Here is a 57671-nt window from a genome sequence, read left to right on the forward strand (position 1 = left end):
CTTCACTAATGGCTTTAGCTAACTTATGATTCTTCAACATATTTGACACTTGCAAATCTTCCATACCAATGATGTCGTGGTTTTTGACAATATAAGTAGAGATTTTTTGCAAATAGTCTGTTCTTGCATTCGTGATGTTCTCATGGATGCGAGCTACTTTACGTTTTTGCTTTTGATAGTTTTTTGCTTCATCCAGTTTACATTTTCGTTTTAATGCCAATTCCTGTCGTCTGGAAAGAACACGTTGTGCTTTCGCTAATTTTTCTTCCAGTTTGCGAAACCATTTAGGATTGCTAAATACTTCTCCCGTTGAAAGAATCGCAAAATCTTTCAGACCCACATCCACACCAACAGACGACCCAGTTTTAGGAAGTCCTTGAACGTTTGTTTCAGCAAGAATGGATACAAAATACTTACCACTTGGATTTCTTCTCATTGTAGCATGAAGAATTCGTCCTTCTACTTCACGACTTTTCGCAAACCTAACAAATCCAAGTTTAGGTAACTTGATTTTGTTGTCTACAATGGCAATATTTCCATTCACATGCTTTGTTGTGTAGGATTGCACTTTATTCTTTTTAGACTTGAAACGTGGTGCTTTGTTTTGTTTCTTGAAGAATCGAGTATACGAATCAGCAAGGTTTTTCAGTGATGATTGAAGGGCAATGCTATCAACTTCTTTTAGCCATACTAATTCCTTTTTCAACTGTGTGAGTTTATCTGAACAAGAATTATATGTTAATCCTTTGCCTGTCTCTTTGTATACGTTATTCCACTTCTCTAAAAAGTGATTGAATACAAACCGAGAACATCCGATTGTTTTTGCAATTAGAATTTCTTGTTCTTTATTCGGGTAGATACGGAATTTGTATGCCTTTTTGACCAACATTGATTTCTACCTCCTTCTCGGTATACACTAATTATATATTTAATATATAGAATGTGTCGAGTATATACTGAAAGGGTAGTGAAAAACATGAAACGTATTTCAAAATTAATTAAGTTCCCTGCTGATTTAGTAGCAGAAATCGAAAAGTATCAAAAGGAAAACTATATCTCAAGTTTTGCGGGTGCAGTTTATGAACTTATCCGCAAAGGTTTACGTGTGTCAGATCGTTAACGTGGCACAAATCCCCTATCCGAAGGCGATTCATCTCCCACCTACTCATTGGGCTACGCCCTTCATATTCCTTGAGGTGGGAGTATTCTCGCTTATTGTGGATAAAATCCATAAATATATCTAATTTAAGACAGCGGTCCATTAAAAATTATTCCGTCCCCATTTATTTTAATAATTTTAAGGCGATTCGTATTTTTAACGAATATTGTTTTATATTGCTTTCTTCCATCTTTATCAAGAATGTGAAGAACACGTTTCCCCTCGTTATCTGTTACCGTTTGAAAGTTATAATCTTCGCCGCCAATTTGTTCAACGATCTTATTATATTCAGGTAATGAAGCCCACTTCTCATGGCTTTCATTTACTTTCGGATTGTTTTCGGATTGTCCTTTCGGCTCTTCATTCTTTACTTGCCCCGTCATTTTTTCATCCTTTTTTTGTTCTATATCTTTCTTCTCTTGTTGTGAGGACTCCTCCTTTTTCACTGCTACATCATGATTGTCTTTAGTTGTTTCAGTGCGGTTGCAAGCTGTTAACATTGTTGACATAGCAATTAATGCAATAATAATCTTATACACTATTTTTCAGCTCCTTTTTTATTTCATTGTAACAACAAATGCTTCTTACTATCTAGAAACTCATTCACGAAACATTTCTCTCAACTAAACATGTAATTATATAATATATCCTAACAATAACACGAAAATAAAGAAAAGCAGTAGATTAATGGTGACTAACAATCTAAAAGAGGAAGTTATTATGTTTAGTAATTTAGCAAATAAGAGGCTATTTTTATAGGAGTTTCTCGGATTTATTGACATATACTTCAAAAGAAGATAACTTCTCTGTCTGAATATCCTACAATAATGAATGACTAACATACAAAGAGGTTCCACAAACCAAAGTATTAAGTCCAAACTCAAAGAGAGGTTTACATTCAAAAAATAAGTTGATAGAAAGATTAAGGCACAAAATATTATAGATACATACGACATTTAATAATCACGAAAGTATATAGGAGAATTTTTTATGAGATGACGGATTGTATTATTAAGTGCGACACCTAGAAAAAACAAAAAAGCTCACCTTGTTTCGTGTAAAATAGAAGTTACCACACCACAAATTACACGGAGGACGAGTATGAGCTATTCCCATTTTACCACGTTTGAGCGTGGACAACTAGAAGCACTTCATAAATTAGGTCATTCAACTAGAGAAATTGGTGCCATTCTGAAGCGTCATCACTCTTCTATTGCACGAGAATTGAAAAGAAATACTCATGAAGACGGCGAATATTACAGTTGGTAATAAGATGACTTAATGCAACAGCTCGTAGCATTGTCTCTTCATCAATATCCAATTTTTCTGCTACAGCCACTACAGGTAAGGTTGCCGCTATCCCTTGGTTTCCACTTCCTGAGTTCGCCATAACAGGTAGCGTACTTCCCGCCATCCTTGCATCCTATCCCGCTGCCGATAAGGCCATTGCGCATGTTGCTAAATCATTAGGGAGTATTCCTTTTTCTATATTCATTTTTAAAGTTTTACCTACTTCTAGGCCATAACTATTATTTAATCCTTCTAATCCAATTCTGTAGTTAAAATCAATACTTTTTTTGATTAGATCCAATTTATTAGTGTCAATAGCAGTAACAAAGTCATAAATCGAATCCACGTCAAGTGTTGATTCTATATTTTCCAAATACATTTCACTATCATTTTCTGAAGAAGAAATAATTATTTGATTATCAATCTCAACGCAGGAAATATTAGTATGTTCATTGGCAATAACTACTCTTACTTGATTATGCTCCGTCTTTAAAATCACCTCAAAATTCCTATTAAGGCGATGAATTTCACAAGCATTAATATTTAATAAATAATTTCATTAGACCCCATATCCAACAAAATTTAATTGTATATGAATATACTTAGACCAAGTGACATCCAATAATTATATTAAATTAATTATACAGTTTCTTTAGAAAAACAATTACAACTTTTTACATTAATTTTAACCTTTCTCAAATCATGTGTCAGACCATTATAATATAAAATTTCATCTTTCAGAACTGGTAATCCAACTATAAGTTTAATAACTTCTAATACTTGTATAGATCCAATAATCCCAGGAATCGCTCCTATTACACCTATTTCACCTTTATGAACGAAATCACTATTAGGGAAAATACAATTATAGCAATGGTTAACATCTGGGGTAATTGTTGTAACAAGACCCTCAAAATTAGAAATGCTACCATGCACAAATGGTATGTCATTTTCAGAGCAAACAGCGTTAATAATTTTACGAGTTTCTAAATTATCAACTGCATCAACAACAACATCATAATTTTTAAAAAGTTGTTGTGCTTTTTCTTTATCTAATTTCATTTGAAAAACTTCCGTTTCAACTGCGGGATTTAATTCATTTACAAATCGCTCAGCAGAGTTCACTTTTGGATAATTCAACAACGATGTTTTATGTATAATTTGACGTTGTAAATTACTCTCTTCTATTACATCATGATCTACTATTCCTAATTTACCTACTCCAGCTGCAGATAAATATGAAATTATAGGTGAACCTAAGCCTCCAGCTCCAATAACTAATACCCTAGCATTCCCTAGTTTCTTCTGTCCTTCTTCCCCAAATCTTTCCATAATAAGTTGCCTTCTATAACGGATATCATAATTAATCATTATATTCTCCTCTTCTCTTACTCTACAATTATTTCAATATTTTTTTCTAAGTTAACTAAGCGTTCAACTAAAGCATTAATGGATGAATTCTTTGGCCATTTTCCTAAAATCCACAAAAAATATTCTTCTGCAGACGCAAATGTAGTAATATAATCATTTTTATTTTTGAAAAAAACTCTTTCAAAAATATTCTTGTCTTCGTATAAAAAGTCTATTCCTTTTATATCGCAAATTGTTCCATCAATATAATCCGGGTAGTCAAAGCTAAAATAGTACAAAGTTTCGTCAACTTCATGTAACATCATACTTTCTTTAATATCAACTCTTCTATTAGTAGCAATAGCATAGAAAAGACCTAAATATTCCACCCCATATTTTTCTTCAAATATGAATGAAAAAATCCCCCCCGCGCCTATTCGAGCTGCAGTTTCTATGACATATATTTCATCATCTTTTGTAACTATAACTTCAGTATGTGTAGCTCCATTATTCATTCCAAGAACTCTATTAGCTTGATACACGACCTGCAAAATTTTCGTTTCAATGTCTATCTCATCTTCACCAATTGTGTGATAGAGTTTATCAGGAAACCTACTCCCTTGCGGAATCCATTTTTTTAATATTTTACTGAATTGAGGTATTCCGTCTTGCCAAATTACATCAGCCGAATACTCATCGCCACATAAAAATTCTTCTACTAATATTTTAGGTTGAATTTTTTCTGAGGAAATTGCCGTTGAAAGGGTATTTAACATCTTAATATTTAGAATTTCACTATTCAATTCATTAAGGTTGTGAACAAGGCGAACACCACTACTGGAAAATCCTAAATTAGGTTTCACTATGACAGGATAATTTAAGGATTGAACCTCCTCTATTGAGGATTCAGAATACTCAATAGAGGAAGCATTTAAAATATTAGCTTTTGTCCATATTTTTTTCATTAAAAATTTATCTCTCATATTTTTTACAAGATCTGAAGTTAACACAGAAAAAATACCTGTACACTCTGATAAATAAGAAGCTTGTAATAGATACTCTTCCGAGATACAAATAATTACATCGATATTAAGTTGCTCACAATACTTAACAACAACATCAAAGTCATCACGAATATCTAGATTTAAAATGTTTTCATCTTTGGACTTAGATGTTTTTTTTATAACATAATATAGCTTATCATCATGACGCCCTGCTTCTTTTTCAAACTTTTCAAACATAAAAAGCGGTGGCTCTATCACTAAAACATTCATAATTAAAGCCTCCTTTCTTTATTTTTCAACTTCCCTGTTCTGATTCTCTCTACTGATCATTTCTAAAATCCGGTTATAGCCTAAGCCCATACACATTGTTTGAGCCAACTTCCCAGGTTCATTTGTAATATTATAAACATCTGAAAAATGATACATATGTTTGTTTACTGAGGACACTGATACTTCTAAATCCTTTACATGTACAACTAGCTCTAATTTATTATCAGAATACACTTGTGAAAAGAGTTTGCTGTCAGTATTATCATCAAAGAATATATCATTCGCAATTTTTATTTCAAATTTCAAATTTATTTTTTTCATTAACAGTATCCAAAAATCTACAAGTTGTTTATGGCACTCAGCTATAAATTCTTCTGTTCCAAAGAAAACGAACTCTCGCATAACAAACTCAAGAAGTCTTGTTGTATTATTTAAATTTCCAGATTCATCTCGGAAACAACTGCCTTTAATTGTATAAACTGTATTGTTTACTCCTTGCTTATCCCTTAGCTGTGGATATACATGTAAGCAAAGTGCTGGATTCAAAACATACTTCTGGTTAACATCTAAATACTTTCCTATCTTACTTCTTTCAACCCCATCATGAGGAAATTTTGTGTAGTCCTTTGTTGTGTGGGAGGTATAGCATAAATGATGAAAGCTATTCTTCAGGTATCCTGTACGTTCTAATTCTTCTAGTTCAATCATATGTGGAGCATATATCTCTGACAATTCAAAAATAGTAGAGAAATATTCATATATTTTTTCATCAAGTTCTTTTAATAGTTCTATCCAAATTTTATTATAAATATTTAATCCTTTTTGTACCTTTATACTGATATTAATAAATTTTTTTACTTTTTCTATAAACTCTTCTTCGAATATTCTGTCGAATGATATTTGATTTTCACTTAAATAACCTTCTGTGTTTTCTACATTCCAAATAACACTGTCCTGATTTTGAAGGGGTAATTCATTTAGCTCTTCATAACGTTCGAATATTTTTTTCAGGATCTCTAATTCATTTAAACTTATTTCTAATTCGTCTAAAATGTGAAATATTTTAGTACCTAACATAAATCTTCCCTCTAGCTGTGGGAGAAAATAATGCAATTGATATTTTAATTGATCCAATACAAGAGGCTGAAGCTCCTTTTTAAAGGTATATTGAAATCCACTCACTTATTATTGCTCCCCTCTATATACGCTTCAATTTTTTGAATGGTTTCGAAATTTTTCAAATCAAGTGTTGTAAAATCAATAGTAATATTAAATTCTTTTGTTACTTCTAAAACCAATTTCATAACACGGATTGAGTCAATCCCTAACTTAAAAACTTTCTCTTCTTTTAATGCATCATAATTTTCACATAGATTTTGAAAATCTTGTTTTGCTAGTAATCTTTCCATAACTGCAAGAATTTGTTGTTTCATAATACTATACCCCTTTATTGTTTGTAGTTAATAAATCTAAAATTACATTATAAATTCCTGCCTGTAAGTCTTGAATTTGTTGTGCAATATTTTTAAACGTTGCAACATAATGCTCATAATAATTTTCATCACTTAATTCTACAATTAACCCCAGCATTACCTTAAGTTGATTTATTGATTTTCTTAATGTAACCGAAATATTATTATCTTTTACCATCTGTTTTTCAATAAAATACTCATATAGCACAATAAGTGGCAAGATCTTATTTTCAATTTGCTTACCTAGCCTATTTTGTATATTTTTTTCATGATTAATATTTTTTAAAATATTATCTTTTTCATTTTGCAAATAATTAATCATAGACTCAAAAGCGTATATATTATATTTAACCAATTGCCCTCTCATATATAATTGTTCATCTACAATTGAGAAATCCATCCATTCTTTTAAGATTTTTTTACACAATTCAGAATCTGAAATGTTTAATTGTCTATGAAGATCTTCATCATATCGAATTACCTCATATTCTAATTCCAACTCTTTCGGTAATCTTTCTACAAAATCTTCTCTACTCATTTCTACATTTATTTTCTGCATATTTTCATTTATTTTTGTATACAGAACTTTTGTTGATGTTACTTTCTCAATTAAAGTATTTGTATAATAACGTGTTCCATCAATATGATCCATTTCAACTACCATATTTATTTTATTTCCTAAACTAGTTTCATTTATTAGTTCAGAATAAATGTCATTAAATTTAGCAGTATGTGCAACTAATATATTTCTTTTTATTAAATTTTGTTTAAATGCATTATTTGTAGTTAAAATTGGCTCTGAACCATTTTCTTTGAACTCCCAATCAATCCATCTATCCATATAAAATAATTCAAAATCCCCTACATTATAAACTTTAGCCAAAACATAAAAATAGTTTTTTTCATAACACACAAAATCCATAATTTTTGATACTAATTTTTCTTCTGTTAATATCATAATCTCAACCTCCTGCAAATTGTAACAGTACTGTTAATTCCATATCACTATCAAATTGCATTTTTTCAATATGTTCTTCCTCAATTACCTCATTATTTAGTACTAAAAAATACTTATTCTTTAATTTCCCATCTTCTTGATATAATTCTGTATACAATGGATATTTTTTTAACTCATTTTTCAAATCTTTATAAGTATTAACATCCACAAAGAATGTACCATTATCCTCTAATTTAACCTCATTACCTAACCTCACTAATAAATGATCTGTTAAAAATAATTTCATAAACTAAAACTCTCCTTCTCCAATATATGTTTTTTAAATTACTACGTCAGATTTCACAACCCTAAAACCTAAATCTCTAGATGAATATACTTCTTTTTCTCCATATCGATATGTAGGTGATAAAACTTCTAAAAACGAATAAAAACTTCCACCACGACAAACACGATAAGGAATGTATCTTTGGATTAAATAAGGATTTTTATCTAATTCTATTGAATCAAGACACCATTCCCATACCAATCCTTGCATATCATATATTCCAAATTTATTAGGCAACTTTTTCCCTACGCTTTCTAAATAGTTATTACTATTCATACTGTACCAAGCATAATCTAGCATGATGTCATTCTCAAAAGGAATATCCTCTAATCCTACATTAGCAACATATTCCCACTCTACTTCTAAAGGTAATCGGCATCCTATCCAATACGAAAACATCATTGCTTCATACCAGTTGACATCTACTACCGGTGAGTCCGAAGGATAATCATTTTGATACCCCTTATCATATAATTGGTATAATTCTTTTGTTATGCATGTTTTAGACATTTGAAAATTATAAATATCTATATTTTCAAAACATTCAGAATCATATATATACGAATGTGGTTTCGCATAATCACTCTGATTGTAACTACATGTTTCAATTGAGATCATATCTGGTTCCAAATATTTCAAAAATCTCTTTTGATTTTGTATCTCTAATTCTTTCATTTTAATACGAATTTCCCGATTATTAGAACTACATAAAAGAACATAGTCATTGTATAATTGATAACTATTTTTAACAGGTTTTTTCAATTCATCTATAAATCGTTCTAGAATTTTATCTTCCTGTAATTTCACTTCTATTCCCCCCTCAATACCATAAATTCTTTCTCTTTAATTTCACCATTATTAGTGCCGAATATTCTGATAATAGGCTTTTCAATATTCTTAATAGCTATTATTAAATGCCAAAGTTCATCAGTGGGATGTAATTTTAGATCTATTAAATCAAAAATTGCTGGATGCCGCATATGTGAATGAAAAACACCCACTTTTATTAAGTTATTCGCTCTAATGTATTTTTCTAATTCAATCAACTCTTGAAAATCTGCTAAAAATCCTGCTGTTTGATGCGTTTTATAATAGTTATCTATATTTTCAAAATCATATTCGCCTCTTTTATCCTTTTTCATAAAGAAATAGCTGTGAATATGTTCAGGTGAATCTGATTTGGCTAAAAAAAATCCAAAACATTTCTTTTGTCTGTTCTCTAAAACATCATCAATAAAATTTTGATACGTTTCTTCATTAAATGTAACCATATAAGTCAACTCCTATTTTCTGTTCTAGGAATAATTAGAGAAAGTATAATTAAACCAACCATAGTTACTATACAAGTAATTAAAACATCATATTCTATTAAATATCCATACACTAGATTTGCTATTGGAGCAGTAGACGTTGCTATCAAAAATATAATAGCAAAAACTTTCCCCAAAATTGTACGGTCTATATTTAGTTGAACTAATGTAAAGAATTCAATATTAAACATAATTGTTAAAAATGATATAAAAAAGGTTGCAAATAAAAAGGTATATAGATTGGAAAATAGTACAAAAGGTAAAATAACCATCCCCTGTAAAAAGATCATCTTTTTAACATCTATAAACGAAAGAATTCTTTGAACACTATCATTTTTAGAGTGAACCAAAAATGCCGCAAAAATCGCTCCTATTGCAGCTGCTATTCCAATTAACATATAGATACTTACAGATGAAAAATAGATTTTTCCAATTGATTTTTCCAACAATTCAAATCCAAACAAATAAAAATTTAATATTCCAGCTGCAATTATCATTTTGAAAATTATACGATCACTATATAAAATGTTAAATGCTTCCCTAAATTTTATAGTAACAACCTTTTTTGTTTCTATTGAAACTGGCTTTAAACGTATTAACCAAAAAGTGTTTAATAGAAATGTAATTAAATTTAAAAGTATTGCATATATGGGATCGATACCAATTTTGATCATTATATACGCTAATATTGGACTTACTAGAGTTAATACATTTTTACATGCAGTTTGAATACTATTAAATGATTTAAGGTGATCTGTAACTACAAAGTATGGTAATGCAGCCTTAGAAGCTATTGAATACACTGAGCTTGTTAATACTAACACAGTATTTAAAATAATAACGGTTATTAGTAGATCGAAGTTCATCATAATACATACCATTGATAATAACGCTGCGGTTGCACTGATTAATTCCATAGCACACATTGTTCTTTTTGGCGAATATTTATCAGCTGCAATCCCTCCTAAAAATTGAGCAAAAAACAGCGCAACTGATGTAATTGCTGTTGCTATTCCCAAAAATGCTGCACTATTAGTTTCATCTAAAATAACCCATTTAATGTATTGATCATATGTATAGCTTCCCAAAAGAGTTGTTACATACCCAGTAATAAGTAATTTCTTATTAGTCATATTTCTTCTCCATATTCTAAAATTAAAAACTACTTTTTTGATCCAGAATGCTACTAATTCTAGTACTAAAATTGAGAGGGTATTAACATTACCAGTTAAAAAATTAATTAACTTAAAAATAATAAAAACAGCAACTTAAACTACTGTTTAATCTGCACACTTCTTTCACAAGTTATATCATTTTTTAGATATATTTCGTCACCTCCATTAATTAGTTTTTGTTTTAATATCTTCATAAATATGAACCTCTTTTTTAATCACCAGATTATTCCGGACAAATTAATTATACACCTAAAATTTTTTTAAAAATATGCATTTTTGCATATTTTTAAATTTTCTGATAAAAAACACTGTAAGAACATAGGTTTACTATTATTTAAATCATAATACAATCTAATACATAGGTTAGTTATGAATTTTACTAGTATAAAGATTACAAAATAAACATTTTAAATATAATATAGATGCGAATTCAATCTAAAATGTAGAGTTAGCATTTATATTATCAGTATCAATACTAAGATGGAGTGGTTTATTTTTCTGCTTATCATAGCAAAGCAGATGTTATTCAGAAAAAAATATGGGGTGGTAATGGACTTACCTCAAAAGAATTAAAATATCCACCTTTAAAGGGATAAATAAAAAGTCGATTCCTTATAGGGTTATCACCAATCAAATATCTGAACGTGAGTTTTATGTCTTTTGCTTGACGGAACCTCCTTTAGACAATGTGTATCTCAAAGGATAAACGGTACGACTTTATCGCCATTATATGGTAGAAATAAATAACCATTCTATTATTGTATAAAAGAGCCGACACTGAATATTTTTAGAGTCGGCTCTTTTCTTTAGATACTACAGAAACTTTATTTATTTTTAAAGAACATCTTAACTTTATTTCAAATCACAATATGTAAAATAACAATGCAGCCATGTAAATTAGATTGTTTATTCGGCCCGAATTATTTAATTTTTCGTTGCCTTATTATCCCAATAATAATTATTGGTAAGAATAACTTACCAATACCACTTTTCCAACCTAAAGCGATTGAAATTGTCTCAAATTGGATTAAAGCAAAAACAACTAAACAAACATTTTTTAATTGATTTATCATTTTTCGGCTATTTAAATAAAACTGCTTAGCATTCGATTCATTCAGTCTTTGTGGATAGTTATGTACTTCTGGAAACTTTTCTAAGGTTTGCATTAAAAGCAGGGTGAATGCCCCGATTCCCGGTAGAATCAAAAGTTCCCACTTTGTCCCCCAGCGATCTACAACCCCAGCTGCATTATAATGTCCCGGTACTTCCTCAGGTAATCTGCCTCAAATAATAATCAAAAAAATAATTGATCCTAAAAAAATGAATAGCCAATGGTATCCCCAATCCATTCACTTGTTGTTCTTTGGATTTTTATTTTAGGTCGTCCCCATGAATTGACGATATGTCCTCTCCCCTTCTATGATATTTATAGTAATACACATCGTGTATTACATTTTGATTTTCTACCTAAACCATGTCAAATTTACAATATTTTCACAATTCGTCATTTTAGAATATGTCCTGATTGTTAAATCTACTTTTATCTAATATTCTGGTCAAACATCCTACAAATAATCCAGGCTATTCAAAATCATGATAATTCCAACTATACACATAATCCACGAAAGAGCCGATCCTGTATTATTAGCGATTTTCACTCGAAGCTTCTCGAGAGATGTTTGCATCCGCCTTCCAAACAGGAGATAGAAGAGAAACAGTACGAGGGAAGGCAACACCATAATAAAATTGTATCCAGCTAAAATAGATGACCATTCCACCCATGATAGATTAGAAGTAGTCATTATGCCAATTGCTGCAAAATAAGGAAATGCAGTCCCCACTTCAATGAATGAAGTAGTGAACCCTAGAACTACCATTGAAAGAATACTTTTTGATTTTGGTGCAGGTAGGTCTGAGCTTTTCTTTGTCGGAACATAAAAACTCGCTATGAACAATATGCCCCCAATAATAAAGAACGTCCAGCTTACGATTCGATTTTGAAATACGCCAGAAATTATCTCAAGCAAGAAATCTAATCCTAACATGAGTGAAACTCCAACAACAAAATAAAATCCTGCTACCGTCAATAAATAAACCAATAAACGTTTAGTAAGTTTCTCTTTATCTGTTAAAAGCAAATATACTGTTACCCCTAATGTGGCAGGACTTAGCGTATCTAATAAGGCCAATCCCCCTATTAGGAGAAGTAGTTCTGTACTCATCCTTCTTTCCCCCTTTATTCTTTTCGGCGATAAAAATGGCATATGCCTGATCCATAAACTCAAGCACATCTTGGTCAATTGGATATAATCTCAGTTTCTCTGATTGTTTTGGCGACATCCTTATTTCCCAAAGTTTATCTAAAAATTCATCCTCACCTTTAAATTCCTCTAAGCGCTTTTCATCCATTCTTCTAATGATATTTGGGAACGTCCTTCATATAACGCTTTAGCTGACCTATCAAAGCAATCCATTCTAGTGAATCAGCGCTATCACTTGTCATATTGGGAACCTTTTCCCATAGTTTTATCTTTGATTGCGAAGTCCTGTTTCATCGCAATGAACAATTGAAGAAGCTAAAATTTTTGAACGAATTTCCTCTTCATTTTCTTGTAAACTTTCACTAAAAGAACGAATGAGGCGCTTGATTGTGCCTTGACTGATCGAATGCCGATACACATTTCAAAAGATTCAGACGTCTACTAAAGAGACAGATACTGATATTGTGTCAAATCGTTCACCATCAATTGAACATGCTGACCATATTGAGTCGCGTTTGTCACACCTTTTGGAAATGGAACTTCTTCAATATGAAAACAGCGCGGGCAAATTTTTCGTTCCGCTTCATGTTGAAGTACCTCAAAAGAAAACAGACGGGATATCGAACACCTGTCGCACTTTTTTCAAGCGAACAGGTTCATTTTCTAATGGTGATTGGCAACACGAGCACACTGTCACAGGATGAATAAAAACACAATCTGAGTGTTCCACTTGGCGAAGTGTATGCACTTTATGACCAGGTTGGTTATCTGTTTTTTCACGTAGACTTTTTGTAGCTGTTTTTTGTAACCCGTCCATTAGTAGTGATTTATAACTATTTTTTGAGTTTTTATGCGCGTGTATAATGTTTCAACTAAATTCACAACAGAATTTGGCCCTTGTTTATAAACAAGAAGAATATCTTTTCAGTTCATACACTTCACCTCCTGTTTTTCTTATTGCCAGTGTTAACAGGAATTTGTGGAGATAACTTGAAAATCAAATTATCAAACCATTAAAACCTTAGGGTAGCTGAGTAGTTACAATTTTTTAATTAATATTTATGATAAATAATCGAACTTTAATTATATCATTTTTCAGTATATAATATCCTCTATTGCACATTTGTTTCATAAAGAAAATACTGTACATACGTATGTTGATTCAAAAAGAGTTTACAGTTAATACACAAGCTAAACCTTACTTAGCGCGTATAAGTATTTTGTGAAGGGAAATATGTATGATAGAATAGATATCAAAATGGGGAGTTATGCATAAAAAATGTAACATCGTAAGATTTTTTAATGTTATTAGGAGTTGTAAATTCAAATGAATAAATTCACTAAATTAGTCGCAGCAGAAGATTTTTCAGAGAATGATACTGTTTTTCGTTATACACTTCTCGGTAAAATATTACAGGGTGGATTTTTTAGAAAAGCATGTATTATAATAGGAAATTCAATCCTTTTCGGACTCATTCACTATTATAATTTTGGGAGTGTAATGGATACAATCCCCTTCATGTTTGCAGGTCTATTTCTAAATATAATCTATCTATGGACAAGAAATATTTGGCACGTGTTATTAATCCACACTGTTAACAACACGGTCCTTACAATAGGAGCGTTGTTAATCATCGTTATCGTACGATTGCTTGGGTTAAAAGCATAACAGTGAAATAATGAACATGCATAAAAGCCTTAAAAGAGGATTTCTCTTTTAAGGCTTCTTTAAAGTGAAAGACATATTAACCATTAGAGTGAGGAAAAAAGAAAGTGTACAACAACTTAAAAGTGTACTCATACATATAAAGTTTCTATTTATTTAAAGATGGGTTGCTCCACACTCTAGCCTGATTGGTGAATAGAATGACTCGCATTTTTTAAAAGGCTTTATTGTAAATTAACCCACTTTATTATCTCTGTACAACACAAATTTAGCTTTGGAATAAAGTTTGATTAAATTAACTTAATAAGCCTTAATAAAAGAGCAATTAGAAAAAGCGTGTTTTAAAAAAAAGATTGATCAAAACACGCCTTTTCTATATTCAATTGAAGCGTCCCTTTATAAAAAAGTTTGATTATTTTTATTCAACCATAGTTCCCCGATAGTTAATTTTACATATAGTTCACTATCTAAAGTAAATTAAGTGGCTTTGGATACTTTACCTGCTTACAACAAATTTCTACTATCCCATCGCTGTCAACAGAACCATAATTCCATTAGTTAGACCATGAATAATAACTGACGGCCAAATTGAATGAGTTCGTTCATACGCCCATGCAAAGACTATACCGCTCAAGAAGTTTACAGGCATCGCATTATAAGTTGGAATGTGGATAATTGTAAAGATTAATGAGCTTAGAAAAATAGCCCTCATCATACCAAAACGTGTACGTAGCCATCGATATAAAAAACCACGATAAAATATTTCCTCATATATTGGTGAAATGACCGCCGCAGAAATAAAAGCAATAAAAACAGTAAAGAAATTTACGTTTTGCTGTATCGCTTCAGTTTTGCTGTTCTCATAAGAATTCCCAATAAAGCTAGTAAGCACCATCACTATTACATCACCAACTATTAATATAATAGTTAGTAGGACAATAAGTTTCCAATCTTTTATAGAGAATGACCTGATTCCTACTTCACTCCAAGAAAGTTTCTTTGGCCGAATGATCATAAAATACACACCTGATACTAAAACAATCGCTATTGTTAATCCTATTAGAGTTCCTGAATATAGCTCATTATCAAACCACTGAGAATAAATAGGATTTACTAAGAATTTTATGCATCCTATGACAAATACAAATTCAAGTAGCATCATTAAGAGAAATTCTTTTAATCCCCAAGGGTCTTGATCCTTCCAATTCATGTCCTTTTGCTTCATTCATCATTCCTCTTTCCTTGCATGATATAACCTAACTATAATAGGTGACGTAACGTCACTTGCAACATTCAGTTTCAGGAGGATATGCATCCGAACAATAAACAATATAATTTCACTCCCATAATAAAAAATACCCCTTTAGACATGATTCTAAAGGGGTAAAAGCATCGCGACTTTATTACAAATTATCAATCTTTATTCAAAAGTTACAAAACATGTAGGTTTGAAATAAAGTTTAATCAAAAATATCTCGTGAACCGTAGTTGTTCACCATATACAAAGCCTTTATTTTGAAAACAGTTCAATCAAAATAAAGGCTTTTCGTTATATTTAGTAACTTATTTTTATAAAAAAGTTTGATCAAAATCACATATATTTGTTGGTGTATCGGTGTTTCAAGGGTGTTTACTTACGAAAAGCATCGCGCCTTTATTCAAAACATCGTATCATTTTTATAAACATGTGGACTTTATTTCAAATTCACACCTCATTACCTGTAACAAAAGTATTTTCCTATAAGAACATTGTAATTAAAAATAAGCACAAAAAAGATCCCTTTATACAAAGGAATCTAGTGGTTCATCTTTTTTATAAACAATTCGACTTTATTTCAATTTTACTTCTGTCTTTCTACTTCTAATTTGTTACCTTTACTATCTACCATTCTTAAAGAACCGGCTCTCAAGAACTCAACAGTATAATCTACTACCGCATGCATTTGTCTAGCATCTATCTTCTTACCGTCTTTAACAAATTCAGTAGGGATCATAGTTACTTGCTTCTTGTCTGCATTATATAACCACGTACCTGTCATATGGTTATCTTCATAAGAAGAGTTACCAGTATCATCATAAGCCGTGAATGAATTATCTTCTCTAAGGTCTAAACCTTTATGAAACTCAGAACCTCTGTAACTACCCCACGTGCCAAATAACTCTTTACCGTCTGCGAACAATTGCACATTATCATCATCGGACTTAGAAGTTGAAGGGGTATCAGTTTTTGCTCCTGTACCGAAACCAAGATCGTTAGCTTTTTTTACTGTAGCATCTTCAACTGGTTTGAAACCAGTTTTCCAATAACCATTACCTTCTCTGATTAAATCCATTGATTCTTTTGCTTTTGATTTATCTATGTCTTTAGCATCCGTTTTTGCCATTTTAGCCTGAATTGCATATGCCTTACTATAACAGTCTACCGCCTTTAATATTTCTTTATGTGAGTCTTGATACTCTTTAGGCGCTTCTATTGTATTAAACTTAGTAATAGTCTTTTGTAACTCAGCTTCTTCTTTTACTAACCCTTTTACTAATTCCTTTTCGTCCTTCGTTTTATCTAATGCTATTTCAGTTATAGAAGAAATTTTATTCATTAATTCGAAGATAAACCCGTCATACGAACTGGATACTGCTCTTTTGATAACTTTTCCTTAGTTTCTGATTTAGACTCTACTTTTTCTCTTTACTTTGCGTCTGTTTTATCGGTACCACAACCTGCTAATAGCATGAACGGTATCGCAAACATTACTAGTTTCTTTGCTTTCACTATGCCCCATCCCCTTAGAGAAAATTGTATTTAATTAACATATTGTACCATAACATAATTTGTATAAATAAGATAGAAAGTTTACCCATCATTAATTAAAATGTAGACTCTACAGAAAAAAGCACTTGAACATTAAAATAGCTGTTCGAGTGCCTTATTTCTTCCCTATTTTTCATGTAATTTTAAAAAGAGCCTCCAATTAAAGTTATGTCAATTACAATAAGTGAAAAGAAAAATATATATTCAATCATACTTCCTGTTCTTGTATATATCGGAAATCTTATTTTCATTTTCAAAGGATAAAGCAATTGAATCCCACTTGGTGTAAGGGCATCTAACACTAGATGACTTAATACCCCAAGATAATAAAGGTATTTTTCTTCCTAAAGTGGATCCTTGATGACAAATATCTGGTATTAATGCTCCAATTATTGATGTGGCCGTTAATAAATATGGATCGTCCCGTCCCCTATTCCCACATAATTATGTGCAATTAAAGCAAATGCTGCTCCTGCTGCTACATGTGTCGGTCCTCTCAAATATATCCTCCTTTCTATTATTCAAGCTTTATCTTAACAGTTGGCGAAAATATAATACCCTTTCACCCAGCGCTGTTTTAACCATCTCAATTTATATTCCATGCTTGGTGTATAAGTTGCTGCAGAATCCATTAAGTTATATCTATCTAAAGTCTCCAAACATCTATTAGGGTTCGTTAAAGTATTTAGAAATTCCAAGTCCTCGCTTTCGAGAGACTTTCATGCAATTCCTTTAAAATTAATTGGCAGCAGTTCTAATATCATATCTCTATCCAAACCTGATGTTTCTAAGAAATTTTGAAGATGCGAGAGAGATAAATAACCCCAGTTTGTACTTTGGTATTCTTCTTCTAAAAATGTATATAGATCTAAGTCATTACAATTTAATTCATAATTCTTTATTGCTTCTATTCCCCATTTCATCTCATTCCCTCACAATCATTATGCCCAAAATTGCCTAATAAGTATGTTCACAAATTTCTACCAGTTACTCTTAAATATCGTAATGGGCTTCTCTTTTCCGTCTTTTCACATAATAAATATATAGGTAACACGAACAAATCATATTGATTATCATTGTAGACAAACTATAAAACACATTGATTCCTAAAACATCACAACATAATAGAGCAACCATGCTTAAAACATAAAAAATAATAATCTATCAAAAATAGACAAATGTCATTTCTCCCTTTTTTAAGATTAGTATTATGCAAATGTTGCTTTTTATAATTTCTCCTTACTCTTCCCCAAAACAGAATTCCTAAATTAAACATTATTGCTATAATTATCATGAGAATCGCATACAAAACTAGATTCACTTTTCTACAGATCCCCCCCATTATAAATATAAAAATAACTCTTTATCTAACAGGTTACTATCGGTAACTTGTCCTTCACTTTAAATATATACAAATGATTCTACGAAACTAAGTGACAGTAAAAAAACAGCAACCTATTCTCAATTCTTAAAAAGAACCAGGCGTAAATGTCAAAACTAGGTCATTTTTAATTATCCTGCTCTTCATTCTGCTATGGTTAATAATCTTTATAAGAAAATCCCCTGATTTTATTCATAGATGTTACAGTCTAAAAAACTCGAAAACAATACTTTTTTTCCGAAGAAGTCAATAGAAAATAGTTGAGAAATATTTTTCTAGATACCTAAATATTAACAATTTTGATACAATAATGAGAAATCGCACAATATATAATAGGAGGGTTTTATATGGGAGCAGCAACAGTAACATTAAGTGAAATTACAGAGCTTTTAAGTAACTGGCATGACTCTATACGCGAACTTGATCATGAACAATCAACTCATTTATTTGGAGAAATAAAAAATAAGATTGATAAAATTGAGGAAAACCAAAACGTGCTTTTATACTACTCTTTATTAGAGTTTAGACATAATATGTTAAACAAGGATTATGAAGGCTCTAAGAAATCTCTTGAAAAAATTGAAGATTTTAATAAACCAAGTGAAGAACTTTTGAATTACTACTATAACTTCTTTAAAGCAATTCATAACACAGAAATTGGAGAATATAAAAAAGCTGGTGAGTATTTCGATAAAGCTAAACAATTAATCGCAAATATCCCTAATGAGATTGAAAAAGCTGAATTCTATTATAAAGCAGCAGCTTTTTACTATCAGGTAAGACAACCTTTAAAAGCAGTGAAGTATGCAAACCGTGCTTTAAAATTCTTCGAACCTAAAACAGGATATGAACTTAATATAGCAGCTTGTAAGAATATCCTTGGGTTAACATGTACATCACTTAAACAATATGAATATGCGGAAGAATATTTTATTAATGCTTTAGATATCGTTACAAAAAAACACAATACCATGTTAGGTCTTAAAATTAGACATAATTTAGGTTTTCTATATGCTGAACAGGATCTTTCAGAAGCAGCTATACGAAACTTAACAACAGCTATTGATACTCCAGAAAAGAGTTATAAAGCTATTTTCCTTATTGCAAGAGAAAATTACAAACTTGGAAATACAGAAGAGTCATTAAAATTTATTGAAACTGGGTTAGAAGCATGCAATCGTATCAATAACATGGAATATAAACATCACTTCTTAATATTACGCGCACTAAACTCAAAAGAACATACAGAAAAGTCTGAAAATATAATCACAGAAGGAATTGAGTACTTTGAACAAGAAGGTTTATTAGGGTTCGTTCATGACTATTCTAAACAATTGGCTTTAAAATTCTACTCATCTAATCAGCAAGATAAAGCAAACCAATATTTCTTTAAGTCACACGAAGCCGAAGAAAAACTACGTAAAAAGGAGGCACTAAAATAATGAAGAAAGTAATTCAAGTTTTAGGTATCACTCTAGGATTAGTAGCCGTTTTTGGTTTTACTTCAAACAACACAATACAAAATGCTGAACACGGAGAAACATTTGCACCCAAAGTACAGGATAGCTCTATCCATTACGTAATGAGAGAACACGGAGAAACATTTTAATACTTATAAAGGGCCATACCTAATACATGGCTCTTTTTTTATTATATTTTATTATATTTAATTAGACTTATATGCCTTTAAGCTCATATATTCAGCTGAATCCATCAGACTTTTACTAGCAGTTGTTCTCCCGCCTAACTTCTTTACTTCATCCAATTTTATGCCGGGATTTTCACTGTCCACAAATCGCAGGATTAACTATTATATAGAAAGGGTGTAATTTATTCTATGTTGACTACACTTCCGATCATAATGACTACCAATGGGCAGAAATTAAAATGTTCGTTTAATAGTATTAAAGAACGTTGTGAGTTTCAGTATATCTCCTTCGATATGCAATTTCACGACCTTGTAAATAACTCCAGGGTCGGAACTGCTTCATGTCGTATACAAAAAGATCCAACAGAAAACAAAATTGAGATTACTATTACAAGTTTAGATGCAAAACATATTGGAACTGGGGTTGGAACAGCTATGATATACTCCATATACAGATGGGCATATTTTAGCTATCCTGGTTATGAACTTCTCTTCAATGGAATGATTAGTACGGCCTTTGATGAAGAATATTTAATAGGTTTTTATACAAAAGTTGGATTTAACGTAAAAAATGGTTTCTTTAATCTAAAAGTAGAAAGAAATGAATTTCATAAGTTCTGTACAAATACTGAAAGTAAAATATCTGAGATGTGTTTCACATATCTAAGTAAACAAAATGAAAGCTATAACAATAAAATAGATACTTATCTAAATATCCTGTCACATATCGAAAAAAAGTTTAATTCAATGTCATTAATTTCATTTATTAAACAACGCTATTTTAGACGTAAACAGTCCTATAATGAACATACTCTCATGTAGGTATAAACTAAAGTTTGATGGAATTATTACAAATAACCTTCACACTAAATCAAGAATAGGAAACAAGTTTTAAAAAGCACAATCGAAACTTGTTCTCTATTCTTATGTTATCTTATTTCTGTTTCTACGCCATGATCGTATAGCTGGATAGTATCCTCAGTAAAATTCTGAACGACTGTTGCAAGTTCTTGTAATTTCTCCTGCGTTACCCCATTAATATACCAAACAAAATTACTATTGGATTCTGAATCAGTTGGTATGGAACCAATGGCTATTTTATATTCTGTAGTTTCTGTTACCGTTTCTTCATATGATTTCTTTACCTCATACTGATACTTTTCAAGACGAATAAACATATCTCGCCAGAATAAATCAGCAATTTCCATTTGATGATACCAGGCTTTACGGAAATAATCAGGAATACTTCTTGTATGTTCTAACAATTACCCTTCTGTCTTTGTTGGATGATGGATCATCGCATGAATCGCGTCCGTAATATAATGTGCTGTTGGATGATTACGGCCCAAGATACGACGTGTTTCCTGCCGTACTTGTAGAAGAACATCGTAATAAAAATACATCATGTCACGAGTCGTAGTATCAAGTTCCCCCTTTTGAAATGGAACCATAGTACCGTTGTGAAATGTTAGTGATGCATCACCTAGATTCCATGTATATGTTTGCAAGTCCTAATCCCCTTTCGTGCCTTTTTATATTTAGTATAATATCCTCATTTCAAAAAAGCATTTATTCAGTAATGAGAAACAATCCTAATATCTCTTTTACACTTTCTAACCTTCAATTTATAAGGCATTAGAGAGACACTCTAAAGCAAAGAAATATTAATATTTAGATATAACTCGATCAAATTATACATATATTGGATAACTTATGTTAAAATACCATTGAATATTGTAGCTTTGGAATAAAGTACGATCAAAAATGCCATATGAGCCCTCATTTTATGGTCAAAAATAAAAGTCCATTTTGAAAAAAGTTTGATCACAATGGATTTTTATTCAGCAGATATAAGTTTGATTTTTATAAAAAAGTTTGATCATTTTCGAGGTAATTAATACTTTTATTATTAAATAAACTATTAGAAATCAAGAACAAACCAATAATTCCTGTAAGAAAAATATATAATGCAATAAAATTAGGAGCTAAGACCGCACTAATGATTAAAGCTGATTTTGATAACATATTACCAATTTTATTAGAAAATCCAGCAACTGCTGAATAGGCCCCTCTTTTATCTATAGGAATAATTCTAATCCTTTCTGAGTTGTAAGCAGGGGCATATAATAATTCTCCAATTGTTGCAATTACCATTAAAACTATTAATATATAAATATTAGATGATATGACCATTACTGAATACCCTGATATATATAATAACACACCGATCGTTATTGATTGATTTGGACTCATCTTTTGTGAAATTCTTGAAAATACAAAAGTCATACTAATAACGATAAAAGTATTTATTATCATTAAAATAGAATATAATTTTACACCATCAATTGAAAAACCGTAGAATCCTACTGTTGTAAAATCCTCCTTTAGTCTAACCACTATAAGAAGACATTGATAGCTCGGCCATCATAACAAATGCCAATCCTAAAACTAAATTTACATATGATTTATCCTTATAAACTTCTTTATAGCTATTCAGTGTATTTATTAAAAACGATTCATTACTTTTATGAATTTTATTAATATTAATGTCTTGTAAAAACAATTTTATAATAATACTATTTATTAATAGTATCGCCGTAGCTGTTATAAATAATTCTGATTTATAATTATTATATACAGCACCGCCAATTGTTATCCCCAAAGCCATGGATAAATTATTAATCCAGTATTGTATTACAGAATATTCCTTTCTTGTTTCTTCGGTGATAGATTCTATAGTAATAGCGTCTTGAGCCGGCTTCATAATACCATAGATTAGTTGACTACATATAAACAAAATTGAGAATAAAGTAACTAATCTTTGTTCAGTATAGATACAAATAGTCATTGATAAAAATACCAATACATTTACATAAGAATTAGTTAAAATGATTCCTTTTTTGAAAATACATCACTTATATGCCCCCCGATTAAAGAAGCTAAAAAATTAACTACTACTGCAATAATTAAGTAGATACCCGCAGCTATAACTCCCATATAAGCAGACAAATATAAAGACATAAACGGAATAATACTAAACATAATAGAATTTTGTAAGAAGCTTGTTAAAAGTCGAATTTTTAAGTTATGATTCAAATTCCGAAAAATCAAAATAATCACCCTCTATTTTTGAATAGAATTTTTTTGTATTTAATGGATATTAGTAAAGCATAAAAGCGCACTTTTTGTATTGTGCGCTTTTGTACTTTTCACTGCAAATGTTCAAGACATTCAAATTTGATGTTATTTTCAATATAAGCAATTGTGTTAGTCAAATCTTTTTCACTTTCCCAAGTAAAATATACTTGACAGATACTATCGAAAGGATCAAATAGCCGATATTGATTTTTTGAACCTATCCCTTTGAAAGTAATATTAACTATATTGATAGGTAAGTTATCGATCCCTCGTACGTTTTTAATTGTGTATTCTTTGAGGTTAGGAACAGGGATTAAAGATAATGCAAAATCATTTTGAAAATAAATATTTGGTATAGTCTCATTTAAATCTAGAAAATAAGAATGTTTGTGAAAATCAAATTCGTAAGCATAATTATATAAATTCACAATATTTCCACCTGGAGGTCTACCAGCTATTTCCAAGAAAATGAATTTATTTTCATAATAAATTACTTCCAAATGAAAAACTGTATTTTGAATATCAAATTGTTCAAAACATTTTATAGTGAATTCTTTGGCTTTATTTATTAACTCGCTATCTGAAACTACTATAGTGGATAGAACATTATTATTATTTATATAATCATATGCTGTACCTACCTTTTTGCAAACCATAAAATTTACTAATATACCATTTTTTATAATGCCATCAAAGTGCATAATAGTACCACTTATATATTGTTCAACACTAATCTTATCACTTTGATCAAAAAGTTCGTTTATGTGATTTATTGCATCTTGATAGTCTGATACAATTTTTATACCACAGCCTCCAGCTTGGTTAGAAGGTTTAATAACTATTTTTTTTGTATTTCTTTATGAATTGTTCAACTATAGTCTGATAATCCTCTTTTGTGATTTCTGAAAAATCTGCAAGAGGTACAGTATCTTTTAAACGTTCTTTCATTTTTATTTTATCTCTGAGAAAGATAGCGTTAGGACTGACCAATCCTTTATTTATATTTAGGATACCCCTTAATTTTGAAGCAACAACCACTGTTGCTTCATTTGTTGATATAATAGCCTCTATATTTCCAAAATGTTCAATTATTTCTTTGGTAACTAAAATACTATCGAATTTATTCTCAAAACAAGAAACGTCAAAAGTATCATTTGTACTTATCGCGTGATATTTAATAGAATTTTTCAGTTCATTTGAAAGCTGCGAGATATCAAAATAGGACGTGATTAAATGATAATTATAATTATCATAATCCAGATAATCCTTTACTTTATAGATATTCCCCAAAACTAATATATTTTTTGTTCATTTTAGTATTTTATCCTGTTTTGCTATTTTAACACTATTAACTAAATAAAATGGACTGTTCTTATTGTTTATAACTTCATCAAAAGTCATCCAAATTAACTCGGAAATCTCATCTCTATCTTTAACAACAGCATCCCCTGATACCCACTCACAGGAGAAAACAATATTGATTACATTTATTCCAGATTGTGTGACAAAAGAAGTATTATTAACATATTTAAAATTACTAACTTCCAACCCCGTCTCTTCCATTATTTCTCGCTTTAAATTATTTTCTAAAATATCATTGGAGTTTCCTTCTTTTTCTACTGTACCACCAATTAAAGAAAGTTTACCTCCAGCATGCTCTTCATTTAAACTTCTTCTACCTATCAATAATTTACTGTCTTTAATAATTAGTCCTTCTACATTAACTGCAAACATACAGAACCCTCTTTCTCTAGATATCGTATCCATAAGCTAATTTAAATAATTGGCGGAATTGATTATAAGAAAATATATTATGGATTTTATCATCCTTCAAATAATATATTTCTGGTAATTTAAATGCCCAAAGTTCACTATAAACGGAGGTATACGCACCACAGTTTGATTAAAATTATCTAAATCACAATTTAATGTCATTTCTAAATCACCCAATAATTATACAACTGCTCAGCCTAGTAGTAGATAGTTTACCAGAAAGGCAAGCGAAAGAAGTTTCATTCCCTTTCGCTTGCCTTATATAGGCTATCAAATCTTCATTAAATATTTATCTCTAAAATGCAGTGCACTGTTTAATTTTTGACCTTCAATATTTAGGTAGTCTCTTAAATACCCTGCCCTAATTATTTCGCCCTCTTCTAAAGCAATAAGAGCCTTGATTGGGTCATTTTTATGTATTTCTACTACCTCATAATCAACTAATCCATTAGTTGAAAAAATTATTAAATCCTTTTCTTAGCAAGTTAGTATCTGCAAAAGTGGCAACTGTTTCTTGATGATTTAAAAGATAGATTTTTTCTTTTGATTCTTTTAACCATTCCGCATAATTTTTGTTACTTTTCGATACCCTGTTTAATATAACTATTGACATTGTTTCCTCCTTAACCACATTAAATAAATTACCTTAAAACCCATTTAATTGAAAAACAACACTTTTCCATTAACATAATGTTCAGAAAATGTAAATATTTTAAATTTAATGTAAATTAATTCTTTTTTATATTACAACAATGTTAAGGAGTGTAACTATCTTTAATTTAATGTAAATCTATTTGATATGGAGAATCATTACTATAATAAAATATTTTGAGGGAAGTATAAGTCTGGAATTAACTTTAATTAAATAATTTATTCTACTGTTCTTAAAATTTATATCTAATAAGTGTAGTAGCTACAGCTTAAAAGTAATAAAATATAGTTAAACTCTAATGGGGACTAGTATCAATTCATTATTTAATAGACAGGAGGCACAGTTTAAAGTTGAAATTTATAGAGATCGGAATAGGTAATAAATGGTTTTTGCGAACAGAAACAGAACTTAGTGATGGTAGCGAAATCGAAGAAAAAGGGATCTCCTATCCAATAAAATTTCAATCAGTATATATTAGAATCTGGATAAGAAAAACAGTACTTATCATTGATTCTAAAGAAGGCATAAAAAAAACAAAGAAAAGCCGTAGTGATTTTAAGATTATTTTTGGGATCGTAAGTCTCTGAACATACTGAGTATAGATAATAAAATATTACAAAATACAAAAATGCTTCCATGTACGGAAGCATTTTTATCCTTATTATTTATTGTGAAAATAAACTATAGCCTAATCTTGAATTATTTTATTTATAATATCTTTGTATCTTTCTAAACCTACCTCTATATAACTTCAAAACGGTACGACTTTATTTCAAATCTACAACTGTTTCATTACAACATAGTCATACATTATAAAATGTGTTATGTCTTATCATACCTGACAATACTTACAACATAGTTATACATTACATAAAACAGGTAAATATAAAGAAAACTAAATTAAGTTACAACATAGTCATACATTCAAAATAAATTGTTACTCACCAAATAAAAATTTACAATATACGGATAATACCCCTGTATAACCAAGTATGGTTTCTAAACCAGGGACATCATATCAAAAAGAAAATTGTACGTTTAAACGCAATTCGAACAAAAGTTAACCGGTACCTTGTAAGTTAGGGGACCGGTTAATAATGTTACAAATCTTTTACTACATTTTATAGTAAACATAATTTATTTACATTGGCATACCTGGTAGAAACTTCGCTATTAATACAATGATTGCCGCTAAGAATACCGATTTAATAATGAATAGAATAATAATTGGAATTGATGCTTTCACTTTGCTTAATCCAGCTGTAATGTATAATCCGAGCCAAATTAAGACTAAATTCCATACAGAGAATATTTCAATTGTATTACCAATTCCATATGCAAATGTACCTTCCGTAAATAATAACCCTAAACTCGTATATTGGGTCATTCCACTACCAAAGACTAAACTTAAAATTGTATTAATAAGTCCACCAATAATAAGGATAATATTTGTATAGACTACAATATTTAATAAAGTTTTATAAGTCGTATCATTACCAAGGAATATCATGAAAATTTTATAAATAGCTGCTATGAAGAGTGTTCCAATCATCGCACTAGCAAAGCTTGATCCAATTCCAGAAATAACTTCTGATGTAAGTGAACTTTGTCCAGCCAGTTCCCCTAGTTCTTCTTTCATTTTTAACATCTCAGGTGAAGAATGTATAACATACGCACTTAAACCACCTAGGAGCCCTTGTAACATTGCTACTAAGAGGAACATACCCCAAACTTTCTTATTTGTTTTCATTCTTTCAAATTGTAAGCTAGGAGATGTAATCATTCCAAATAATGATGGCCTTTTCGCACCTACATCTTGTGTATTAATATTTGCTTCCATTATAGTGCCTCCTTCTATTTATATAATCCTCTTACAAGGATAATTCAAACAATATGTATGAATAATAAAGGTACTTATTTCTACTACTCTAGTAAACTATTCGTAGCGAAGTGCTTCGATTGGATCTAATTTTGCAGCTTTATTCGCTGGAATTAATCCAAAAATAATACCGAGTGTCATAGAGAATAATACACCTCCAACAACAACTTCCCATGAAACAAGCGGTGGCCATTTGGCAAATGTGGAAACAATATATGCCCCGCCATATCCAAGACCAATACCAATTAAACCACCAAGAAGCGTTAACATAACTGCTTCAATTAAGAATTGCAATAATATTTTACTACGTGTTGCTCCAAGTGCTTTACGTACACCAATTTCACGCGTGCGCTCTGTTACAGATACGAGCATGATGTTCATAACGCCAATACCCCCAACGACTAATGAAATACCAGCAATGCCACCAATAATCATTGTCATAATTCCCGTCATCTTTGAAATACCTTCTTGAATTTCTTTTAAATTCATTACTTCGTATTTACCTGTTGCATCACTCGGTTTACGACTATTTAAAACATCCGCGGCTTTTTTACCTGCACTCTCTAAATCATCTACATTTTTTGCTTGAACAGAAATATTTTGAATTTCATCTTTTCCGTACAGTGTTGGCCATAATGAAATTGGAATGAGTGCTTCCGATGATCCCATTCCCATAAATTCATTATCTGATTTATAGACACCAATAATTTGCATCGGTTGACCTTTCATTTCAATGATTTTACCGACTGGATTTTCATCTTTAAATACCTTTTCTTCCATTTGTTTACTAATCATGACAACGTTATTACCTTGATCCACATCTAATTCTTGCAGCGAACGTCCTTTGATTACTTTCACTTTATTCACCGTGAAGTACTCATTGTCTAATCCTGTAATATTCACCATTTCTTTTTTATCTTCAATATCCAGAGATTCCATACTGGAATTTGTTGTTACGATATGTGCAATCTCTGGGATCTTCTTGATTTCAAAAATATCTTCTTCTGTTATTTTTGGCATTTCAGGCATATCCATACTAAAAGGATCATTTATATCAGGACTATAACGAATAGGAACGGTTTGATTCCCTGAGCCAACAAATTGTGATTTTAAGGCTACTTCCCCACCTTGTCCAATCGCTACAACAGTAATAATTGAGCCTACACCGATAATAATTCCGAGCATCGTAAGAGCAGAACGTAGTTTATGAGCTAAAATAGAAGACAAGGCAATTTTTATACTATCTAGTAAACTCATACCGCACACCTTCTATCTTCTGTAACTTTCCCATCTCGCAGTACAATGCGGCGGGTAGAATACGCTGCTACTTCCTCTTCATGCGTAACCATAACAATCGTCGTGCCTTCTGCATTAAGCTTCGTGAAAATATCCATAACTTGCTCACCAGACTTCGTATCAAGTGCACCAGTCGGTTCATCGGCCATAATGAACGTTGGGTTATTCGCAATCGCTCTCGCAATCGCTACACGTTGCTTCTGTCCACCTGATAACTCATTTGGTAAATGATGCACGCGATCTGCCAATCCAACTTTACCTAACGCCTCCAAAGCACGCTTGCGACGCTCCACTTTCTTCACGCCACCATATACGAGCGGAAGCTCAACGTTTTCCACTGCGGAAAGACGAGGTAGTAAATTAAAATGCTGGAATACAAAGCCAATATATTCATTACGAATTAAAGCAAGCTTTGACTCGTCTGCTGTTAAGATATTCACATCATTCAGTATATATTCGCCTTCTGTTGGACGATCTAAACAACCGATAATATTCATAAGCGTTGATTTACCAGAACCAGATGGTCCCATAATCGAAACAAATTCACCGCTCTGAATCGTTAAACTAATACCGTGCAAAATCGGCACTGCCAATTTCCCTTGATAATACGTTTTAGCAATATGATTTAACGTAATCATTTCTCTTTCACTTCCATTCCGTCATACACGTTGTCGGAAGGATCTTTAACCACCTTTTGCCCCACTACCAGACCTTCAACAACCTCTGTCCAGTCTCCATCAGTAGCGCCTTTTTTCACATTTTGCTTATGAAGTTTTCCTTTCTCTTCAATATAAACAAATGTGTCATCGCCCTTTTCTACAATACTCTTACTTGGAACAGCGATCATCGTTTTGTTCTCTAAACTTACTTGTAAAGAAACGTGATAACCTGGGGATAAGCCATCTTGACTATCAAGGCTTGCTTTATATGTATATTGAGACATATTTTGAGTCGTTTCACCCATACCACCAGCTTGAGCCATCTCTGCACTCGTTGGGAATTCACTTACCTCTGTAATCTTACCTGTCCACTTCTGCTTACTATTTGCTTTCGCAGTTACAGTAAACGTTTGATCCTTTTGAATTTGTGACTTCTGAAGTTCTGTTAACGTCCCTTGAATTTGGAATGGATCTTTAGACGCTACTTGTAAAAATGCTTTCCCTTGACCACCTAACGCTTGAGATGAACTTTGTGCCGCATCTTTATCTAACTTTTGAACAACACCAGCAAAATTACTATAAATCGTAAGCTCTTTCTGCTTTTTACTTAACTCTTCTTTTTGTAGCTTTCCTTTTTCTTTCTCAAGGTCAATTGTTTTTTGCCCTATCTCTAACTCACTTACTTGCTCTTCCATCGGATCTGTTACTTCTTTCCCGGCTCCGCTATCTTTCGCTTTCTTAATTTCTTTCTTCAACGAATCAATCTTCTTCTTTCCTTGATCATAACGCATATCTGCCATCTTCTGATCAAGCTCAGCTTGCTTCATTTGAAGATTAATCTCTTCATTATCATAAGAGAATAACTTCGTACCTTTCTCTACCTCTTGTCCTTCTTTTACCTCAATGTCTTTCACTTTTCCTTTAGTCGGATCCGCATAAAAACTTTCAATATTCCCAGGTTTCACCTGACCAGAAATTAACTTCGTATTATTAAGCTTTCGCTCCGTTACTTTCTCAAAGCTTACAGCATCAGCAGATGTTGATGCCCCCTTCTTCTTGCCTTGCATAATAAAAAGATTAACTGCTATAACAATAGAAAATAATGTAATAACACCAAAAATAATCATTCTTTTCTTTTTAGCAGAACCCTGAACGTTACTTGATAACATAATCAATCTCCTTAAAATATTATGTAGAAATCTACCTATCCATGAATATAGTATAAGAAAACAGATTGAATCAATATTAAACTGATATAAGAAACAGCATATCCCCATTGAGTCTTAATTGGAATAACATTATTTAAATCAATTTTACTAACTTCTCCTTCTATCGTTAATAACAACTGTTCTCCATGCGGTACAGTTGATGTTAATTTAAACATATTGATTTCTTTATTTTTCTCCTGAATTGTTCCAATTAATCCTACGCCTGGATAATAAATATCAATTGTATCTGTATCATTTTCTGATTTATAAGTTAAAGAAATCTTTCTTTTTTTTCCTGGAATCATCACATTTTTATCTAAAAATATTGATTTTGATACTATCAATTTATTTTGTGAAGATACCTTATTTTTGTCCCCTTCTTTGTTTGCCCAAGTTTCTATTAAAAGAAGTACATATATAATGAATACAGTCCAGCTTTTAAAATAAATACTTAAACCAAAACCTAATAAGATAAACAAACCAAATAATGTTTTCTGGATTATGCTATTCTTATAGCCAACTATCTTTAAAACCCAATATCCATCCAAAGGCTTAAATGGAAAGAAATTAACTAAATTTATTAATAAAAATAGATTTAAGACCGCTAGCATCCATTCCTGTCCTAGATAAGTTGCAATACCCCAAAATATTAATCCGCCTATAAATCCAATTAATGGTCCACCATAGCTAATAAATGCTTTTTCTTCTAAAGATAATTCCTTTCTTTTTGTTATCACAAAAGCTCCTAAAAAAGGAATAAAAGTAGGTGCTGTAATTGGTATTCCCTTATATTTAGCAAATCCAACATGTCCCAACTCGTGAATAAAAATTAATAAGACCAAACCAATTGCAAATTGCCAAGGATACAATAATGTGTACGCCCACATAGATGCAAACATACTAATTATGGTACCCCCTATTTTCCCCCATTTAATTAACAATAGTAACCCTTTTAATTTACTAAATAATACAAACACTGTAGCCCCAAATGAACAAAGTGTTGCAACAAGGAGGCGACGTATCCTACTATCTTTTATTTTTTGAAACATTTTTCAATCACCTTTCTCTAGGTTTTAGTTACAATTGGTGTAATATTAGCTTCAATAAATCCAGCAATAAGTATAAATAGCACTGAAACCATGATTAATATCAAAGAATCTTTGATAACATTTCTCCTAGGTGTTCCTAACATTTTTGTAATTAACCAATCTGAACTTTTAAATCCCACAGCACCTGCAATAATCAGTGCAGGTATCTCTAAAATTCCATGGGGCAAAATAGTAAGACATACTTCATGCCAAGGGATATTATTCATTAAAGCAGAGGAAACTACCATGCCTACTATCATTCCATTGGCAATAAGCCAGAAAATACTTATGAAACCGAATGAGAAAAAACCCAAAATTATTGCGAAGATAGAATTCAAATTATTTATTACAAGATTTTTATATTCTAATTCGACATGCTTATTGCTACTAAAAATAGAAATAAAATCCGGATAAAATATACCTATGGTAAAACTAACAAAATAAATTAATATTGAGATAATAAAAACGACCCTATTCCTATATAAAATAGTCTTCATTTTATTCCCTCCATAGATGAGACAACTAAACTTTCGAAATCTTTCTTTAAATTCTCTAAATCATTATATTCAACATTAAGATTTCCATCGCTTAATACACCAACTCGATTGCAAAAATGTTGTGCCAATTCTAATATATGTGTTGTAATTATTACTGCATTTCCTTCTTTAGCATAATTTTTCAAAAAATCCTTCATAAATTTTGCACTTGGTGGATCAAATCCTGTCATAGGTTCATCTAAAATTAATACACGTGGTTTTGTTATTAAAGCACCCGCTATTGCTAGTTTTTGCTTCATACCATGGGAATAAGTTGTAACCATTGCATCTGCATTCTCTAGTAGTCCCACTAATTTGAGATTTTCTTCTACTAATTTCCCTTTTCTCTCCCGTTCAATTTCCCATAAATCACCCAAGAAGTTCAAGTATTCCCTTCCTGATAAATAACCATATAAAAATGGAATATCTGGTACATATCCTAACATTTTTTTATATTCACTTGGATATTTGCTTAATGAATATCCAGCCACTTCGATTTTTCCTTCATCTATACTTGTTAACCCTGCAATAACACGAAGTAAAGTTGATTTCCCCGCTCCATTTGGTCCTAAAATACCATAAATTTCTCCTTCATTAATTTCTAAAGAAACTTTTTTTAGTATTTTTCTTTCGCCCAAAGATTTTTCAACTTCTCTCAAAATTAATAAGCTCAACGAATTCCCTCCCAATGTTTAGTTCCTTTCTTATTAATCAACGCAAGACTAATTGATACCATAATTCCGCCTATAACTAAGTACCAAATTATTAATAAGCACTGCATTATTAAAAGTGAAATACAATTAAAATGATACAAAGCTAAGAGTCCTCCAGCTCCTTGTAATATCAACATCAAATAAATAGTAGACAATATATTACCAAGCCACACTGCCCGCCTTGATCTTCCAATTTCAAAATAGTGTTCCCAATCAAATTTAGGATAAATAGCTGTTACTCCTACTTGAATACATCCATATGTTATAGAAAATATAAAAATTAAACATAAGCATGTAATAATCATGCCTATAGAAAAAGTGAAAAATGGTAATGCAATTATGATAAATCCAAGATTAAATACCAATAGACAGCACACATGTAATATTAATTTTGACCAAAATAGCTTTTGTGGCTGTACTCCTCTATGTAAAAATAGATTAATGTTGTTTTTCTCTGAATCGATAGATGTTATTGGTAATAAACCTTCTCCTAAAAATGAACAGAATAGTTTAGATAGCAGGATACTAATAAATATTACTCCCCAGTACCCGACATTAAATTTTTGCCAAATAATCCCTAACCCCATTACACCACCGATTATAAAAGCAATCACATAAAACATTTTCAATAAACGATAACGTACCATTTCGCTTACTCTCATCAGGCTTTTTATATCTTTGTTTAAGATAAAATTATAATTAGATGCGCTTTTAGCAACTAGATTTTCACATAATTTATAAATCCAAAAATTACTCTTCACTGTTCCATTCATTACAAGACTAAACATTGGTTTTATATCTGCATATTTTGTTAACCTTAAAAAATAGCTAAAAACTAAAATAGAGCAAATTATCAATACGGCGAACCAAGTTAAAAATGTAATTTGATTACCTTCAATTAATGATTCCAGGCAATAAACATACCAGTTAGTTGGAATCATTATATTCTTTGATACTCCTGTTACAAAATCAAATAAAACCTCTATGGTAAGTTCCTTATTAAAAAATAACCAGAAAACAGAAAGAGCTAGAATACATCCCATTACAATAATAAAAATGACATTGCTAACTATTCGAATAGCTGTTAAGTTCCACTGACGAATAACTTTGTAACCATAAAACCCTATTATACCGGTGAACCCCAGGTAAAAAATATAATATAGACATGTAACTATAGGTCCAAATAATAATAAAAGTACATTTTCTCCAAATATCCAAGTAGATGCTATACATACAGGCTCAACTATAAAAATAATCAAAAACACCATATTAAATATTTTGGTTGAAACAAAACGATTAATAATAAAAAGAAATTTAGGTGTAGGGCTACGAACTATAATTTCGAAATCTTCTGGTTGTATTGCACGTTCATAAGATTGTATAGTACCAATACATCCAGAAATAAAATGAAATAAAACAATGCTACTTATAACAGGTAGAACTATGCTCTCATTTAGTACATCCTTAGAGAGTAATTCAAACAGCAGGCAAATAAAAGCAATTACTGAAATGAACATTAAGGTTACAAAAACAGTAATTGCAATTAATATATATTTTTTTGATTTTCCCTTTATTAAATTACTAGGTACTACAGAAATAAAGCGATTGACTAGTCTTGTTAAGTCGACAAGATAGATTACCCAAAATATTCTTATGTAATTAAGAATGTTCCTCAATGAAGTATTCACCTCTATACCAAATATTTATAATAAAAGCAATTAAATATTAGTATCTTAATTACATAAGATACTTAAGATACTAATATTTTAATTACAAAAAGAAGGATAGAAATTATCGAAGCCTTTATCCAAGAAATTTCATGGATAACATTTAATGCAATAATAATTAGTAAGGTCGTCCATATCGAGAAGGGATCAAAGAGGCTTAAATAAAAATTCTTTTCAACCAAAAACCCTTTAACAAATTCAGAAAAATCAGACCCCATAACTAAACTAATCATTATAATTCCTATGGCTTTAATTGCACTTGGAATACTAACAAACATAAACAGTGAAGTTGTTTGTCTTATACTCCCTTTTCCTAACATTGGGATACACATTAGATGCAAGATTATTGCCCCTAGGAATAAAGTCATGACAGTCTGAAATATTGAAAATGAGCATATCAATATATACATCAGAGATTTAATTCGACTCGATACTCCAATATTTAATTCTGAAAAATGACTTGTAAAGATATCCATCATATTAGGTACTATAATCATATACATTAATATGATCGGAATAGTCGCAAGAATAAAAGGCTTCCATACATTTGGCTTTACTTTTACATTTTCAAAAAATCTTTTAGGGTTAATAAAAAAATCGCTCCACTTTATACCACTTACGTCTGAGCTACTTGCTGTTTGTATATTTTCCATTCATAAATCTCCAATACAATATAATTAAAAGAGTTACCAAGTATATTCTTGATAACTCTCTTTTGTTAATACACAAATTTTAGTATAATACTGCTGCTTTTTTACCTTCTTTAAGAAGTTTTCTCTTCGCAATAGCAATTGCCGCTGAGATAGCTGCAGCACCGATTCCAGCTCCTAAAATTGCTCCCGCTAAGCTAATAACCGCACTCATATCAGAAGCCCACTCAATAGCACTAACAATTCGACCTGCATTTGCTGCGCTAATATCATACTGAAGTGTTAAATTGGCAAGACCACCACCAGAGAATTGATCAAGTGCTAGTACAGAACCTACCACTCCTAAACCTAATGTACCTGCTAATACTTTTTTAATTTTCATAAAATAACTTCCTTTCAAATAAATTAGTATATTAGTATTTCGTGATTGATAATATCATAAAATTAAACTAAAAAGAAATAGTTTTCCAACTAATATGCAATATTGCATATTAGTTGGAAACATTGATGTTACAGTATTTTCAAATAAGTCAAACTATTTATCTTGTTTATCAAGTATTACAGCCAAAAATTACTTTTAAATTAACATTATTTAAAAGTAATAATCAATACAGTTAGAAGTTATCAAAACATAACTTTATATATAATGTAAATAAAGTCCAAAAAACCAATAAAACCGTAGTATTTATATACTACGGTTTTATTGGTTTATTTTAACTGCACTTACATCATTAATTAAACAATTTACAGCTCCAGAAACTAATGACCAATCATTATAAAAAACTTTTAAACGCTCTAATCCTTTTGAGGTTAATTGATAGTATTTACGATCCGGTCCACTAGCTAAAGATTTTTTCATTTGACCGACAATTAATTCTTCCTTTTGAAGGCGTAATAACAATGGATATATACTATTTTTACTTACAAATAAAAAACCAAATGAATCTAACTTACTTTTCAACTCATATCCATAAGTCTCTTCTTTTGCAAGAATGTGCAAAATACAACCTTCTAGTATTCCTTTTAACATTTCACTGTACATTAATTCACACACCTTTAATTCTTTAGTTTAAAATGATACTATCTCCTCTCAAAATTATTTAGCCTGGAGATATCTAATACACAGTTTCTCTTTCTAATAAAATAAAGCTTACAACTATAGTAATTTTAGTTGTATTCCCTTCTGAATCAACTATACGATATAAGCATATCCACTGCCCCTTTACTTTAATATAGATTTTAGAATTTTTCTACTAGTTATATGATGATTTAAGATGAAATCTTATTTTCACTTTTAATTGTTATCCCTATTAGAAGTACCAAACAAATGTTAACGAAAATATGCGCTAAGAAAAACCCTCCCTATTTCTGGGTTATTTTAATGGAAAAACACTTTCTGAAACCACTATAAAATAAAGCATTACAAAGCACATCTAATTTAGTTAACTTGCAACTCAGATATAAATAAAACCAATCACAAAAAGAATCTACAAATTTGTAGATTCTTTTATCCCTTCGCTCAAAAATATATCCTCTATTTATTACTAATAATTTTTGATAGTTCATTATTTGCTTCGTCGGAAATATTATCTGATAATCGAGCTATTTTTCTAATTTTATACTTCACAACATCTTCATTATTATTGATTAGCTTCTCTACAGCCCAATAAATTCTTCGTATTTGAAACTGTTCTACAGACTCCACATTTAATTTTAAAAATTCTGCTGTTAACGGACAATTTTTTAATGTATACGCTCCTATATCACGAGATAATTCTCTCCTGATGCTATGTTTAGTAACTTTAATTGGGTAACCATTATAGTTTTTAATTTTGTTAATTACCTCTTGAACTTCAATCAACAAATTTTTATCTATTTCCGCCCAATTATTTCTCTTAGCGATGCTTCTTTCTATATAAATTGTGTTTTCATATAACCAATCACGATCGTATCTATATAAAAAGGTATATACTCCTCCAGCAAAAGACCTGATCTTATTCACCGTAAAATCAGGATATCTTTCTCGATATCTTAACCACTCTCTTCTATACTTTTCAACTTTTTCAGCAGAAGGTTTACCACTAAGTTTTCTTTTTTTATTCTGAATATAAATCAAATATCTTTTTTGCATTAATGTTATAACACTCTCATCTAAACAAAAAAGATCCTCTTGTTTTAAATTCCCGTTAGCCAATAATTCAAAATAATCAACCCACCTTTGTTCTATATCTATAATTTGATGAACAATAAATTGTTTTTGATTATTATACTCTTTTAATAAACAAGAAAATTTAAATCCACATTTACATTCAAATATACCTATACAGTTCCCCCGCTGATCCATACTTAAATTGACCGTATCAATTGTACTGTTTAAATAATGTCTAGCAAATGGATTTAAACAAGGATATGGTCCCTTACCAAACGAGGAATATTCCTGGTCATTATATTGGTTTATGGTATCTATTTTCTCTCCTAAAAAAATAATAATTAATGCATGTTGCACAGGAGAAAAGGTTTGTCTCCCCCGCTTCAAAATACTAATTACCCAATTACTTCTTTTATTTGAATTGAAGGTCAAATTTAATAACTCCAATAAACTTTGACCATAGTAATTAGTAAAATCACGATACAGTTTTTTAATATTAACAACCTTTCCTTTCATATATCCTTTTCTAAATAAAACATAACGATATATATCAGAAATAGTATCAGGATTAATATTATAATCACTACTTGCCATTTTTTTTAATTCTTCTGCTATCATCACTAGCTTATATTTTGTTTCATCAGAAAAGACAATACCCTTTCTACTAATAGGACAGTTTTCTAAAGTCGCAGCCTCTATTTCTCGAAAACCTTTCTTTCTTCCCCTATTACTCCAAGAAACATCACTGTCACAGAGAGTTTCATTATGTTTCAAACACACCTGTACACCAAATATTTGATGCTGTAAGCGCCAATATGTTTCACCATAGTTTTCTATATCTTCTCTTGTACAATGTGGGCAATACTTAAAATAAACATTGTGTTTTATCCCCACTACACGATTCATTTCATTCTCTTCACCATTTAACATAACTTCCTTTAAAGAATCTTTAGTTTTAATTCCTTTAAAATTCGTATAATAGAAATAAAAAGTATGTTTAGCTATCAACTCTTCTATGGAAGGTATATTAAAAATTTTGATTCTCTCGTACAGTATATTTAATTTTCTAACAACGTGAGAATAAACTCTTACATTATCCATACCATATAGATCTCTAATCGTTTTTATAGCCTCAACATTACCAGAGTATCGATGATATCGAGCAAGAATACTATAAAACAATTCACCTTCATATATTCTTGGAAAAAAAGGTATCATATAAATCCCCTTTAAGACTTTTTTTATTTATACCTGCTTTACGTAATACTTTCCATTCCCGTACTTCTTCTCCCTGCGCTATACTTTCTTTGATTGCCCATTTAATTTTTCTAGTTTGGAAATCATGAATTGATTCTACAAACTGCGAGATATAAGCTCTTGTTTTAGGTAATTTATCCATATGTTTTTCCAACAAAGGTTTCTTTTCTATTCTTTTTCCTATACTCCCTATACTAATACGAATAAATTTCTCATTAGTTAATAGGGACTTTATAGCTTCCTTAACTTCAGCTAAAGTTTCATTATCCCTAGCTTTCCAATTAATTCTTTCTTCAGTTTTTTTTCGACTGCCCTTAACAGGTGAATTCAAGCTTAACCACTCTTTATCACCTCTGTATAAACTCATATAAAGTGCAGGATTTTTCTTTCTAAGCTCTGTTTTTGAGAGAAGTGGATACTCTTTGGCTAGCGCCAACCACCTTTCCTTATATTGATTCAAAGATACAGTCCTTGTAGCTTTTAATTGAGAAATATCTTGTTGTTTGGAATATTTACTAATCGTATTAATATTAACTTTTAGTAATTTAGCACAATCTCCATAACTAAGTTTATCAACTAAAATATATTGTTCTAATTTCGATTTCCATATATCCCCGAATGCTTTGATACGTCCAATTTTCATTTTGTCTGCCGTTTTCATATCTGGTCCCCTACGCGAATATATAAACCCACATTCACATTCAAACGTACCAATGGGGTCTCTTGTCTTGGAACATCTTGAAATCCTTATTTTTGTAATTACTGGTTTAAGATAATGACTCGCTGCTGGGTTTAAACACAAATAAGGTCCCTTGCCAAAGGGATAGTAACATGTATCTTTTTTCTCGTTTATACTACCCACAGATTCCCCCATAAAATAGATAAATAATATATGCCTAACTGGATGAAATGATTTTCTATGTTTTCTAGTTATCGCCTTTAACCAGCAACTTTCATCTGACTTCACCATAGACTGCATCAGCGAAAGTATATTTTCCCCAAAAAAAGATATAAAATCTCTTGCTAATTTACTCTGTTTAATTGTACCTCTAATTGATACATAGCCTTTTTTTCGTAATAAATGATGATAGATGTTCTGTAACTCTTTAAGATCATATAAATAATCTTCTGTTACTAATTTATAACTTTCCCTCGTAATTTGCGTGAGTATTTCGATTTCTTGATGAGAAAATTTGTATTGCCTATTATTAGAAACACTCTTACAAACTTCTCTGGTTGCTGCAACAATTGTTAAATTAGCTTGTCGAAAACGAGCAAAACTATTTTGAAGCAAGATATTATGTTTCAAACAAATAAAAACACTCGGTAGTTGATGATACGTACGCCAATATGATTCACCATAATGATTTAAATCTTCTTGTAAACATTGGGGACAAAAACGAAAATATGTTGGTTCTTTTACTGAACCTGCAATTTGTCCTACTAAACTGTGTAAATTTCCGTTTCTGTAATTTCCTAACATTTCGTTTTTAACTTTATTTTTTATACCTTCATCTATAAAGTTAGTATAGTAATGAAATAATGTATGTTTCTCAATCCATTGGTATATGTCTAGTTCCATAAAATACTTAAGTCTCCCCTGCAAGACTTCTAAACCAGATGGAAGATCTGGAATAATATACGCTCTTGCATCGCCATATAAATCTCGAGTAGTACTCTTAAAGTCACTATTACAAGAACGGATGTGATACCTAGCCATAGCACTATAAAGCAATTCATCCTCATATAAATATGGAAAGAAGGTTAACATTATCTTTAACCCCTATAATACAATTCTTCTAAAGGGTTTTTAATATATCCCTTAATATTTAATGCCTCATATGCAGCCATTTTTTTCTTTTTACCATTATTAATAATGCATTGTAGTTTATTTTCATCTATTTCTACATTATTCTTACTTTTGTTATTTAAATTTCTTTTTTTCTCGATATAATTCAATGCTTCTTTCATTAAATCTGCAATTGTTAAATCAAAGGATTTATTTAATACATATTTGGCAGCTGTTTCTGCCTCCTGTTCATTTAAATCTAAATTAATAAGCAAAAGAATTAACTTTTCTAATTTTGTTATTTCTTTCTCTTGACGTTCTTGTTCAATTTTTTCTTTTTTAGCTTTTATTTTAGCCTTCATATCAATTACTGGCATTTTATTCAGCATATACTCTCTAATATCTAGGGAAACGATATCTTCATACTTTGCTATTTCTGTTTCAACACCAGATTTCAGAGCCTTTAGCATTGGTTGTACGAGCTTTAGGTCTTCCTTAACAACCTTTTTGATTAATTCCGGTGAGAGTTTTTCTACTCCTGTTTCAATGGCTCTTCCTTGTGCTAGTATAAACAACTTTATAGCTATATCTGTGATACCTTGACTTTCTTCATAGATTAAATTTAATAGGGTTTGATTAAGTTCCACATATTCTTTCGTCCATTGATAATCCCACATACTTGTAATCAAAACTTCCCAATCCTCTTTATTGCTGATTTGTTCCCACACCATATCTCCTTGTCCACTTCCTCGACGCGCCTGTCTAAAATCTTTTTGTAGAAGAGTTCTTGCTCTCATAGTTCCAATTAACATAACTGGAATACCAATCTCATTAATGAGGGTTACAAAAAAGTTCATCATTTTCTCAGAGGCATCCCCCTTTGTTGCTAAAAGGTGTTGAATTTCATCAATAATTAGTGCACCAACGCAATGTAGTCTCGAAATTTGTCCCATTCTAGTTACCATTGAGCTAACAGAATTAGAGGATTTTCCATACTTCTCAAAATACTTGGTCCCAATCAGTTGATCTATCTTCTCAAAAAAACTCTGACATAATGATTTTAGCGATCCATCATGTGGACAATTTAGTTTTAACCAAACAATTTGAATTGTACTAAGCGGGTATTGATGAACTATAAGTTGAGGATACAATGAAAGTATTCTCTCTATAGCTGTCGATTTCCCAATACCAGAAAAGCCCATCAATGTAAAACTCGATGCTGTAGCTCGTATATCTGCGGGCACCCCTACCTTTTCCTTTTTTACTAACTTATTATGTAATTCATTTAAAACTTGTACATGTTGTTTTTGAAAAGGGTTTCGATTGACATATCCATAACGTAAAAAACGAGAAAATCTTCTTTCTAAATCTAACGTTTGTCCAATTGGTTGAAAAAAACGGGTTAATCGTAACAAGGCGTGGTAACGATGATGTTCAGATAAGTTTTTTTCTTTTTCATGATACTCAGGAAAAAAACTAAGTTGATCAAATGCTTCTTCATAGGAGAGTATAGGAGGTAAAACTTCAATTAAAGGGTTTTCTTGATATTCAACTAACTTTTGTTCTTCATAATGAGCAAGTAAGGCATATGCTCCATTTTCTAATTGAATCATTTCAGGGCTCTTGCTCATTTCTTCCCTCCTCTACGCTTATTAAACAAATCCTTAACTGAATGACGATCATATTTATTATCTTGTTTTTCTTCTACTGGAATTACACCTTTCATATTGTCTAATTTAAAAGCTTCTTCTTTTCTTCTTATTTCTTTTTCAAGTTTAGTATGTTCTTTTATCTTCTTTATTTTTTTTGATTTACTAATATTCACTGTTTGTTGCTCATCTGCTTCTTTGATTGCTTCATTGACAATAGATTCTATACTATCAAAAAGATTAATTTCATTTTGTAATAAAACATGCTCTTCCTCCTTGAATTTTTCACTTTCCACTTTATGCAGCTGTTCAACTTCCTCAATTGATTTATCTTTATACCTTTCTTGATGTTCTAGTAGATTGCACGTTTCAAATATTTTTTCATCCTTTGTATGAATATAAATCTGATTCATATCGCGGGGATCAAAAGAAATATCTACCTTCCAACTTTTCTTTGTTCTAGCAATAGCAAACCATGAATTTTGTAATGCTGTTTCACAACTATATAACATTTTTTGAAATCGGATTCCCTTTGCCGTTACCGTGGCACTCCCTCTAGGCATTAAATAAAACTTCATAATATCAGGTTGCACAATCCGTAACTTTCCGGCACGATTTTTAATACCCCATTTCCATAATTCAATAGGAGTTGGTTTTACATTATCCATTACCATGTCCGAATCTCGTAAATAGTCTTTCATATAGAAATTCTTGTTGTAATGTAAAATAAAGCGAATGATAATTTTTATATATTGCTCTATATTTAATTTCGCTTGTAAGCGTGGATCTTTAGCTCCTCTCTTTCCCCAATCTTTTGCTACATAACCAGGTAAAAAAGGACGTATCTTTTCCTGTGATATATCAAACAATTTCTCCACAATTCCTTTCCAATCTGGACGATAAGCTGGATTGTTCTCCACTGTAACATTAAGACCTTGTATTAAGTGATTAACATTAAACCCTTCTAGTTCTCCTCGATCTCCTAAAATAACCTCAGGTAAATGAGCTGCCGGCCAATAATCTTCTGTAATATGAATGCCATATTTCTCACAAAATTCCTTCTTATTTGTAGTCGCATTAAGGAGTGCCATCATCATCCCCACCCAAGATGGACTTTCTAACCCTACATAAAATCCCGCTATTAAATGGGTATATACATCTGTAACATAATAAACCGTCGGTCTCTCTAAAATCCAATCTGAATTATACCTAGATACTATATATACATTAGCTTTTGTAGCATCAATCTGATATCTAGAACCTGGCCCAAATACTTCAAAAGATGAAGATCCTAAAACCGCTCTATGATCTCGCTCAAATTTTTTCCTCCCATGCTTTGATGAAATAACTTCTTCTATCCCATATCTCTTATTAAACCAATAACGAAATTGTCGAAGCGTAGGAATGTTATTTTCTTCCTCGATAACGGTATAACTTATCCCATCTTCATAGTAAGTATCTACTTGAAAGTAGTTCTTAATCATCATCTTATAAGTATGTGTTAATGAATTGTCCGGATTTACAAAATAATAATTTTGTACAGCCTTTTCAAATAATTCCTGGATTTCTGGCGTCACATTAATACCTATACTATTTCTCATTCTTGGTCTACCAGTCTTATTCTCCCCCCAATTTTTTTCAGTTCCCTTATTGCCACAATTTTTATAATCCGGAACTAACGCATCTTTCACTTTTCCACGTTGCCAATATCTCTTTAAATACTTATAAATTGTCTTATTAGATATACCTTGTTGTTCTATTAATTCCTTGATTAATTTTCCCCTTTCTGTCCTCTTATAAATTTCAGGTTCCCTTTTAACTAATTTTTTAATTGCATTCCACGCTTTATCTCTAATCAAAATTTCCTTTTCGCTCAACTCTTCATAATCTATAACTGAAATAAGATTAGGTGTTACTGCTTTGGAATATCTTCCACTCTTGAAGCCATCCAAAAGAATATTCATTCTTTCTCCAAAAGGCAAAGCTTTCTCGTTATATATATCAATTAAATATGCAATTACACTTCCATCATCAATCCAAAGTATCCTATATACTTTTGAACTATCCATATCCTGAAATACTTCATTTACTGATAGCATGATCACAGATTTCATACTCTCCTTTCCCAAAAAATATATCCCCAATATTCAGACTTCTTAAATTAATTCTCTTTGTTAATATATCTACAAATAAATATTTTCTAGCTAATAAGTGCTTAAAATATACTATAGCTTGTCCGTTGTCCAAATTATATTGATCATCAAATTGATTAAAAGTATCAATTAAAGTAGTATTAGATGTAGTTTTCAAAAGGTATTTAAGAAAAAGCTTAATAAAATTTATATCCTTTATATCTTCTACATAGTAAGACTTATGAAGCCAAGAAATGTTACCTGCCATCTCTGTAGAAATATCTTTTTCCGTTACAATACCCCAATCTATATTTTTCCTTTCCCAATATTCCCTTTCAATCTCAAATTTTTCAATTACCCTTTTATCTTCTAATTCCTTGCTTGATTTTACTGTTCTGGCTATATGCTTAGTTTCTTTCCCCTTACGAACTGTCAATAAAAAATCTGTAGTCATTACAATTAATGTTTTATGCTTTGAATCAATAGGATGCAATATACCCTTTTCCACAGCAATTTGATATGTAAGCTCTCGGTTTAAAGGATATTGTTCTCTTATATCAATAATGTTATCTGACCACTCCAAAATAAAAAAATAATTTCTTTCTAAATTTGAAAGAAATTCATGTTGTCTACTTGTTTTCCATCCCCTAGGACGTGTTTCATTACCATTGGAAGATATGTTTTGTATTGTTATCCAAGGTTTATAGTTACTTAGTTCTCCATGTCCACGCCCCTCCTTTATATATTGTTCTATTTTCTTTTCTGTCCACTCACTTTTCCTCTTTGCCATCTTCTCCATCCTCCTTTAAGATGCTCTAACCTCCTAACCATGGGGATGTTTTGAGAAACTAATAGTCTAGATAAAAAGATCCCCTCTACATATAAATAAATGTTTTCATGTTCCCTTATAATACTAATAAAACTTATTAACATTATAAAAAAGGGATGATTTCACATCTAACTTCTCTCTAAATTCTCTATATTCCTCCATGTTTTCATTTAAATACTCAATACCTTCATAATTTAAAATACCATTATTATATTCTAGCTTTACTGCTTGTTTTCTTTGATTCCAATTCGTTATTTTAATCAATTGATTATCCGTTAAATCATAAAGGTGCACATTTCCACCATCACTGAAAGTGCCAAAACCAATAATAAGAGCAAGGTATGAGTCATTAATCCATATCGCCTCTTTAGGCATATATCCTTCATCTATATCGCTTATTAATTGAAGATTATTGCCACATCTTAAGTCAAACAGATATAATTTGGTAATGCTTTCCCATTCATAAGGTGATAAATATATAGCTTTTAATCCATCTGGTGACATATTTGGTTTTGAGGAAATACTATCATTTAGTAACTTTTCCTCACCATAATCTGTAATTAATTCTATACGATTATCTGAACGCCTATATTTTAATTGATACATACCTTCCTCCTGCTCTCGCTCAACATTAAATCAAACATCAACTTTTGAAAACCTGCGATCGTCTTTGTATTTTGTTCATCTATACTTAATCCATGGCTACCCCTTTTATAGTAAAGAAACATTATATTTTTATGGTAATTCATAATATATTTGTAAGTACTATCTACAAATCCATTGTATCATGATACAATATTGCAGACTATAGTCTACCAAGAAAGGACGTTATTATGTATTTTAGTAAATTACCTATAGAGTTATTCGATTTAAATGCAGATGCAGAAACACTTCATTCTCTTTTACACAAATATTTTGATAAAACAATAAATAAAGGTACCAAAATACAATTCCAAGACCATGAAAACCAAAGCTATTTTTGTATACCTTCACCTGTCTTCATGGAAGAACTAATAGGAAATATAACCGGTATTGATTTAATTATTTATGCGTATTTGTGCAAAGATGCATACCTCAATAAAACTGGAAAAGTTAAAGTAGATATCTCTACTATCTCTAAAAAAACCACTATTAAGAAAACTGTAATTCGAAACTCTATTAACAAATTAAATCATGTGGATTTAATTGTTAAGGATTCCAAAGATACATACTATGTTATAGAAGAATTATTTTATTATTTCACAGATAATGACTTTAAAGAATTTATCGAAGTAGTTAGCCACTCAATACCTCACTAAAGAAAACGGCCATAATTTAGTTATTACTAAATTATGGCCGTTTTCTTTATACTTATCCCCTAAATACTAGCTATACATTACAAATAATTGCAGACTATAGTCTGTAGTTAAAAGAAGATTACTCTCTCAAAATTATCTTATAAATATAAGGAGAGTGATTTCTTGAGAATCGAAGAAGCCTTTGGAATTACCCTGCAAAAATATCGTCATGACACCAACATAAGTCAAGAACAGCTCGCACTCAACTCTAGTTTAGATAGAACGTATATCAGTCTTCTTGAACGTGGTAAAAGAAAACCCACAATCAACACTATATTTGCATTAGCTAAAACTCTTGATATCAAACCTTCCGTTTTAATTCAAGAAGTAGAATTTTTAGTTTCAAAATCCAAGAAGTAATACCGCTTTATTAAAATTAAGCATTAAATAATTATAGAAAATATACAATTCAAGAAATTATTTTAGATTAAATAACAAGCAAAAGAAATAGCATCATGATATTTCTTCTTTTGCTTGTTGTGTAAAAAATTCCTGCCTAATGAAAAAATATAGCAAATTAATTATTAATTCGCTATTATATTTCTGTTGCTTCAATTAAAACCACCTTATCTCCATAACTTAATTATAAGTATCGATACAGCACTTTTGTTTATAAAACAAATTAAAAACAGATACCTTCCATAAGATATCCGTTTTTTAAAAGTAATATTTATTCAAAGTATAATAAGATATACTTTCATTTATTATTTTACTTCATAATTCCACTCACTTGCTAATTCTTCAGAAATATTAAGCGCATGAAATACGTCTTTGAGTATTCCCTCCATAAAAACCTTATCCCTTAAAAAAAACAAACCATACTTTTCTTTTCCTGCACAAATTTTATTAAATAAATAAAATATATATTTAGGTTCCCTGTGTTGAATGCATTCTTTTAAATCAACAATATTAAAATCATTAGTTTCTACTTGCTTTTTAAACTGAAAGGGAAGCTTATTTTGTAAAGCATATTTCCTTTGTGCGTATAATAATATCGCCAATTTATGGCAACAATAATCGAAAGTATTAGTATTAAAATTTGGTAAAATTTCAACTTTTGATTGTTTTTTATCTCTAATATATGGATTATTTTCACCTTGTTGCGATCCACCACACACCAATGTAGAAAATACCTCTTTAAATAATTCTACATCATGAAATACTGTAACCATCATCTTCATTAAAAAGCCCGTGCATTGATAATGAGATAATTCTATGGTTTTCAAATTAGCTTGAAGTAAATTATATATAGTAGCTTTTACTTGATTCATATGCGATGCTGCATTCAAGTTGTTTCCTATCGATATTCCTTTTATTACTTTCGTTTGAGGGTGAACTAAATAACCTCGAATTCCCCTTATCATTGAGTACGAGGTGCTGCTTAAATCCATAACAGAATTATTCATAACACTTTTTAATACTAAGGATTTATAAATCTTTAATGAAGTATCGTTATCAGACACCAATTCAGCGCTAGACACTTCTTCTAATACCTGTAATATGACGCTTACACGTTCAGGTTGATTTTCTATAGTGTATAATACTAATTCATGCAATGTGGTTAAATAGATTTCTTTTAATTCATCATCATCTTTCTTATATGGCTTTAGATGCAAAAGCCCTTTAACTGCTCGCTCTAAATCCGTTAAACGGTTACACTTCATTATCGTGATAATAAGTTCTATATGGCATCTTATTAATAATGCATAAACATTTTTAAAGGCTTTCTTATCTTTTTTATTTAACATTTCAAATACTGGTTGAGACAAAAAATTGACTTCTTTAGTTTCGGGTCCAATCACTAATGACTGAAGTACTTTTAACCATTCTTCAAAATGTTGAGAATATAATTCATAAATATTTTTTTCATAGCTCAAAGCTAAGAACTGATAAAAACTTTCAATATAATTTTCTAGTTGCTTATAATTAACTAGATTCCCAAACGATAGTGCATTTAAATAAATTAAACTTTTAATATCAGAAAGCATTTCTTTAGTTGCTTCTTTTAAATTTAGTCCCTTAAAGAAGCGATTCATCTCTCCAATAATCATAAATAATGATAACATTACTAAGATAACAAACATTAACAAACGTAAAGATGTTTCATGATTATAGATTATGTTATCAATACCTTTAGGTAACATATTTAAGGATAGCCATCCATAAATTAGTGTAAAAAAAACAAAGGCTATATGAACAAAGAACCATTTATTTTTACTAAGGGTATTAATACTAATTGCATTCGCTTTTCTTTCTCTAAAAGAAAAAGTATATAACGTTATCATTAAAGTGATAATACCCGCTAATAGTCCGTTACATGCGACTAATAAATTTCTGATTAACGAACCATGCTTTATTAATACCTCTCTCAAACTCAACATTTCTAATACTTCGCTAAATACAGCATGTAAGACACTTACTTGAGGTACAATAAAAAACAAAAATCCTATACATATAAAAAAGCCAATTAACACCAGAACTATTAATACAGGCATAGGTATTTTCTTTAACTTTGCAATATATTCGGAATATCTTAATGATTTTGTAGCCATTTTTCCTAAATCATGTAGGTAATTATCTTTTAAATATGTATTTTCTTGGTTAACTCTTTCAACTTCATATTTCTTTAAATATTTTTGATATGTGTCAAAAAAATTGAAATAAATTTGATATTGTTTATAAACAAATATCATTACATAAAAAAAACAAGATATAGCAATCAAACCTAATACAGTTCCCATAAACCCTCTCCTTATATACAAAAAAGGAGACTTTTAAGGTCTCCTCTAATTATTTTTAGAATAGAATTCTGTCATTGCATCTGTAGAAATGACATTTGCACAAGGCTCATCTTCATGATATCCTTTTCTCACATCTAACCAGGGTTTCTCACTGTGTGTTAATGCTTCTAATGTTTTACCATCCAGATGACCATATGCCTCCCACACAGTTTCTAAAACTTCTAACTCATACTCCTCAAACCCCTGATTATATGGAAATGGTAATGGCGGAATTTCATCATAACCATATCCTCTGTAGTCATAATATAACTCTCTACAGACAGGTCCATGTACCCATGCCTCAATTTCTTCATTAAATAGTCTTCTATCTGGATAAATAGTAACAAACCATGCCTGTGCGTAATACACCAATTTTTGTAACTTCAGATGGGTAATGGCATAATCAGTATTTTCTATTGAGCGACTTAGGAAAAAATTCGCAACATCAAACACTGTATTTCTCTCCATACCATTTTTCCCCCTTTTTAATTCTTAATTACATATTACACCTTTTTCTACCAAAAGTCATCTAACTTTCAACAAGAATTATATCAGAATATATTAATTTAAATTCAGCAAATATTTATATCCAGAATTTCTTCAATTTACTTCCTCATAATAAAGTCGGCAGCTATACCCTACCATACAAAATAGATCCATGTTTAATAAAGGAACGCCTCAGTACTATCTAATTTAAAATAATGCTAATGTCCAGGCTATTGAGTTTTTTACTACAATATCGATAAGATAACACCTCCTCCAATCATAAATCCCTCTACTACTTAATCTTGATAAATAATAAAAAACGATACAAATTGTTTTGTACCGCTTTTGAGTTTTTTTACTTTTAAACATTTTGCAACAGTGAATCTGGTCGAAATTCTTCTTGATCTAATATTTCTATAGGTTCAATTAGAATTCGTTGTTTCCCTTTTCTCCCCATATATTCAATCTTTGTAGCACCATAGGTATGGATAAGATAAGTTATTATTTGCTTATGCTCCTGTTCACTACATTCACCACTACATCCTAATTGCGTACATAAAGGATATGCCCTTTTCCTCGTTCCCCCATGATAAGCAAATAACTCTCTTTTTTCTTCTTCATCTTGATATGGAAAAAATCCCCTTAAATACGACACATCTTTCCAATTACTGTATAGTTCATCGTATATTACCTTATAAGCATCGGTTACTTCTCTCTTTATAGAACCTGTTATTCCTTCCTTTTCCATGAGATTCTTTAAAAATTCTCTTTGGTCTTTATTTACTCTATTTTTTGTTGTCTTCACTTCATTTTCCTTATAGATTTCTTCTGCTGTCTTACTAGCTACTTTAAAATCTAAATATTGGCTAAGCTTTTCTTTCTCTTCAATATCTCTATATGGAAAACCCTTCATTGTTTGAGGAATAGGAAGTTTCTCCATAGCTAAACTAATACAGACTTCTTTAAATACAAGCTCTGTAGTTCCATTGAGAATAATTTTGAAATTAGCATCTTTACATACCTTTTCTAAGAATAACTTTTGATCTTTTTTTATCTTCTTAGGTTCATACATTTTCACTTTTTTCAATTTTGTATGTTTTCTCTTCTGTGTTTTAGCTAATAATTTACGGTTAGGACGGCTTAATAAATTTCCAATATCTAATGCTTCTCTGTTATATGGTTTATATTCAGCTTCTGCTCCTTTTTCTAACTTTTTAATATAAAAAGATTCTACCTCTTCCCAGGATCTAGTCAGTACATACCCTTGTTCTTCTAATAACTCTCTCACATCCTTACCATACCCTTGAGATGTATAAATACGCTCATCAAGTATTGTAACAATTCCATAATCCTCAATACTTCTAATTAAGCGCCCTACCGCTTGATCTAACTTATTTATCATCATTGGATAACTAACTTTTTTAAACCTATCTTCCTTTTTAATTCCCATACTCATTAACTCTATAATAGGATCATTAAAAGCTGGAAATGGTAACTTATTTATAATAACTGATGTTAAAGAATTTCCTGCTATTGAAAACCCAGAGAAAAAACTACCGGATCCAACTAACACACTCTCTTCTAATTCTTTAAAACGTTTAGTTAAATTTTCAACTCCACTTTCTCCTTGTTTGTATAATGGAACGTTAGAAGTCGCTAATTCTACTTTGATTCCATTATAAAATTCATCCATATGGTCCTTGGAGGTATTTAAAAGAAGCGTGCGTCCCCCTGTCAACCTCAGTAATTTACGAATCTCTTCTAATGCATTTTCTATGAACTCATCTTTATTAGGATTACCTAATTTCTTAGGTATGTAAATAAGTGCTTGATTCTTATAATCAAATGGACTATTTAAAACTTTTGTTACCGCTTCTCCACTTTTAATATTCCACTGATTTTTAATATAAGAAAAATCTTTATTCACCGTAAGGGTACCCGACATAAATATAATTTTATTGGAATTCTTAATATAATCTAACATCTGTCGGAATACCTCTTTATAATTATTTTCTATGACATGAAATTCACCATCTTCTAAGCTTATCCAAGATGTATACTTCTCCTTCTGTAAAAATCTATGGAGAATACCAGACAATTCATCCAGTATTTCAGCCCTTCGGTACTTTGCCTCAAATAGATTTTCATTTAAGATTTTTTGTAGCGTCTTTAAAATAGAAAAAACAAAGTCTGTTAACAAGTAGCGCCCCGCATCTGACTTCTTATTATATTCTTTGTTCCTTTTTACCCATGCTCTTAATCTATCTACAGCTTTTTTCCACTTATAATTATCTCGCTCTATATATTTTTCAAGATTCCTCAAATAAGACAGAGTAAAGGTTTTTTCTAAACGACCAATAAATGTTTCCAAAAAATCGTGAGCTTCATCAATTATCACTAACCCCATATCAGTTTTTAGTACTGGCTCATAAATACTATCCATATCCATTGCATTTAAAAACGAATTAATTAGTTGATCATGATTAGTTATAACTACATCATTTTCAATTGCTTTAAATCTTCTCCGATGTATAATCGTCGGACATACCATTGAAAATTGACAAGCCCTACAATTAGACTTATTAGATAACTCAACTCTTTTCCATTTTTCATCCTCTATGTTAAAGCCATGTTCCTCTTCTAATTCGCTCCTTTGCCCCGTCTTACTTAATCGAAAAAACTTTTCCAAAACATGTTGATCTGCACGCGAAAATAATTCATTTTCTCTTTTTTGACTTGAATTCTTCATCCTAAAATGACAATAATAATGTGATTTTCCCTTTGCAACAATTGGGTTATTTACTAACCCCAGTTTACGTAATAGTGGAATTTCACTCCTCATTAGCTGTCCTTGTAAGTTAATAGTGGCAGTAGCATACATAATACCCCTTTTATCAAATGTATTATATTTCCGATCTACCAAGACTGGAACTAATGCTCCTAATGACTTCCCTGTCCCTACTGGTGCCTCAATAATCATTACTTTCTTACTAGACTCCAAAAATTCTCCAATATCTAGTGCCATTTGTATCTGAGATGCCCTGATAACATTAGTATCATAGTGTTTCAACAGCTTTTCTTCAAATATTTCTAAAATTACATCTGCTTTAGAATTCATCTACTGCCCCTCTATTCATCTAACTTATAATACATAATTGCTCATTTATATAAATTCTTCTTATTTAACTATTCTTTCTTACACTTTAGCTCCTTATATTTCATACAATATCTTCCTAATCCAAAGAGTAATTATACCACCACACAAAAACAAACACAATATATAGAATTTGTATAGAGTCACCAAAACTATATATTGTATACCCTGTGAAGCTGCATATGAATATATAAAATAAAAAGCATAACATCAAAATGTTATGCTTTTCCCTATATTTTAAAATTAGCTATTTTTATACAATTCATAATCCTCTTCCAAACAATCTTACAAAAATATTTATTATTCAGGAAAGAGCTTTATTCTTCTATTCCACTCTACTACTGAATTATACTTCTTCATTTTCTTATTTTCTCCAACACTATTTCGTTATTGAGGTTTTGAATAAGCTAACGCTTTGCTGCGATCGTCTGTCCACCTACTACTAATATTTCTAAGTTTACAGGTTTTATATGCATCTACACCCAATATTTTTTCTGTTTTTTTTAGATTTTCTAGAGTTACGCTATTACCTGACTCACCATGATTTAACCATCCCCAAAAGTATATTTTTTCAGATTCTTCAACATCTTTTCTATATTCAGCCACCTCGTGTGGTTGTGGGTAATTATTTTTATTTACCGTTATAGGTATTCTTCGGTTAAACTCTTCGAAGAAATAGCTAGATTTAAAAGGGGTATCTGGATTATATTCTAGACCTAATACGTCACATAGTTCATTATATTTTTCACCTAGATAAGTATTAATATTAAAGCCAGAAGTTACATCTAATTCAAAATAAAAGTTTTTTAGTTTTGCTCCAAACATTAATTTAAAAGGTGTCTCATCAATAAAAAAGAAAACATCAAAAGTTACTTTATTGAAAGTAAAATCAAATCTACATCTCTTTATTTCTTGTTTTTTCATCTCTCCATATAAATTTACAAGACCATCTAATTTCATTACTTTACCTCCTATTCCTTTTCTTCTATTTTATCACTTAAGTTATTAGAATTCCCTGTTAAATTTACAAAAAAAAACATTTTTATGAATTTTCAAACTTTATATGCTTTATACCATCCTTTTATGTATTATATAATTGTGGCAAACTTGCATTGAAATAATTTTTATTCTTTGAAAGGGTGCATATTATGAGCAAAACTATAGAACAAGACAATCATTTTTATTTAGCTACTTCTAGATCAAAACAAACTAACCTTTACCGCCATCGTATTAAATCGGAATTAATTAACGCATGTATTGAAAGTGGAGAAATTAATGGTACAAGGATCACTGGATATACACTACATAGTCCTTTTTACAATTTTACAAGGTATTATTTAACATCAATTATTAAATTTGCTCTTCAAATTCACAGACGATTAGGATATGAAGAAACCTTCTATATGCCGGTTCATCATAAACATACACAAACCCCTAAAATTTTTGAAGAAACCTTGTCTTTGGCAAATTCTATTTCAGATCAAATGTTTTTTGAAGCTGTTACTGAAATGAAAAAGATATATGAACATACACAATATATGCTAAAAAGATGTAATTTGATAAAGGAAGGTGGGTTTGTAGAAGTATATCGTGTCTTAAATACAATTGAGCTAGTACAGGTTTTACGTCAATTTGAAATAGGTCATTTAGATGATCCAGAATATCAATTTAACTTTGAAACTAACATTTTACTCTCTGGAGAACATTCACATAAAAACTTAGATATAACATACGGAAGTAGTAGACATCCAATAAAAATATGTTTTAAGATTCCTGCTGAAAACATACTCATGCACCCAGATTTTATTTTAACTAAATATGGAAAGAAAAATCCTTATGCAAGTAGTCTGCAGTATGAAAATGAAGTTTTATTTTTTAACAAAGACCCAAAAGGACAATTAAATTTTAAAACAAAAGATATATACCGCATAGATAATGAGATTTGTAAGCAATACATCAGTGAACTCAATACAAATAGAGATAAATGGGATAGAATAAAAACACGATATGGTAATCATTCATTTTATATAAATGATGCTACTTATTATCTAATGTTAGATGCAAAGTTTCTATTATTTAATAATCAATTAGATAGGATAATGAACAAATTAACACCAAGGTTACAGAAAAAGGTGATAAACGAATTAAACAAATAAAAAATGAGAAAAAGCATGACATAAAATTGCCATGCTTTTTCTCATTTAATCTAACTAGTAGCTTCATTTCTAAATGTATAACTTTCTTGTGCTTTGAATAACCTTGTTGTAAACTGTACAACTTTCTTGTGATGTGTATAACTTTCTTGTCACTTCACAACAACAAACACTAACTCTCCAATCCCTTACTCAACAGTAACAGATTTAGCTAAGTTACGCGGCTTATCAACGTCACACTCGCGGTGAAGTGCTGCGTAGTATGAGATCAGTTGTAATGGAACTACGGCTACAAGTGGTGCTAGTGCTTCGTGTACAGCTGGTAGTACGAAGCTGTCGCCTTCCATTTCTAAGCCTTTCATAGAGATGATGCATGGGTTTGCACCGCGCGCTACTACTTCTTTTACGTTACCACGAATTCCTAGGTTTACGTGCTCTTGTGTAGCAAGTGCGATAACTGGTGTACCTTTTTCAATTAACGCAATTGTACCATGCTTTAACTCTCCTCCAGCAAATCCTTCAGCTTGGATGTAAGAGATTTCTTTTAGCTTTAACGCCCCTTCTAAACCTACATAGAAGTCTACGCTACGTCCGATAAAGAAACAGTTGCGTGTTGTTGCTAGGAATTGTTTTGCCAGTGCATCCATTTCTTCTTTTTGATCACAAAGTACTTCCATTGCATTTGCTACAAGTCCTAATTCGTGTGTTAAGTCAAAATCAAGAACTTCACCTTTTGCTTTTGCAATGTCAGCTGCTAAGATTGCAAGTACGGCAAGTTGTGCTGTATATGCTTTTGTAGAAGCAACTGCGATTTCAGGCCCCGCATATAAAGGAAGCGTGTAATCAGCTTCACGAGAAAGTGTTGAACCTGGTACATTTGTGATTGTTAATGCTTTATGACCCATTTCATTTGTTTGCACAAGTACGGCACGGCTATCTGCTGTTTCACCACTTTGTGAAATGTAAATGAAGAAAGGTTTTTCTGTTAATAGTGGCATATTATACGAGAATTCACTTGCGACATGCACTTCTACAGGTACTTTTGCAAATTTCTCAATAAATTGCTTTCCAACAAGACCTGCATGGTAACTTGTGCCACATGCAATGATATAAATGCGATCGCTCGCTAAAATCGCACTGCGAATCTCTTCATCTAATTCAATCTCGCCATTTTCATCTTGATACTTTTGAATAATATTACGGATTACAAGTGGTTGCTCATCAATTTCTTTCAGCATGAAGTGAGGATATGTTCCTTTTTCAATATCACTTGCATCTAATTCCGCTGTAAATGGTGCACGTTCAATCGTTTCACCTTGTAAGTTTTTAATTGTAATGCTTTCTTTTGTTACGATTACGACTTCTTTATCCATTAATTCGATAAATTGATCTGTAACTTGTAACATCGCCATTGCATCGCTCGCAACAACTTTAAAGTTGTCGCCAACACCTACTAATAGCGGGCTTTTGTTTTTAGCAACATAAATCATGTTTGGATTTTCAGCATCAAGTAAACCAATTGCATAAGAACCATGTAAAAGAGATAAAACTTTACGGAACGCCTCTTCTACATTTAAACCTGTATTTACTTGTTGTTCGATAAGTTGAACGATAACTTCTGTATCTGTTTCACTTACAAACGTTACATCTTGTAAATATTCGTTCTTCACTAATTCATAGTTTTCAATTACACCATTATGAACTAGCGTAAAGCGTTTTGATGTACTTTGATGCGGATGCGCATTTACTTTACTTGGAACACCATGTGTTGCCCAACGTGTATGACCGATTCCCACGCTTGTTGCTACATTTTCATCTACGATTTCACGAAGTTTTGCAATACGACCTTTTTCTTTGTACACAACAACACCGTTCTCTGTCTGTACTGCAATACCTGCTGAATCATATCCACGGTATTCTAGCTTCTCTAAACCTTTTAATAAAATTTCCTTTGCATCTTTCTCTCCAATAAATCCTACAATTCCACACATGTTTAAGTCGCCGTTACAAATGCTTACATTGCCCTGCGAACATGTAACGACCTCGTCCAATCTCATTATTTTTCATAAAAAACGGATTACATATTGCTAGCTCTGTAAATCTGTAACGGCTTTCACCTTCCTCTCGATTGGTTTCCAGTCCGTATAACATTTATACAGCTAGTATTCATCCGTCCCTTTTCTCTCATCACACTTTTATCTTTGTCCACCAAGTCGCCTCAGTGATTTAAATAAAAGCTTGCGGTTATGATGAATAACCGGGAGTCATCCGCCGAAATCTCGATAAAACTCCTCCTCGTCAACTACACAATTTGTAGTTCTGGCGCTTTAATCACTCTTATATTTACATTGAGAAAAAGAACAAGACCATCTTATAACAAACAACATAAACCGTCAATGAAATTTTTTTCATTACCTATAAAACATTATGAAAAAGGAACACAAAATGTGCTCCTTTTTCAAGAAAATCGGCGAATTATTCAGCTCCAACCTCAGCTTTTACAACATCTACAATGCGATGTACATACTCATTGCAAAGCTCTTGTGTTGGTGCTTCTGC

At 30.9% G+C, this 57671-nt stretch carries 59 protein-coding genes and 7 pseudogenes (1 of these 66 running past the window's edge); 10 read left to right on the forward strand and 56 right to left on the reverse strand.

Going from position 1 to position 57671, the window contains the following annotated elements; translation table 11 throughout:
- A partial coding sequence (gene tnpB / locus MR056_RS16315; RefSeq protein ID WP_242136587.1) for an IS200/IS605 family element RNA-guided endonuclease TnpB occupies positions 1 to 889 on the reverse strand: 889 nt, incomplete at its 3' end.
- Positions 890 to 976: 87 nt separating this feature from the next.
- On the opposite strand from tnpB, the gene MR056_RS16320 reads away from it, so the two are divergent.
- Positions 977 to 1120: a hypothetical protein gene (locus MR056_RS16320; protein WP_164468619.1), complete on the forward strand. Its 144-nt coding sequence runs from the start codon at positions 977 to 979 to the stop codon at positions 1118 to 1120.
- 125 nt (positions 1121 to 1245) lie between these two features.
- Here the strand turns inward: MR056_RS16320 and MR056_RS16325 are convergent, their stop codons facing one another.
- Positions 1246 to 1698 (reverse strand): hypothetical protein, encoded by a 453-nt coding sequence (locus MR056_RS16325; RefSeq protein ID WP_087097546.1) that lies wholly within the window; start codon positions 1696 to 1698, stop codon positions 1246 to 1248.
- Between the two features lie 562 nt (positions 1699 to 2260).
- On the opposite strand from MR056_RS16325, the pseudogene MR056_RS16330 reads away from it, so the two are divergent.
- Positions 2261 to 2395: pseudogene (locus MR056_RS16330) on the forward strand (helix-turn-helix domain-containing protein); the annotation flags it as partial.
- Here the strand turns inward: MR056_RS16330 and MR056_RS16335 are convergent.
- The 16 genes and pseudogenes from MR056_RS16335 to MR056_RS16405 form a co-directional block, all read right to left on the reverse strand.
- Positions 2370 to 2573: an L-serine ammonia-lyase, iron-sulfur-dependent, subunit alpha gene (locus MR056_RS16335; RefSeq protein WP_049759235.1), complete on the reverse strand. Its 204-nt coding sequence runs from the start codon at positions 2571 to 2573 to the stop codon at positions 2370 to 2372. The pseudogene MR056_RS16330 and the gene MR056_RS16335 overlap by 26 nt on opposite strands.
- Before the next feature lie 9 nt (positions 2574 to 2582).
- The gene (locus MR056_RS16340) at positions 2583 to 2948 is read right to left on the reverse strand and encodes a hypothetical protein (protein WP_049759234.1); all 366 of its coding nucleotides are present in this window, start codon (positions 2946 to 2948) and stop codon (positions 2583 to 2585) included.
- A 140-nt stretch (positions 2949 to 3088) separates the two neighbouring features.
- Positions 3089 to 3820: a HesA/MoeB/ThiF family protein gene (locus tag MR056_RS16345; RefSeq protein WP_011983309.1), complete on the reverse strand. Its 732-nt coding sequence runs from the start codon at positions 3818 to 3820 to the stop codon at positions 3089 to 3091.
- 17 nt (positions 3821 to 3837) lie between these two features.
- Complete coding sequence (locus MR056_RS16350; RefSeq protein WP_087094343.1) at positions 3838 to 5073, reverse strand: ATP-grasp domain-containing protein; 1236 nt, start codon at positions 5071 to 5073, stop codon at positions 3838 to 3840.
- Between the two features lie 18 nt (positions 5074 to 5091).
- On the reverse strand, positions 5092 to 6255 hold the full coding sequence (locus MR056_RS16355) for a class-II aminoacyl-tRNA synthetase family protein (RefSeq protein WP_087097542.1): 1164 nt from the start codon (positions 6253 to 6255) through the stop codon (positions 5092 to 5094).
- A complete protein-coding gene (locus tag MR056_RS16360; protein WP_011983306.1) occupies positions 6252 to 6506 on the reverse strand; it encodes an acyl carrier protein in 255 nt (84 codons plus the stop codon). The genes MR056_RS16355 and MR056_RS16360 overlap by 4 nt, the downstream gene beginning before the upstream one ends.
- Before the next feature lie 4 nt (positions 6507 to 6510).
- Positions 6511 to 7503 carry a hypothetical protein gene (locus MR056_RS16365; RefSeq protein ID WP_087097541.1) on the reverse strand — a complete coding sequence of 331 codons (993 nt, stop codon included), beginning with the start codon at positions 7501 to 7503 and terminating at the stop codon, positions 6511 to 6513.
- A 4-nt stretch (positions 7504 to 7507) separates the two neighbouring features.
- Complete coding sequence (locus tag MR056_RS16370; protein WP_087097539.1) at positions 7508 to 7789, reverse strand: ubiquitin family protein; 282 nt, start codon at positions 7787 to 7789, stop codon at positions 7508 to 7510.
- Positions 7790 to 7822: 33 nt separating this feature from the next.
- Positions 7823 to 8635 carry a formylglycine-generating enzyme family protein gene (locus tag MR056_RS22460; protein WP_048721336.1) on the reverse strand — a complete coding sequence of 271 codons (813 nt, stop codon included), beginning with the start codon at positions 8633 to 8635 and terminating at the stop codon, positions 7823 to 7825.
- A gap of 2 nt (positions 8636 to 8637) precedes the next feature.
- The gene (locus tag MR056_RS16380) at positions 8638 to 9099 is read right to left on the reverse strand and encodes a M67 family metallopeptidase (RefSeq protein WP_011983302.1); all 462 of its coding nucleotides are present in this window, start codon (positions 9097 to 9099) and stop codon (positions 8638 to 8640) included.
- Positions 9100 to 9104: 5 nt separating this feature from the next.
- Positions 9105 to 10271, reverse strand: coding sequence for an MFS transporter (locus MR056_RS16385; RefSeq protein WP_048721341.1), 1167 nt, complete (start codon positions 10269 to 10271; stop codon positions 9105 to 9107).
- Positions 10272 to 11233: 962 nt separating this feature from the next.
- Positions 11234 to 11715: pseudogene (locus MR056_RS16390) on the reverse strand (DUF1648 domain-containing protein).
- Between the two features lie 163 nt (positions 11716 to 11878).
- Entirely contained in the window at positions 11879 to 12535 is a 657-nt protein-coding gene (locus MR056_RS16395; protein WP_048721345.1) for a GAP family protein, read from the reverse strand.
- Between the two features lie 16 nt (positions 12536 to 12551).
- Positions 12552 to 12843 (reverse strand): annotated as a pseudogene (locus MR056_RS16400) (MerR family transcriptional regulator); the annotation flags it as partial.
- Positions 12840 to 12992, reverse strand: coding sequence for an IS66 family transposase (locus MR056_RS22730; protein ID WP_087097537.1), 153 nt, complete (start codon positions 12990 to 12992; stop codon positions 12840 to 12842). The pseudogene MR056_RS16400 and the gene MR056_RS22730, both read right to left, overlap by 4 nt.
- Positions 12993 to 13172: 180 nt before the next feature.
- Complete coding sequence (locus tag MR056_RS16405) at positions 13173 to 13391, reverse strand: hypothetical protein (protein ID WP_140388376.1); 219 nt, start codon at positions 13389 to 13391, stop codon at positions 13173 to 13175.
- Positions 13392 to 13901: 510 nt separating this feature from the next.
- Between MR056_RS16405 and MR056_RS16410 the strand changes: the two genes are divergently transcribed.
- Positions 13902 to 14243, forward strand: coding sequence for a CPBP family intramembrane glutamic endopeptidase (locus MR056_RS16410; RefSeq protein ID WP_242136588.1), 342 nt, complete (start codon positions 13902 to 13904; stop codon positions 14241 to 14243).
- 517 nt (positions 14244 to 14760) lie between these two features.
- Here the strand turns inward: MR056_RS16410 and MR056_RS16415 are convergent.
- From MR056_RS16415 to MR056_RS22735, 4 genes and pseudogenes are all read right to left on the reverse strand, one after another.
- Positions 14761 to 15465, reverse strand: coding sequence for a CPBP family intramembrane glutamic endopeptidase (locus tag MR056_RS16415; RefSeq protein WP_011983297.1), 705 nt, complete (start codon positions 15463 to 15465; stop codon positions 14761 to 14763).
- 616 nt (positions 15466 to 16081) lie between these two features.
- Positions 16082 to 17010: pseudogene (locus MR056_RS16420) on the reverse strand (DUF7018 domain-containing (lipo)protein).
- Between the two features lie 182 nt (positions 17011 to 17192).
- Complete coding sequence (locus MR056_RS16425; RefSeq protein WP_235436324.1) at positions 17193 to 17351, reverse strand: metal-dependent hydrolase; 159 nt, start codon at positions 17349 to 17351, stop codon at positions 17193 to 17195.
- Between the two features lie 231 nt (positions 17352 to 17582).
- Positions 17583 to 17972 (reverse strand): annotated as a pseudogene (locus tag MR056_RS22735) (hypothetical protein).
- A gap of 805 nt (positions 17973 to 18777) precedes the next feature.
- On the opposite strand from MR056_RS22735, the gene MR056_RS16435 reads away from it, so the two are divergent.
- The 3 genes from MR056_RS16435 to MR056_RS16445 all read left to right on the forward strand — a co-directional run bounded on the left by MR056_RS16435 (position 18778) and on the right by MR056_RS16445 (position 20900).
- A complete protein-coding gene (locus MR056_RS16435; RefSeq protein ID WP_048721352.1) occupies positions 18778 to 19872 on the forward strand; it encodes a response regulator aspartate phosphatase in 1095 nt (364 codons plus the stop codon).
- A complete protein-coding gene (locus MR056_RS16440; protein ID WP_000755964.1) occupies positions 19872 to 20039 on the forward strand; it encodes a hypothetical protein in 168 nt (55 codons plus the stop codon). The genes MR056_RS16435 and MR056_RS16440 overlap by 1 nt, the downstream gene beginning before the upstream one ends.
- Before the next feature lie 228 nt (positions 20040 to 20267).
- The gene (locus MR056_RS16445; protein WP_048721355.1) at positions 20268 to 20900 is read left to right on the forward strand and encodes a GNAT family protein; all 633 of its coding nucleotides are present in this window, start codon (positions 20268 to 20270) and stop codon (positions 20898 to 20900) included.
- Between the two features lie 107 nt (positions 20901 to 21007).
- Here MR056_RS16445 and MR056_RS16450 read toward each other — a convergent pair whose 3' ends face one another.
- The 9 genes from MR056_RS16450 to MR056_RS16490 all read right to left on the reverse strand — a co-directional run bounded on the left by MR056_RS16450 (position 21008) and on the right by MR056_RS16490 (position 25602).
- Positions 21008 to 21343: a hypothetical protein gene (locus tag MR056_RS16450; RefSeq protein ID WP_235436328.1), complete on the reverse strand. Its 336-nt coding sequence runs from the start codon at positions 21341 to 21343 to the stop codon at positions 21008 to 21010.
- A complete protein-coding gene (locus MR056_RS16455; RefSeq protein ID WP_087097535.1) occupies positions 21344 to 21586 on the reverse strand; it encodes a hypothetical protein in 243 nt (80 codons plus the stop codon).
- Positions 21587 to 21941: 355 nt separating this feature from the next.
- The gene (locus tag MR056_RS16460) at positions 21942 to 22475 is read right to left on the reverse strand and encodes an MFS transporter (RefSeq protein ID WP_048721358.1); all 534 of its coding nucleotides are present in this window, start codon (positions 22473 to 22475) and stop codon (positions 21942 to 21944) included.
- Positions 22468 to 22941, reverse strand: a complete 474-nt coding sequence (locus tag MR056_RS16465) for an MFS transporter (protein WP_338082972.1) — start codon at positions 22939 to 22941, stop codon at positions 22468 to 22470. Before MR056_RS16465 ends, MR056_RS16460 begins: the two co-directional genes overlap by 8 nt.
- A gap of 20 nt (positions 22942 to 22961) precedes the next feature.
- Entirely contained in the window at positions 22962 to 23189 is a 228-nt protein-coding gene (locus MR056_RS16470) for a hypothetical protein (RefSeq protein ID WP_048721366.1), read from the reverse strand.
- A 98-nt stretch (positions 23190 to 23287) separates the two neighbouring features.
- Positions 23288 to 24058: an ATP-grasp domain-containing protein gene (locus MR056_RS16475; protein ID WP_087097533.1), complete on the reverse strand. Its 771-nt coding sequence runs from the start codon at positions 24056 to 24058 to the stop codon at positions 23288 to 23290.
- Positions 24048 to 24506, reverse strand: coding sequence for an ATP-grasp domain-containing protein (locus MR056_RS16480; RefSeq protein ID WP_048721372.1), 459 nt, complete (start codon positions 24504 to 24506; stop codon positions 24048 to 24050). The genes MR056_RS16475 and MR056_RS16480 overlap by 11 nt, the downstream gene beginning before the upstream one ends.
- An 18-nt stretch (positions 24507 to 24524) precedes the next feature.
- On the reverse strand, positions 24525 to 24950 hold the full coding sequence (locus MR056_RS16485; protein ID WP_011983294.1) for an NUDIX hydrolase: 426 nt from the start codon (positions 24948 to 24950) through the stop codon (positions 24525 to 24527).
- Between the two features lie 487 nt (positions 24951 to 25437).
- Positions 25438 to 25602, reverse strand: coding sequence for a hypothetical protein (locus MR056_RS16490; protein ID WP_157671195.1), 165 nt, complete (start codon positions 25600 to 25602; stop codon positions 25438 to 25440).
- 389 nt (positions 25603 to 25991) lie between these two features.
- On the opposite strand from MR056_RS16490, the gene MR056_RS16495 reads away from it, so the two are divergent.
- A complete protein-coding gene (locus MR056_RS16495) occupies positions 25992 to 26228 on the forward strand; it encodes a DUF3977 family protein (RefSeq protein ID WP_048721377.1) in 237 nt (78 codons plus the stop codon).
- A gap of 554 nt (positions 26229 to 26782) precedes the next feature.
- Here the strand turns inward: MR056_RS16495 and yknW are convergent.
- The 18 genes and pseudogenes from yknW to MR056_RS16585 all read right to left on the reverse strand — a co-directional run bounded on the left by yknW (position 26783) and on the right by MR056_RS16585 (position 45808).
- On the reverse strand, positions 26783 to 27481 hold the full coding sequence (yknW, locus tag MR056_RS16500) for a YknW family membrane protein (RefSeq protein WP_086692606.1): 699 nt from the start codon (positions 27479 to 27481) through the stop codon (positions 26783 to 26785).
- A 96-nt stretch (positions 27482 to 27577) separates the two neighbouring features.
- Complete coding sequence (locus MR056_RS16505; RefSeq protein WP_086692608.1) at positions 27578 to 28777, reverse strand: ABC transporter permease; 1200 nt, start codon at positions 28775 to 28777, stop codon at positions 27578 to 27580.
- A complete protein-coding gene (locus MR056_RS16510; protein WP_086692610.1) occupies positions 28774 to 29454 on the reverse strand; it encodes an ABC transporter ATP-binding protein in 681 nt (226 codons plus the stop codon). Before MR056_RS16510 ends, MR056_RS16505 begins: the two co-directional genes overlap by 4 nt.
- Positions 29451 to 30644 (reverse strand): efflux RND transporter periplasmic adaptor subunit, encoded by a 1194-nt coding sequence (locus MR056_RS16515; protein WP_086692612.1) that lies wholly within the window; start codon positions 30642 to 30644, stop codon positions 29451 to 29453. Before MR056_RS16515 ends, MR056_RS16510 begins: the two co-directional genes overlap by 4 nt.
- Before the next feature lie 35 nt (positions 30645 to 30679).
- Positions 30680 to 31732, reverse strand: coding sequence for a site-2 protease family protein (locus MR056_RS16520; protein ID WP_086692614.1), 1053 nt, complete (start codon positions 31730 to 31732; stop codon positions 30680 to 30682).
- 17 nt (positions 31733 to 31749) lie between these two features.
- On the reverse strand, positions 31750 to 32268 hold the full coding sequence (locus tag MR056_RS16525) for a stage II sporulation protein M (RefSeq protein WP_086692616.1): 519 nt from the start codon (positions 32266 to 32268) through the stop codon (positions 31750 to 31752).
- The gene (locus tag MR056_RS16530; protein WP_086692618.1) at positions 32265 to 32981 is read right to left on the reverse strand and encodes an ABC transporter ATP-binding protein; all 717 of its coding nucleotides are present in this window, start codon (positions 32979 to 32981) and stop codon (positions 32265 to 32267) included. Before MR056_RS16530 ends, MR056_RS16525 begins: the two co-directional genes overlap by 4 nt.
- Positions 32978 to 34696 (reverse strand): hypothetical protein, encoded by a 1719-nt coding sequence (locus MR056_RS16535; RefSeq protein ID WP_086692620.1) that lies wholly within the window; start codon positions 34694 to 34696, stop codon positions 32978 to 32980. The genes MR056_RS16530 and MR056_RS16535 overlap by 4 nt, the downstream gene beginning before the upstream one ends.
- Before the next feature lie 74 nt (positions 34697 to 34770).
- Positions 34771 to 35400 carry a YIP1 family protein gene (locus MR056_RS16540; protein WP_086692622.1) on the reverse strand — a complete coding sequence of 210 codons (630 nt, stop codon included), beginning with the start codon at positions 35398 to 35400 and terminating at the stop codon, positions 34771 to 34773.
- 79 nt (positions 35401 to 35479) lie between these two features.
- The gene (locus tag MR056_RS16545; RefSeq protein WP_086692624.1) at positions 35480 to 35779 is read right to left on the reverse strand and encodes a circular bacteriocin, circularin A/uberolysin family; all 300 of its coding nucleotides are present in this window, start codon (positions 35777 to 35779) and stop codon (positions 35480 to 35482) included.
- 318 nt (positions 35780 to 36097) lie between these two features.
- Positions 36098 to 36439, reverse strand: coding sequence for a PadR family transcriptional regulator (locus MR056_RS16550; RefSeq protein ID WP_086692626.1), 342 nt, complete (start codon positions 36437 to 36439; stop codon positions 36098 to 36100).
- Positions 36440 to 36569: 130 nt separating this feature from the next.
- Positions 36570 to 36698: pseudogene (locus tag MR056_RS22900) on the reverse strand (IS6 family transposase); the annotation flags it as partial.
- A gap of 233 nt (positions 36699 to 36931) precedes the next feature.
- A complete protein-coding gene (locus MR056_RS16560; protein ID WP_086692628.1) occupies positions 36932 to 38764 on the reverse strand; it encodes a TnsD family Tn7-like transposition protein in 1833 nt (610 codons plus the stop codon).
- Positions 38736 to 40574, reverse strand: a complete 1839-nt coding sequence (locus MR056_RS16565) for a TnsD family Tn7-like transposition protein (protein WP_086692630.1) — start codon at positions 40572 to 40574, stop codon at positions 38736 to 38738. The genes MR056_RS16560 and MR056_RS16565 overlap by 29 nt, the downstream gene beginning before the upstream one ends.
- Before the next feature lie 5 nt (positions 40575 to 40579).
- A complete protein-coding gene (locus MR056_RS16570) occupies positions 40580 to 42223 on the reverse strand; it encodes an ATP-binding protein (protein WP_086692632.1) in 1644 nt (547 codons plus the stop codon).
- A complete protein-coding gene (locus MR056_RS16575) occupies positions 42220 to 44355 on the reverse strand; it encodes a Mu transposase C-terminal domain-containing protein (protein ID WP_086692634.1) in 2136 nt (711 codons plus the stop codon). The genes MR056_RS16570 and MR056_RS16575 overlap by 4 nt, the downstream gene beginning before the upstream one ends.
- The gene (locus MR056_RS16580; RefSeq protein WP_086692636.1) at positions 44324 to 45163 is read right to left on the reverse strand and encodes a TnsA endonuclease N-terminal domain-containing protein; all 840 of its coding nucleotides are present in this window, start codon (positions 45161 to 45163) and stop codon (positions 44324 to 44326) included. Before MR056_RS16580 ends, MR056_RS16575 begins: the two co-directional genes overlap by 32 nt.
- 123 nt (positions 45164 to 45286) lie before the next feature.
- Positions 45287 to 45808 carry a hypothetical protein gene (locus tag MR056_RS16585; RefSeq protein WP_086692638.1) on the reverse strand — a complete coding sequence of 174 codons (522 nt, stop codon included), beginning with the start codon at positions 45806 to 45808 and terminating at the stop codon, positions 45287 to 45289.
- Positions 45809 to 46035: 227 nt separating this feature from the next.
- Between MR056_RS16585 and MR056_RS16590 the strand changes: the two genes are divergently transcribed.
- Complete coding sequence (locus MR056_RS16590; RefSeq protein ID WP_086692640.1) at positions 46036 to 46500, forward strand: helix-turn-helix domain-containing protein; 465 nt, start codon at positions 46036 to 46038, stop codon at positions 46498 to 46500.
- Between the two features lie 162 nt (positions 46501 to 46662).
- The gene (locus MR056_RS16595) at positions 46663 to 46899 is read left to right on the forward strand and encodes a helix-turn-helix domain-containing protein (RefSeq protein WP_086692642.1); all 237 of its coding nucleotides are present in this window, start codon (positions 46663 to 46665) and stop codon (positions 46897 to 46899) included.
- Between the two features lie 344 nt (positions 46900 to 47243).
- On the opposite strand, the gene MR056_RS16600 is transcribed toward MR056_RS16595, so the two are convergent.
- The 4 genes from MR056_RS16600 to MR056_RS16615 form a co-directional block, all read right to left on the reverse strand.
- A complete protein-coding gene (locus MR056_RS16600; protein ID WP_242136589.1) occupies positions 47244 to 49280 on the reverse strand; it encodes a hypothetical protein in 2037 nt (678 codons plus the stop codon).
- A 45-nt stretch (positions 49281 to 49325) separates the two neighbouring features.
- The gene (locus MR056_RS16605; RefSeq protein WP_086692646.1) at positions 49326 to 49787 is read right to left on the reverse strand and encodes a Panacea domain-containing protein; all 462 of its coding nucleotides are present in this window, start codon (positions 49785 to 49787) and stop codon (positions 49326 to 49328) included.
- Between the two features lie 379 nt (positions 49788 to 50166).
- Positions 50167 to 52923 (reverse strand): ATP-dependent DNA helicase, encoded by a 2757-nt coding sequence (locus MR056_RS16610; protein ID WP_086692648.1) that lies wholly within the window; start codon positions 52921 to 52923, stop codon positions 50167 to 50169.
- A 423-nt stretch (positions 52924 to 53346) separates the two neighbouring features.
- Entirely contained in the window at positions 53347 to 53919 is a 573-nt protein-coding gene (locus tag MR056_RS16615) for a DUF6037 family protein (protein WP_086692650.1), read from the reverse strand.
- A 188-nt stretch (positions 53920 to 54107) separates the two neighbouring features.
- Here MR056_RS16615 and MR056_RS16620 point away from each other — a divergent pair, with 188 nt between their 5' ends.
- Positions 54108 to 55115, forward strand: a complete 1008-nt coding sequence (locus MR056_RS16620; RefSeq protein ID WP_086692652.1) for a hypothetical protein — start codon at positions 54108 to 54110, stop codon at positions 55113 to 55115.
- A gap of 185 nt (positions 55116 to 55300) precedes the next feature.
- On the opposite strand, the gene glmS is transcribed toward MR056_RS16620, so the two are convergent.
- From glmS to glmM, 3 genes and pseudogenes are all read right to left on the reverse strand, one after another.
- Positions 55301 to 57103: a glutamine--fructose-6-phosphate transaminase (isomerizing) gene (glmS, locus tag MR056_RS16625; protein WP_041809361.1), complete on the reverse strand. Its 1803-nt coding sequence runs from the start codon at positions 57101 to 57103 to the stop codon at positions 55301 to 55303.
- 13 nt (positions 57104 to 57116) lie between these two features.
- Positions 57117 to 57300, reverse strand: a pseudogene (locus MR056_RS22465) (hypothetical protein).
- A 287-nt stretch (positions 57301 to 57587) separates the two neighbouring features.
- Positions 57588 to 57671 carry the 3' portion of a phosphoglucosamine mutase gene (gene glmM, locus MR056_RS16630; RefSeq protein ID WP_011983285.1) on the reverse strand. 1263 nt of this gene lie beyond the right edge of the window, so the window shows 84 of its 1347 coding nt (coding positions 1264-1347); its start codon lies beyond the right edge, outside the window; its stop codon occupies positions 57588 to 57590.

The sequence above is a fragment of the Bacillus cereus group sp. BfR-BA-01360 genome (genome assembly GCF_022663595.1).
Taxonomy (GTDB): Bacteria; Bacillota; Bacilli; order Bacillales; family Bacillaceae_G; genus Bacillus_A; species Bacillus_A cytotoxicus.

Bases quoted from the DNA above. Each gene is read 5' to 3' on its own strand.
- MR056_RS16585 (WP_086692638.1), bottom strand. From the start codon at position 45,808: ATGTATCAATTAAAATATAGGCGTTCAGATAATCGTATAGAATTAATT.
- yknW (WP_086692606.1), bottom strand. From the start codon at position 27,481: ATGGAAGCAAATATTAATACACAAGATGTAGGTGCGAAAAGGCCATCA.
- MR056_RS16435 (WP_048721352.1), top strand. From the start codon at position 18,778: ATGGGAGCAGCAACAGTAACATTAAGTGAAATTACAGAGCTTTTAAGT.
- MR056_RS16385 (WP_048721341.1), bottom strand. From the start codon at position 10,271: ATGACTAATAAGAAATTACTTATTACTGGGTATGTAACAACTCTTTTG.
- MR056_RS16380 (WP_011983302.1), bottom strand. From the start codon at position 9,099: ATGGTTACATTTAATGAAGAAACGTATCAAAATTTTATTGATGATGTT.
- MR056_RS16510 (WP_086692610.1), bottom strand. From the start codon at position 29,454: ATGATTACGTTAAATCATATTGCTAAAACGTATTATCAAGGGAAATTG.
- MR056_RS16540 (WP_086692622.1), bottom strand. From the start codon at position 35,400: ATGGAAAATATACAAACAGCAAGTAGCTCAGACGTAAGTGGTATAAAG.
- MR056_RS16580 (WP_086692636.1), bottom strand. From the start codon at position 45,163: ATGGCAAAGAGGAAAAGTGAGTGGACAGAAAAGAAAATAGAACAATAT.
- MR056_RS16505 (WP_086692608.1), bottom strand. From the start codon at position 28,777: ATGAGTTTACTAGATAGTATAAAAATTGCCTTGTCTTCTATTTTAGCT.
- MR056_RS16600 (WP_242136589.1), bottom strand. From the start codon at position 49,280: ATGGGAACTGTATTAGGTTTGATTGCTATATCTTGTTTTTTTTATGTA.
- MR056_RS16445 (WP_048721355.1), top strand. From the start codon at position 20,268: ATGTTGACTACACTTCCGATCATAATGACTACCAATGGGCAGAAATTA.
- MR056_RS16485 (WP_011983294.1), bottom strand. From the start codon at position 24,950: ATGTTTGCAGTTAATGTAGAAGGACTAATTATTAAAGACAGTAAATTA.
- MR056_RS16515 (WP_086692612.1), bottom strand. From the start codon at position 30,644: ATGTTATCAAGTAACGTTCAGGGTTCTGCTAAAAAGAAAAGAATGATT.
- MR056_RS16565 (WP_086692630.1), bottom strand. From the start codon at position 40,574: ATGTTAACCTTCTTTCCATATTTATATGAGGATGAATTGCTTTATAGT.
- MR056_RS16560 (WP_086692628.1), bottom strand. From the start codon at position 38,764: ATGATACCTTTTTTTCCAAGAATATATGAAGGTGAATTGTTTTATAGT.
- MR056_RS16520 (WP_086692614.1), bottom strand. From the start codon at position 31,732: ATGTTTCAAAAAATAAAAGATAGTAGGATACGTCGCCTCCTTGTTGCA.
- MR056_RS16335 (WP_049759235.1), bottom strand. From the start codon at position 2,573: ATGGCGGGAAGTACGCTACCTGTTATGGCGAACTCAGGAAGTGGAAAC.
- MR056_RS16320 (WP_164468619.1), top strand. From the start codon at position 977: ATGAAACGTATTTCAAAATTAATTAAGTTCCCTGCTGATTTAGTAGCA.
- MR056_RS16615 (WP_086692650.1), bottom strand. From the start codon at position 53,919: ATGAAATTAGATGGTCTTGTAAATTTATATGGAGAGATGAAAAAACAA.
- MR056_RS16410 (WP_242136588.1), top strand. From the start codon at position 13,902: ATGAATAAATTCACTAAATTAGTCGCAGCAGAAGATTTTTCAGAGAAT.
- MR056_RS16570 (WP_086692632.1), bottom strand. From the start codon at position 42,223: ATGAGCAAGAGCCCTGAAATGATTCAATTAGAAAATGGAGCATATGCC.
- MR056_RS16610 (WP_086692648.1), bottom strand. From the start codon at position 52,923: ATGAATTCTAAAGCAGATGTAATTTTAGAAATATTTGAAGAAAAGCTG.
- MR056_RS16545 (WP_086692624.1), bottom strand. From the start codon at position 35,779: ATGAAAATTAAAAAAGTATTAGCAGGTACATTAGGTTTAGGAGTGGTA.
- MR056_RS16360 (WP_011983306.1), bottom strand. From the start codon at position 6,506: ATGAAACAACAAATTCTTGCAGTTATGGAAAGATTACTAGCAAAACAA.
- MR056_RS16440 (WP_000755964.1), top strand. From the start codon at position 19,872: ATGAAGAAAGTAATTCAAGTTTTAGGTATCACTCTAGGATTAGTAGCC.
- MR056_RS16365 (WP_087097541.1), bottom strand. From the start codon at position 7,503: ATGATATTAACAGAAGAAAAATTAGTATCAAAAATTATGGATTTTGTG.
- glmS (WP_041809361.1), bottom strand. From the start codon at position 57,103: ATGTGTGGAATTGTAGGATTTATTGGAGAGAAAGATGCAAAGGAAATT.
- MR056_RS16395 (WP_048721345.1), bottom strand. From the start codon at position 12,535: ATGAGTACAGAACTACTTCTCCTAATAGGGGGATTGGCCTTATTAGAT.
- MR056_RS16620 (WP_086692652.1), top strand. From the start codon at position 54,108: ATGAGCAAAACTATAGAACAAGACAATCATTTTTATTTAGCTACTTCT.
- MR056_RS16490 (WP_157671195.1), bottom strand. From the start codon at position 25,602: ATGTCAATAGTTATATTAAACAGGGTATCGAAAAGTAACAAAAATTAT.
- MR056_RS16575 (WP_086692634.1), bottom strand. From the start codon at position 44,355: ATGAAATCTGTGATCATGCTATCAGTAAATGAAGTATTTCAGGATATG.
- MR056_RS16370 (WP_087097539.1), bottom strand. From the start codon at position 7,789: ATGAAATTATTTTTAACAGATCATTTATTAGTGAGGTTAGGTAATGAG.
- MR056_RS16550 (WP_086692626.1), bottom strand. From the start codon at position 36,439: ATGTACAGTGAAATGTTAAAAGGAATACTAGAAGGTTGTATTTTGCAC.
- MR056_RS16405 (WP_140388376.1), bottom strand. From the start codon at position 13,391: ATGGACGGGTTACAAAAAACAGCTACAAAAAGTCTACGTGAAAAAACA.
- MR056_RS16350 (WP_087094343.1), bottom strand. From the start codon at position 5,073: ATGAATGTTTTAGTGATAGAGCCACCGCTTTTTATGTTTGAAAAGTTT.
- MR056_RS16345 (WP_011983309.1), bottom strand. From the start codon at position 3,820: ATGATTAATTATGATATCCGTTATAGAAGGCAACTTATTATGGAAAGA.
- MR056_RS16605 (WP_086692646.1), bottom strand. From the start codon at position 49,787: ATGGAGAGAAATACAGTGTTTGATGTTGCGAATTTTTTCCTAAGTCGC.
- MR056_RS16415 (WP_011983297.1), bottom strand. From the start codon at position 15,465: ATGAAGCAAAAGGACATGAATTGGAAGGATCAAGACCCTTGGGGATTA.
- MR056_RS16590 (WP_086692640.1), top strand. From the start codon at position 46,036: ATGTATTTTAGTAAATTACCTATAGAGTTATTCGATTTAAATGCAGAT.
- MR056_RS16525 (WP_086692616.1), bottom strand. From the start codon at position 32,268: ATGAAGACTATTTTATATAGGAATAGGGTCGTTTTTATTATCTCAATA.